We start from the raw sequence: 57,671 nt of genomic DNA, 5'->3' as shown, positions 1-57,671 counted from the left end.
AGGCTAAAACTACACCAAATGAGGTTGCCACTGCTTTACCACCATTAAATTTAAGGAATAGTGGGAATGAATGACCAACGATGGCCATACCACCAAATAGTAAAGGGTGTAAGCCAGGATTCAACCAGATCGCCAGTAAGACGGGGATAGCCCCTTTTACCATATCACAGATGAAAACAAGGACGCCTCCAATGGTACCAAAAGCTCGGAAGGCATTTGTCGTACCGATATTTCCTGAGCCGAATTGGCGAATATCTTTTTTATAGATGAGTTTGCCGACAACTAAACCAAAGGGAATAGACCCCAATAGGTAAGCGACGATTAGTAATAGAATCGTTAACATGATTTAATTCCTTTCAATAAATCTATAGACTCCCTATATTATATCATTAATTCAAAGGAATACAGTTATATGAGACAAATTTAAATATTGCAAACTTAATTAGCTAGTTATGAAAATCAAAAATTTTCCCAAGAATATTTTCTTTCTTTCGAATATTTTAGGCTATAATGGATGAGTTACCCGCAAATAAATGGGCCTATTGATATTGATTCTATTTGGCAAATCAGCGGTTTTAATATATGATGAAAAAGATTGAAAGTGGGGTAAACGATTTGGCCAAACCAACAAACCAAAATAATAAATCAACTTATGATGAAAGTTCGATCCAGGTATTAGAAGGCCTGGAAGCAGTTAGAAAACGTCCTGGTATGTATATCGGGTCAACAGATGCACGTGGTTTACACCATTTAGTGTATGAGATTGTCGATAACTCAATTGACGAGGCCTTGAGTGGATATGCTGACCATATTACAGTAACCATTGCTAAAGACGGTTCAGCAATTGTTACCGATAATGGGCGTGGGATGCCGATTGGTAAACATACTAGCGGTAAGCCGACTGTTGAGGTCATCTTAACGGTCCTTCATGCGGGTGGTAAATTCGGTGGTTCAGGTTATAAAACTTCAGGGGGTCTACACGGTGTAGGTTCATCTGTAGTAAATGCCTTGTCCAGCAAATTTATTGCCACAGTTCACCGGGACGGCAAGGAATACTACCAGGAATTTACCAATGGTGGTAAACCAGGCAAACCCAAAACAAAAGCCTTTAAAAGCAAAAACACCGGCACTAAAATCCAATTTTATCCGGATGCTGAAATTTTTGGCAATATTAAATTTGACCCGTCAACTATTCGGGAACACTTACGTGAATCAGCCTTTTTATTAAAAGACTTACGTATCGACTTTATTGATGAAATCAACGAGACTGAGGAAACCTTCCATTATGCAGAAGGGATCAAGGCTTTTGTCGATTACTTAAATGAAGACAAGGACGTTTTACATGATGTCGTCTTTTTCCAAGGGGTTGAAAACGGGATTGAAATCGAATTGGCCTTCCAATATAACGATGGTTATTCGGAAACAGTCTTATCATTCGTCAATAACGTAAGAACTGCAGACGGCGGGACCCATGAATCGGGGATGCGTACAGGTTTAACCAAGTCTTTCAATGAATACGCCCGTAAGGTGGACTTGTTGAAGACTAAAGAAAAGAATCTTGAAGGGTCTGACGTACGAGAAGGGTATACAGCTGTCTTATCGCTACGGGTTCCTGAAGAAATCTTGCAGTTTGAAGGGCAAACCAAGTCTAAACTAGGGACACCACAAGCTCGTTCAGCTTCTGATAAAATCGTATCTGAAAACTTAGCGGTTTACCTAATTGAAAACGGGGAAGCAGCACAAATGCTGGTCCGTAAAGCTTTAAAAGCACGTGAAGCGAGAGATGCTGCCCGTAAAGCACGTGAAGCGTCACGTGGTGCTAAGGGCAAACGTAAGGAAGTTCTATTATCTGGTAAATTAACCCCTGCACAGGGCCGTAACGCCAAAAAGAATGAACTTTTCCTAGTGGAGGGGGATTCTGCCGGTGGTTCTGCTAAACAAGGGCGGGACCGTAAATTCCAGGCTATCTTGCCATTACGTGGTAAGGTATTAAACACTGAAAAAGCCAGCATTCAAGATATTCTAAAAAATGAAGAGTTGAACACCATCATCTATACCATTGGTGCAGGTGTAGGGGCTGAATTTGAGGTTGAGGATGCCAACTACGATAAAGTCATCATCATGACCGATGCCGATACCGATGGGGCCCATATCCAGGTGCTACTGCTGACCTTCTTTTTCCGCTATATGAAACCTTTAGTAGAGGCGGGTAAAGTCTATCTTGCTATGCCACCATTGTATAAGGTGTCTAAGGGTAAGGGGAAAAATGAGGTCATTGAATATGCTTGGACGGATGACGAGTTAAAAACTGTGACTGATAAAGTCGGCAAAGGCTATATCTTGCAACGTTACAAAGGTTTGGGTGAGATGAATGCGGACCAATTATGGGAAACAACTATGGATCCTGAAACACGTACACTTGTCCGGGTAACAATTGACGATTTATCCCTAGCTGAAAAAAGGGTATCTGTTTTAATGGGGAACAAGGTTGAACCTAGACGGAAATGGATTGAAGACAATGTGGCCTTCACCATGGACGAAGATGATACCCTGCTTGAAAATGCCTCAGATACTGATGCTGGCGATAAGGAAGAAGTTGTCGAAATTTTAGAAAACCAAAATCAAACCAGTGTCACTGCTAACGAAGCTGCGGATGACGTAACTGGTGGGCAAATTAATTTATTTGATGAAGATGGTGATTATTAATGGTTGAAATTCAAAAATTAACATTAGAAGAGGTAATGGGTGACCGTTTCGGACGCTATTCTAAATACATCATCCAAGACCGGGCGCTACCTGATATTCGCGATGGATTAAAACCAGTACAACGCCGGATTTTGTTCGCAATGTTTCAAGAGGGGAATACCTCTTCTTCAAACTTCCGTAAATCGGCCAAAACAGTCGGTAATGTAATTGGTAACTACCACCCCCACGGTGATTCATCAGTTTATGAAGCCATGGTCCGGATGTCTCAAGACTGGAAGAACCGTGAAGTTTTAGTAGAGATGCACGGGAATAACGGGTCTATGGACGGTGACTCTGCAGCTGCCATGCGGTATACAGAAGCCCGTTTATCGAAGATTGCCGATGAATTATTGCGTGATCTTGATAAAGACACGGTTGAAATGATCCTAAACTTTGATGACACGGCTGAAGAACCAACTGTTTTACCAGCAGGTTTCCCAAACCTATTGGTTAATGGGGCAACTGGTATTTCAGCGGGTTACGCGACTGAAATTCCGCCGCATAATCTAGGTGAAATTATTGATGCAACAACTTATCTAATCGACCATCCAAATGCCACAGTCAATAAGTTGATGGACTTTGTTCCTGGACCAGATTTCCCAACGGGGGCTATTATCCAAGGGCGAGAAGAGTTGAAGAAAGCTTATACTACTGGACGCGGGAAAGTCGTTGTTCGGTCTAAGCATCATATTGAAACAGACCGTGGTGGTAAAGAGAAAATCGTGATCACGGAAATTCCATATGAAGTGAATAAGGCTAACCTTGTGCGCCGGATGGATGAGTTACGGTTGAACCGGTCAATTGACGGGATTCAAGAAGTCCGCGATGAAACGGACCGTAACGGCCTACAAATCGTGATTGAATTGAAAAAGGATGCAAGTTCTGATGCTATCCTAAACTACTTCTACAAAAATTCTGATTTGCAAATTAACTATAACTTCAACATGGTGGCCATTAATGACCAACGTCCTGAATTAGTTGGGATTAGAGAAGCTTTAAACGCTTATATCGGCCACCGTTATGAAATTATTCGTCGTCGGACAACCTTTGATTTAAATAAGGCCCAACGTCGCTTACATATCGTAGATGGATTGGTCAAAGCCATGTCTATTCTAGACCAGGTGATTGCGACTATTAGAAATTCTAAAAACAAATCAGATTCTAAATACAATTTGATTGAAGCTTTTGATTTTTCGGAAGCCCAAGCAGAAGCCATCGTAAGCCTACAACTGTACCGTTTAACCAATACAGACGTTACTGCCTTAGAAAATGAACGCCTACAATTAAACGAGGATATTGCTTCATACCAAGCAGTCTTATCTGACGACAAAGTGCTATACGGTCGGATGAAGTCTGAACTCAAAGCGATTAAGAAAGCCTACGCTTCTGAACGTCGTACTGAGATTCAAGACGAAATCCAAGAAGTCATCGTGAAGAAACAATTATTAATTTCTGAAGAAGACGTTATCGTTGTAGTTACCCGCGGTGGTTATATCAAACGGTCTAGTCTGCGGTCATTTAAAGCTTCTGGTATTGAAGAAGTCGGTTTACGCGACGGAGACCATGTACAATTCCTTGAAAAAATGTCTACTTTGGATCAGTTAGTATTCATAACCAATAAAGGGAACTACATCTTCCAACCAGTTTATGAATTACAAGACATCCGTTGGAAAGACTTAGGGGAGCATGTTTCGCAAAGAATTGCCTTTGCTAGTGACGAATCAATTATCGGTGTCTTTAAATACGATGAAAATAGCAAAGATAACCTCTTGCTTGCATCAGCTGCGGGTATGATTAAACAAACGGCATTGTCAGAATTCAAAGAATTCCGCGGTTATAAAAACAAATCGTCATTAGCTATGAATTTATCTTCTGACACTGATCAAGTAATTGGTGTTTACCGCATTGACGGCGCAACTGACCAAAGCCAAGCCCAAGTCATCTTAGTGACGCATTTTGGTTTTACCTTAAGATACAGCATTGATGAAATTTCGATTATTGGTGCGCGTGCTAAAGGGGTTAAATCTATTAACCTGAAACAAGATGATTATGTGGTTGGATTGTCATACGCAGCCGTTCCAGATGATAACTTGCAATTGATGATGGTGACCCAACGAGGGCATATGAAACGCTTGAAATGGGCTGAAATTAACGTTCTTGGGCGAGCTAAACGTGGTTTAGTGGCCTTAAAAGAATTGAAAACAAACCCACATCGTTTTGTTGCTGCCTTTGAAGTCATTGACACTAAACAGGTATTTGAAGTGCTTACAAGCCAATCTCATCGTGAAAACTTTAGAACAGGTGACGTGGCAATTGCCAACCGTTACTCAAACGGGTCAATGCTTGTAGACGAGAAAGATCATGGTCAAATTAGCTTAGTAACGCCGTTAATTGACTTCACGTCTTTTAATCCTGAAAAATAAATTTTCAATTAAGAATCCGAACGTCTGCCAAATTTTTATTGTTTTGGTAGGCGTTTTGTTATAGGCTAAGTTTAGAGAAAAACGATAATTACTTATCTTAGTATTGATAACTAGATATTAACAGCATTCTTCGCTATAATTAAAGAGATGAACATTTATTCGCGGATTTAAATCAAGAAAATGAATGAATGATAAAGGAGAGTTTTATGGAAGAAGTAGTCATTGTTGCAGCGAAACGTTCTGCAATCGGAAAATTTGGTGGCCAATTTAAAAGCATTTCAGCAGTTGATTTAGGGGTAGAAGTATTAAAAGAAACACTCGCTTCAATTGATTTAGACCCAAAAAAAGTTGAACAAGTGATCTTGGGGAATGTATTAAGTGCTGGACTTGGCCAAAACGTTGCGCGCCAAGTCGCCCTAAAATCAGGTTTGTCTAACGAATCTACTGCCGTAACCATTAACCAAGTTTGTGGTTCAGGATTGCGTACTGTCATGATGGGCGCACAAGCTATCATGCTTGGCGACGCTGATATTGTGGTCGCAGGTGGTACGGAAAATATGACTCGTGCACCATATGTGGTTGATTCCGCTCGTTGGGGTCAGCGTATGGGCAATGGTCAAATGATTGACACTATGCAACACGATGGTCTAACTGATGCCTTCTCAAACGATGCGATGGGGATTACAGCAGAAAATATTGCGGACCAATACGGGATTTCCCGTGAAGCCCAAGATGAATTTGCAGCCGCTAGCCAAATCAAGGCTGTAGCAGCGAAAGAGGCTGATCGTTTTGCAGAAGAAATTGTCCCAGTGACCATCCCACAAAAAAATGGGGTGCAAGTAGTGACTGAAGATGAAGGGCCACGTTCGGGTATTACACCAAAACGTTTGGGTAAATTGCAACCAGCCTTTAAAGAAGATGGGACAGTTACAGCAGGTAACTCATCAGGTATCAATGATGGGGCAGCAATGCTTGTCTTAATGTCTAAGCGTAAGGCCGATGAACTAGGACTTAAACCCATGGTATCCATTGCATCATACGCAACGGGTGGGGTAGATCCTTCAATTATGGGGACAGGTCCAATCCCAACAACGATCAAGGCCTTAGAAATGGCCAATATTACAGCAGGAGACCTAGATTTAATTGAGGCAAATGAAGCGTTTGCATCCCAAGCTTTATGTGTAACCACAAGCTTAGAATTGCCAGCTGACAAAGTTAACGTGAATGGTGGGGCAATTGCCCTTGGTCATCCAATCGGTGCTTCAGGCGCCCGTATTTTGGTTACCTTGATCCATGAAATGCTAAAACGTCAGTCAGTTTATGGTTTAGCGACCCTATGTGTGGGCGGCGGACAAGGGGTATCCGTCATAGTAAAACAGGCAGTTTAACAAGTAGGGTGCACTTGCGCTTTTTTCAATATTTAAAGTCCTGCACAAGCAAATGATTTGGTCTCAAATGGGTTCATGGTAAACTAAGATTATAACTTAGAATTTGAAGGGAGCTATTCGATGACAATACCAACTTATACAGCGCATGATGGGACCAAAGTCCCACAAATCGGTTTTGGTACATACAAACTTAAAGGATATGATGGGGTAGAATCTATCCAGTCAGCCATAGAAGCAGGTTACCGTTACCTAGATTCAGCCTACAACTATGAAAATGAAGCAACAGTAGGTGAAGCTATTCGTCGATCTGGAATTCCAAGAGACGAGATTCAAGTGGCTTCAAAATTACCTGGTCGTTACCACAAATACGATGATGCCTTAGTGACTATTCAAGAATCATTAATGCGAGCAAACTTAGACTACTATGATTTTTACTTGATTCACTGGCCAAATCCAAAAGAAGACCACTATGTTGAAGCTTGGCAAGCACTGATTGAAGCCCAAAGACGTGGCTACATCAAAAATCTAGGTGTCAGCAACTTCTTACCAGAACATATTGACCGCATTGAGCGTGAAACTGGCGTCTTACCAGTGGTAAACCAAGTAGAAATGCACCCTTACTTCCAACAAAAAACGCAACGCGCTTACCATGAGGAGAAGGGCATAATTACTCAATCTTGGTCACCTTTTGTTCGCGCAAATGAAAAAATTGATAAATCAGTTTTAGAGAATGAAGACATCGAAGCAGTAGGTGCTAAATATGGTAAGTCTGCTGGTCAAACAATTTTACGTTGGCAAGCGCAATTAGGGGCTATGCCAATCCCTAAATCAAGCAAGAAAGCGCGTCAAATTGAAAACTTAGACTTCTTTGACTTCAAACTGGATGAAGAAGACTTGGCCGTATTTGACCGTTTAGATAAGCCAGATGGCCGCGCAGCCAACCAAGATCCAGCGGTGTACCAAGAATTTTAGGCAAATATATCTTGAAATAAAGTTAAAAATCAACTTAAAAGGAATCTTTCGGATTTTTCGAAAAGTTCCTTTTTTCGATTTAATCTATGTTAAAATGTGAATATCATTGAATTTAAAAAGGAGCAATAAACGTGAATAAAATTTTAGTTTTTGGACACCAAAATCCAGATACAGATGCCATTACATCTGCTATCTCATATGCCTACTTATTAAACCAACAAGGACTTGAAGCGGAAGCAGTGGCCTTAGGACAAGTTAACGAAGAAACTGCTTATGCCTTGAATGAATTTGGTCAAGAGGCACCACGTGTAATTGAATCTATTGGAACGCAAACAGATACAGTTGCTTTAGTAGACCACAACGAGTCGCAACAATCAGTCGCTGACTTAGCAGAAGTTGAAGTGCATTCGGTTGTTGACCACCACAAAATCGGTGATTTCACAAGTGCCGCACCATTAACTTTCATTGCAAAACCATACGGTTGTTCTCAAACAATTATTTTCGAATTGTTCCAAGAAAAAGGCATCGAAATCCCTAAAGAAATCGCTGGTTTAATGCTATCAGCTATCATCTCTGATACTTTATTATTCAAATCACCAACAACAACTGAAAAAGATCAAGAAGTTGGTTTAGCTTTAGCAGAGATCGCTGGCGTAGATGTTGAAGCTTACGGTTTAGCTTTATTGAAATCAGGTACAAACGTAGACGCTAAATCTGCAAGTGAAATTGCTGATGGCGACGCTAAATCATTTGAAATGGACGGCAAACCAGTACGTATTGGTCAAATCAATGTCGTAGATGTTGACGATGTCTTGAAACGTAAAGACGAAGTGATTGCAGCAATGAAAGACTTAGTAGCTGAAAACGAATATACCGCATTCTTATTAGTGGTAACAAACATTTTAACAAGTGATTCAGAAGGTCTGTTAGTGGGTTCTGAAGACTTTATGCAACATGCTGAACAAGCCTTTGGCGGTCAAGTGAATGACAACCAAATTGCTTTACCAGGCGTTGTATCACGTAAAAAACAAGTTGTACCACCATTAGAAGCAACATTTTAAGTAAGATTTTTTTAGGTAAAATCGCGAAGTGCCTTCCAAACAAGTTGTTTAGGGGGCATTTTGTGCATTTTTACTATAACTTTTATTGCAAGTTTTAGGAGGATATATGGATATTGTCGTTGTAGGAGGGGGAAAACTCGGAGAGGACATCCTTCATGGGTTAATTAAAGAAGGTCACAACCTGACCTTAATTGATAACGATTCGCGGGTCATTGATGATTTAATTGATGAGGTAGATATCAAGGGGGTAGTGGGTAACGGTGTTGACGTTGAAGTGCACCGTGAAGCCAATGTTCAAAACGCCCAAGTCTTTATTGCGGCTTCTCCTCATGATGAGGTCAATATTATTTCTGCCATGATTGCCAAAACTTTGGGGGCAGAGTTTTTAATTGTCCGCGTGCGTAACCAGGCCTTTACAGCGCAACAAGGTTTTATCCAATCTAATCTTGGCATTGATTACCTGATTAACCAGGATAGGGTTGCAGCTAAAGACATTATTCAAGTCATCGATTACCCGTCAGCCACCTTTGTGGAGCCATTTTACCATAACCGTATGCACCTTATTAAAGTGCGGATTATGGAGAAGTCATGGATCGTCAACCAGTATATTCGAGACATTCGTCGTAATATTCCAGAAGTGATTGTGGTGGCAGTTGAACGTAACGGGGAGACCCTTATTCCAGACGGAAATTCAATCTTGTTATCAGGGGACTTTGTGGAGATTTTCGCCAAACGTGAAGCTTTACAGGACTTTTTCGTTGCTGCTGGCCATAAGAAAGTAAAACGATATAGATCCGCCTTAATCGTTGGGGGAAGCCGGATTAACCACTATCTGATTCCACTCCTACATGCTAGGGGGATTCATACCCGTTTGATCGAGCTAGATAAGAACCGGGCTTCTGAATTGGCCAACCAATTTACTAATACAGAAGTCATCTATGATGATGGAACTGACCAATATGTCTTAAATGAACAACGAGTAGAAAATTTTGACCTCTTGCTGACTTTAACCAACTCAGACGAAGAGAACTTGATGGTGTCTTTATACGGGAAAAATGCCGGCGTTCGCAAAACCATTACCAAGGTGAACCGACCAGGCTTAATCCGCTTGATTGATGATAGTAAACTAGACGTGATTTTATCTCCTAGAAAGGCTATTGTAGACGCGGTAACCCGTCATGTTAGCTCAATTGCCTCTAGTCAAACCGACAAATTACAAAACTATGCCCGTTTATCAGACAATAAAACAGCCGTCCTAGAATTTGTCTTGAGCCCAGATTGTAAAATTCTTGCCACACCGATCAAAGATATGACTTTTAGACCAGGTTTGATGATTGGTTTAATCGTCCGCAACAAGGAAATGATCATTCCAAGTGGGGACGACGCCTTTATTCCTGGTGACCATGTCCTAGTTATTGATACCGAAGATCAAATTCGGAACTTTAATGACATCGTGGTGAAGAAGAATAGGAGAGATGGCGAATGAATTGGTCCTACATCCAATATTTAATTGGCCGGCTACTCATGGTCTTGTCGCTACTGATGCTGCCATCATTATTAGTAGCCGTTATCTACCAAAACGAAGTCAAGGTTATTTTAGCCTTTGTCGTCTCCATGATAATTACCTTTATTGCCGGTAAAGTCATGTCCTTTAGACAACCAGAGAAAGACGTATTCTTTGCCCGAGAAGGTTTCGTCTTAGTCTCCTTATCCTGGTTTTTGATTTCCATTTTTGGGGCCTTACCATTCTATTTGTCAGGCGCTGTCAATTCCTACGTCGACGCCTTATTTGAAGCGGTATCCGGTTTTACTACCACTGGGGCCAGCGTCCTAGTCGACACACTTGATGTATTGCCCGAATCCTTGATGTTCTGGCGGTCCTTTACCTTACTGGTAGGGGGTATGGGGATGTTGATTTTCCTCCTTTATGTCGTCCCAAATATGGGGGCAAAAGGAGTATATGTCATGCGAGCGGAGTTACCAGGACCATCGACAGGTAAGCTTGAATCTAGGGTCTCTTCATCGATCTATATCTTGTACTTTATTTATCTATTTCTAACAGTCGTATTCGCGGTCTTACTTTGGGTCGCCGGTGTACCATGGTTTGAATCTATGCTACTCTCTATGGGAACGGCCGGGACAGGGGGCTTTAATATCTACCCCGCCTCCATCGCCCATTACAATTCAAGGGTGGTTGAGACGATTTTGATGATCGCCATGTTTACATTTGGTTTAAATTTCAACTTCTTCTACCTTGCTTACGAAAGACGCTGGAGGGAAATCTTTAAAGACGAAGAGTTGAAATGGTATATCTATATCATTTTAGGGGCCTTAGCCATTATTTCTTTGGCCTTAATCCCTTATTACGACAACTTCTTCCGTATGATACACGATGTGCTCTTTAATATCGTGTCCATCATGTCAACTACTGCTTATACCACAGTAGATATCTTGGAATGGCCGATAGCTGCCCATACCACCATTCTATTGTTGATGTTTGTCGGCGCTATGTCAGGGTCTACAGCGTCCGGTCTAAAAGTTATCCGGATAGGAATTTATTTGCGGTCTATTAAACATGAAATCCAGCATTTACTTGCACCAAATAGGGTGATTCCTATGACCTATAACGGCAAACGTATTGAGAAAAATGTCCACTACGGGATTGTTTACTATCTTATGACCTATCTAGCCGTATTCGTTTTAATCCTAGTAGTTCTGTCATTTGATGCACAGAACTTTTCATCCGCATTCTCAGCGACCATCGCCACTATTTCAAATATCGGTGGGTCCCTTGATTTACTAGGGCCGTCACAAGATTATGGGTCCCTGTCTAATTTTTCAAAAGTCGTCATGTCAGTAGGGATGATTATCGGCCGTCTAGAAATTTATCCAGTGATCATTTTATTATCCAGATCAACTTGGCGAAAAGTCTAACGACCACTTGTATATACAATTTTGTTTTAACCTGATTGAAAAAAGGGGATTGCACTATGTAAGCACATCCCTTTTTTCATAGGTTTATCAACACTTTTGGTATTTGGCGCCAATATTTTGCAATGCACATTTGTATTTTTATTGACCAATTTCTAGTATTTTTTATTTACGTAGCGTATACTCACTTTGTAATGGAAGCGCTTATTTAGCAATTTTTTATTAAGTAGGAGGAATTATAATGAGTGAACAAGAAAAATATATCATGGCGATCGACCAAGGAACAACTTCATCGCGGGCAGTGATATACAACCATAAAGCTGAACCTATTGCTTCTAGTCAGAAGGAGTTTGAGCAAATTTTCCCTAAATCTGGTTGGGTAGAACACAATGCGATTGAAATTTGGAACTCAGTACAGGCAGTAATCGCTGGTGCATTTATTGATGGTGGTTTACGCCCTGACCAAATCGCTGGTATTGGGATTACCAACCAACGTGAAACTACAGTTGTTTGGGAAAAAGATACTGGTAGACCAATTTATAACGCAATTGTTTGGCAGTCACGTCAATCTGCTTCAATCAGTGATAACTTGATTGACCAAGGTTTAAAAGAAAAAATACAGCAACATACTGGTTTAGTAGTTGATGCTTATTTCTCTGCTACTAAGATTCGCTGGATTTTAGACCACGTTGAAGGTGCCCAAGAGCGTGCTGAAAAAGGTGAATTGCTATTTGGTACGATCGATACTTGGTTGCTTTGGAAATTAACTAATGGAGAAGTTCATGCTACTGACTACTCAAATGCTTCTCGTACAATGTTGATGAACATTGAGAAACTTGAGTGGGACGATGAAATGTTAGCCACGTTAAATATTCCAAAAGCCATTATGCCAGAAATTCGCTCAAACTCAGAGGTTTACGGTCATACTGTTGGCTTCCACTTCTATGGCTACGAAGTACCAATTTCTGGTATGGTAGGGGACCAACAAGGTGCTTTATTCGGTCAATTAGCTACAGAAGAAGGTACTGTAAAATCAACTTACGGTACTGGTGCCTTTATCGTAATGAATGCTGGAAGTGAGTTAAAATTATCTGAAAATAACCTATTAACGACAGTTGGTTTCGTGATTGGTGACAAGGTTACTTACGCCTTAGAAGGGTCTGTATTCGTTGCTGGTTCAGCTATCCAATGGATTCGAGATGGTTTAGAATTAATTGAAAACGCTGCTGAAACTGAAGCTTTAGCTAACCAATCAATAAATGAAGATGAAGTTTACTTAGTACCAGCCTTTACTGGTTTAGGTGCGCCATACTGGGACTCTGACGCTCGTGGTGCAGCATTTGGTATCACACGCGGGACAACAAAAGCTGACTTCGCCAAAGCAACTTTACAATCAATTGCATACCAAGTTCGCGACATTACTGATACAATGAATAAGGATACTGGTATCGATATTCCATTACTAAAAGTTGATGGTGGCGCAGCAATGAATGGTTACTTGATGCAGTTCCAATCAGACATTACTGGTATTGAGATTGCTCGTGCTGCTAATCTTGAGACAACAGCCTTAGGTGCTGCTTATCTAGCTGGTTTAGCTGTTGGTTACTGGAAAGACATTGATGAATTGAAATCATTTACCCAACCAGGACAAACTTTCGAACCTAAGATGAATGACTCACATAAAGAAGACCTATATGCGGGTTGGACTAACGCAGTCCGTGCAACACGTGCTTACTCACAATACTTTAAAGAAGAAGCAAACGACTAATACATAGGAGGTATAGTTTAAATGCCTAAATTATCATTTAAGTATAGAAAAGAAACAGTCGAACAATTAAAAGAAAACCAATATGATTTATTCATTATTGGAGGCGGTATCACAGGTGCAGGTGTAGCGATTCAAGCAGCTGCATCTGGCCTAAAAACGGCCTTAGTGGATATGCAAGACTTCTCTGAAGGGACTTCAAGCCGTTCAACTAAATTAGTACACGGTGGTATCCGTTACTTGAAAAACTTCGACCTAGAAGTGGTTTCAGATACAGTAACTGAGCGTGCAACTGTTCATAATATTGCACCACATATCCCACAACCAGATCCAATGTTAATGCCTTTATATGACGAACCAAAAGTAACTTTCAATCCATTACGCTTGCAAATCGCTATGGATATCTATGACTCACTAGCTGGTGTAAAAGATTCTCAATACGCCAACGAAATGTTGTCTAAAGATGAAGTTTTAAGTCGTCAACCAGGCTTAATGGCTGAAGGTTTAATCGGTGGTGGTAAATACCTAGATTTCAACAACAATGACTCACGCTTAGTTATTGAAAATATCAAACAAGCAAACGATGATGGTGCAGATTTATTAAGCCACGCAAAAGTTGTTGGTTTCGAATATGAAAATAACAAAATTGTGGCTGTTAAAGTTGAAGATTTACTTTCAGGAGAAACATTTACTGTTAAATCTCATGTAGTAATTAATACAACTGGTCCTTGGTCAGATACAATTCGCCAATTAGACGGTGCTGATGAGAAGCCTGCACAGATGCGTCCAACCAAAGGTGTGCATTTCGTCGTAGATAAATCAAAATTAACAGTGTCGCAACCAATTTACTTTGACACAGGCGAACAAGATGGCCGTATGGTCTTTGTTTTACCTCGTGAAAATAAAACTTACTTCGGTACTACTGATACGGACTACTCTGGTGACTTTGAACACCCAACAGTGACTCAAGAAGACGTTGATTACCTATTACGTGTTGTCAACCACCGCTTCCCGAATGCCAACTTGTCTATCAATGATATCGAAACTTCATGGGCAGGTTTACGACCTTTAATTGATTCAAATAACGCCTCTGACTACAATGGTGGTGACGCAGGTCGACTATCAGAACGTACATTTGATGAATTAGTGTCTTTATTCGATGGCTACAGCAAAGATAAAGTTGAACGTAGCGTGGTTGAAGATAAGTTACAAGATTTAGGCTCTAATACTTCTGAACGTGGCGATGGTGGCCCATCAAGCGTATCTCGTGGTTCAGACTTATCTGTTTCTGATTCAGGTTTATTTACCCTAGCTGGTGGTAAACTTACTGACTACCGGAAAATGGCTAAAGGTGCAATGGAAAGAATTATCCCTACTGTTATTGACATTACGGGTAAAACTTACGAATTAGTACAATCATCAACTTACCCTGTATCTGGTGGCCAGTTCGATCCTAATAGCTATGAAACGGCTATGGAAAAATTTGCAAATGTAGGTGTAGCTCGTGGTTTAACTTATGGACAATCACTTAAATTAGCTAAATTGTATGGTTCAAATATGAACCGTGTGATTTCATACCTACCAGTAGCCAAAGAATATGCAGCTAAATATGACTATCCAGTTGATATTGCTGTTAGCTTAATTTATGCCTTAGAGGAAGAAGGGGTATACACACCATTAGACTTCTTCGCTCGTCGTACAACCTTCATGCTGTTCCAACATGACAAGATGCTTGCAGTTAAAGATGCGGTTAGCCATACGATTGTCGATTACTTTGGTTTAGATCAAGCCACTGAGGATCAACAGAAAACAGCACTAGATGAAGAAATTGCTAAGGCTGAATTACAGTACTTAAAATAATTTATATTTTAGTATAAATATTCTATAAATAATATGTTATTATTATTTATAAAAACACAGGAGGATTTAATATGGATGGATTTATTGGTGAATTAATTGGTACTTTTTTACTGGTCTTATTAGGGTGTGGGGTTAATGCTGGTGTAAACTTAGACAAATCGAATTCCAAAGAAAGCGGTTGGATTGTTATTACCATGGGTTGGGCTTTAGCTGTAACTATTGGTGTATACGCTTCTGGTTTCTTGTCAGACGCCCACTTAAACCCAGCGGTTACTATTGCTTTCGCTGTAAACGGTTCATTTGCTTGGGCTGAAGTGATCCCTTATATTGCTGGTCAAATGATTGGGGCAATTCTAGGTGCTACGACAGTTTGGTTAGCTTACCACGAGCAATTTGAAGCAACTAACGAAGAAGGTTCAATCTTAGGTACTTTCGCAACTGGTCCGCAAGTTGAAAGTCCTGTATGGAACCTAATGACTGAAATCATTGGTACCGCTGTTTTGGTTATTGGTGTTATGGCCTTAGGTGCAAACCAAATTTCAGATGGTTTAAACCCAATGATCGTTGGTATCATAGTAGGGGCGGTAGGACTTTCATTAGGTGGTCCTACAGGATACGCCATCAACCCGGCTCGTGACTTAGGTCCTCGTATTGCCCATGCCTTCCTACCAATTTCAGGTAAGGGTGGTTCTAACTGGGGCTACGCTTGGGTTCCAATTGTAGGTCCTATCATTGGTGCAATCATTGCAGCCTTAGTATATAACTTGGTATTATAATAAAATTTCAAGTATAGAAAAAATCCAGAACAAACGTTCTGGATTTTTTTGGTTATTTTTACATTTTAAACAAGAGGGCGAATGTCTTTTTCCAGGTAGACAACGTCTAGCCATTGGTCGAATTTGTAACCCATGTTCTTACAGACACCGAATTGTTCAAAGCCATGTTTTTTATGGAATTTCAACGATGATTCGTTGGTTCCTGTGACCTGTGACACGAGTTTGTAGATATCAGGGTAATTGTCGATGATTTCTTGCTCTAGCGCTTGATATAAGCGGCTACCAATGCCTTTAGCCTTAACGTGGGCATCTAGATAGATAGAAATCTCTTTAGAAGGCCGATAGCCTTCATAGGCACCAGCGTCAGAGGTATAAGCAAAACCGATAACATCGCCGTTATAATCAGCCACTAGAAAGGGATTGATTCCAATACGTTCAGTAATTTGTTCTTCCTTTAAGGAAACGTCAGTTAAGGCGATTCTAAAAGAAATGGTAGTATTTTGAATGTAATAATTGTAGATAGCCGTTAACTGAGCTGCATCAGCAAGTTCAGCAGGACGGATGGTCACTTGGTCATTTTCTATAGTATCTATGGTCGTTTCAGTATAAGATAATGGGTCTGTCATAAAAAATCTTCCTAACTTTTTAGTTTAATACCATCATATCACTAGAGATTAATTGAGGCTAATACAAAATATTGTCGACGAATGATAGGTGGAGGACATCATAGTTTGGACATAGAAATTGAATATTTAAAACACTTATCGCTTTAAATAATATATGTTATGTAAACTAATAGACATAGACAGATATCCATAAAGATACTCATGACTATACAGACGGTTTCTAATGCATTTTGGCTTAGTTTATATGGATTAATGCTCATAGACTGTTTTAGATTTATCATAAGCTATCTTACAAAGTATGATTTTATTGTTTTGCTATTCACTTCAATTACTATACTTTATAGCGCTAACTTTCTACAATTAATTGATTCATCGACTTATTATTATAAATATCAGCAAATCCAGTCAGCTTCTTCATTTATTTCATGCTATCAATCTATGATTTAGAACGTATGTTTGGTATAATTATTTTTAGTATTTGAAGGAGTTTTATATATGGACAATTACTTTGATAAGGAATCTTTCTACGAACTATACGCCGACTATCTATCACAGAAGCAATCCAGCACTAAGGAAAGCTATTTGAAGAACATCAAACCATTCTTTATTTATCTGGAAAAACAAGCTATTATACATCCAACTTATCATGACATTGAACGCTATTTTGACGATTTAATCAATCATCCAAGTAAGACCTACATCTTAATCAATGATATAGATTATGATGAGGTCTCTGAGGAGCAACGTCGTGCACTGGACCAGTTTCGCTACAAAGATCGGACCATTAAGTCATACCGCAATATGCTCAACCAGTTCTTTAAATGGTTAGAACGGGAAAATCTATATGAAAATATCGTTGCTAAAGCCAATAATAATATCCCTGTACCACATGGTCACGCTAAGGATGCACTGGATGTTGAGGACGTTGAAAAGTTGCTAGATTACCTTAAATCAACCACTGATACACTAATCGGTAAACGTAATTATGCACTTATATTACTAGCTGTTACTACTGGACTTAGGACTATTGAACTCAGTAGAGCCAATTTTGAAGACGTCCAACGACGCGGTTTGAACACGGTAATCTACGTACAAGGTAAAGGTCGCCGTGAAAAAGATGAATTCGTCATAATCCCCCGTAAAACCAAGGAAGTTGTACGAGATTATACACGCTTCCGTGAGGACCAAGGCATCATGATTAACACTGACTTAGCGCCTTTGTTCGCTTCGCACGGTAATCGTAATAAAAGTGGTCGTATGTCAGCTCGGTCAATTTCTAGAGTGATCGCGAATGCCTATGAATCTGTTGGGATTCATTCATCTAAAATTACGCCACATTCACTGAGGCATACCGCTGCAACCTTAAGTTTAATTAACGGCGGTAACTTACGGGAAACACAGAAAATGTTACGACATTCTAGTGTTCGAACGACCGAAATCTACGCCCAAGATTTAAATGAAGACTTGAATACTTCTAGTCAGTTGATTGAAGATCTTATTGACCAATCAAGAATTCTCAAAGATTTAGAAGATAAAGGCAAAGATAACATTTTGCGCAATCCCTAATTAGTAATCACAAAAGCCCCCTCTCTTAATCATAAAGGCGGGGGCTATTACTGAAGAAATTGAATATATGATGGAATTACTCTTTATGAAACGCTAGGGTATTTGTTTGCTATTTAAATTCCCTTCTATGTCCGCTAAGGGTAATTAGCAGACATAGAAAATAAATTCATTTGCTATACTCTTTGTTTATATTTTCGCTAATAAGTCACCGAGATATTCAGCTAGTGCTAACATGCCAAATTTTTGTGCGACTTCTTCAGCGTCTGCATTGTAATTTGTATTGGTGTTGACGTCGTAAGCCCACTTCTGTCCGTCTGCCGTTACAATAAATTCTACTGCTGCTACCTGAATGTTTTCAGCGTTTAAGAAGTTTTCAATCTTATGAATTTCTTCTTTGCTTAATACCCCGTCAACGATTTGGAATTTATCTGGTGTAGATTGGACCTGCCCTTCAATTGGAATTTGGCAGTTATCTGCTGGGCACAATTCAAAACCGTCTGAAGAATCGATGCTGACAACATAATGAAATTTACCACCAATAAATTCTGACCGGTACACCCTACCATTTACTGGCTTAACGTAGGCTTGAAGTAAGCTAATTCCATCAACTGAATCTTCAAAGAAATCACTATTAACATAGTCTTCTAGCTCTTCAATTCGGTCAAATAGGTTTACACCAAGCCCTTTACCTGCCCGGTTGTGTTTAATAATAAATGGGAAAGTATCGAGTTTTTTAGCTGCTTGGATAATTTCTTCTTTACCAACTGCAGCAATCGTTTTAGGCGTTTGGATACCTGCTTTTTGTAAGGCTAAATACTGCTTAATCTTGCTGACTTCAAGTTCAATTGCGCGACTACCGTTCACTACACTGGCCTGATAGCTTTCTAACCATGGTAAAACTTGGCTAGTTAATTCAGGTGCATAGCGGTGGTCTCTTGTGTGTGACGAAGCAGAAATCCGGTTATAGAAAACGCCTGCTGGTGGTGTATCTTGAATGTCTACTAGCCCTGTGTCTAGAAACCAAGTGTCATAAGGAATAGACAGTTGGTCTAGTCGTTCAATTAAATGTTTTGTCCAATCATCGTTTTCGTGGATGATATATACTTTCTTGTCGGTCAAATTGTTGCGCCTTCTTTCTTTTTAATTTTAGTGAATACTGGCAATTTTGCGCCTTCTGTTTTGGCAATAATAGTCGCTGCTAAAGCATTTCCAACCACATTTAAGGCTGTTCTACCTGCATTTGCGAAGAAATCAATGGATACCAGTAAGGCAACTGCTTCAGATGGTAAGCCTAATTGGTTTGCGGTGGCAAGAAGCACGACAATGGCCCCTGATGGTACTGTAGCGATTGTTTTGGTAATAAAAGTAAGAAATACTACTAAAACGACAAAATCAGAAATTGTTAATGAAGCATCATATATGTTCATTATAAAGGAAATAGCCAAAGATACATAGATAGCTGCACCACCTAGATTTAGTGTGTAGCCTAGGCACGTTACGCCAGATGAGATCACTTTTGGGACTTTATTTTCTTCTAAACGTTCGATAAGTGAAGGTAATACAACACTTGAACCGCCTGTAATAAAGGCGATAAAGCTCAAGTCAGAGATGGATTTAAACAATGAAATATAGGATACGCCAAAACTGTACGCAATGATGGGATAAATTACTAAGGCGGCTGTTAGGTATGCGATGTATAGCCAGAATAGGAAACTAAATACAGAAGAAATACCTGAAATTCCATAAGTTGCAACGTCATAGGCTAGGAATCCGAAAACCCCGATTGGAGCAAATTGAATGGCATAGTCAACCATTTTGAAGATGGCCTTTTTCCAAGAATTAAAGAAAGCGATAACTGGCTTTGCTTCATCACCAATTGCGATTAGGCCTATACCGAGGAAAATAGCAAAGAAAATGATTGGCAATAAGCTACCATCAGCTAAAGTTTGAAAGATATTGCTTGGAATAATACTTAAGACAAAATCTTGTAAGTTAATCCCAGTCGCAATCCCATCAAGTGATTCGGTAGAGATTTCACCAAGTGCTACATCACCGCCAACATTCACTAGTCTACCAAATACCAAGGTCAAGCCGATCAAAAAGGTGGTTACGAGGAAAAAGTAGCCAATGGCCTTAAAGATGACCTTCCCTAGTTGATTCCCACCACCGATTTCTACCACTGATAAGACAATTAATGGAAAAACGAGTGGCACGACGAGCATTTGGATGAGGTTCATAAAGAGATCTCCCAGCATACCAAAATGACTACTGATGCCTGGGAAAAAGTACCCAACGGCGATACCTAAAATGGCAACTATGAGTATCTGTACCAATAAATTAGGTTTTTTAAACATACATATTCCTCCAATCATTTATCAAGACCTACTTTAGTTTGTTAGCAATAGGTCTCTAATAGCTTGTTTCGTAGTATAGCACTCAGGATTTTATAGTAAATAATCGAATATCGGTCACTATTGGTCTAAAATTGAAACACATTAATTACCGAACAGATGTGATGTAGTGCATACATTGTGAAGTATGGCGGAAATAAAGACAATTTTTATAAATTTCCTAAATAACGGATATTTTAATCACTTAGTTTCCGTAATATTGGCAATTAAATATAATTTCCGTTATAATGGATATCAAGGAGGTGCCTCATGTCTAAAAACTATATAGCGATTATCGGTGACTTAATTGATTCAAAAAAATCAGCTGACCGAGAAAACTTACAAGAAAACTTATTAGAAAGTTTTGCTACAATTAACCAAAACTACGGTGACATCATCGCTTCAAAATTAACGATAACCTTAGGTGATGAATTTCAAGTGCTGATTAAACCTCATCACCAAGTGTTTCAAATGATAGATGACATCCAACGACTCATTCCCCACCCCATTCGCTTTGGGATTGGTTACGGGTCAATAGCCACAGAGATTGATCCTGAAGTCAGTATAGGCGCAGATGGCCCTGCATACTGGCACGCTAGAAGCGCCATTGAATCAGTCAAGCAACACGATTACAGCGGTAATTTACGTCAAGTCTTTACTGGTCTAGAGGGAAAAGATGACACCATCAATACCCTGCTCTTACTGACGGATACTATCCGGTCAAGTTGGACTAAAACCCAGCTATATGTCTTCAATGGACTTTTAGAGACGGGGATTTACCAGCAATCATTTAATCAAAAAGCACTTGCTAAAAAATTAGAATTATCACCCTCAGCTTTAAGTAAACGACTAAATTCAGCCAATATTAAAATCTATCTAGCTGGAAAAGAACAGCTGGCACGTTTCATTCAGGAGGTCGATGATACTGATTCATAATGCCATCACACTCGTATTATTAATTGCCCACTTTCTAGGTGATTACCATTTTCAAAGTGAGAAACTGTCAGAAGCCAAGAGAAAGAGTCACGCCGCTCTTGCTAAACACCTAGCTATCCATGGATTACTTTTGTTTATATCATGGTTACTCACTTGGCAGTCGAATATGATTCTCTTATTTTCAGCTGTATGGCTAGGACATATCATCATTGATTTACTGAAGGTGACCGTACAGCGGAAGTGGATATTCCAGGCAGAACCGATTCCTTATATTTATCTGATTGATCAATTGCTACATATTTCATTGATTGTCGTCTTAAGTCAGGTTGTTTTCCCGGCATCCGGTGACGTCTCCGTATCCATACCTACATTGGTCTTGAAATGGACCTTACTGACGGTATTAATAACCAAACCCGCGAACGTTACCTTTAAAGTGCTTTTCAATCAATATCAAAATTACACCGACGATACAGTTGACCAAACTGAAATAGTCACTGTTCCTGGTGCAGGCGCTATGATTGGGAATTTAGAACGAATTTTATCAGCTATATTCCTGTCATTAAATGCCCTATCTTCCATCGGCTTAATCTATACTGCGAAGTCTATTGCCCGCTTTAAACTGATTGAGGAGAACCAAGGATTCGCCGAATACTATTTAATCGGTACCTTATTTTCCATTCTATTTGTCGTCGTATCATACTTTTTTATATTTTAAGAGACATCTTACTTAGCGATTTAGGCGATTGTTAAGTAAGATGTTTTTTGTGACGCTCTTCACTTAAACTTATAAGATATATTTGAGGTCCTACAAACCTATGTAAGCACTTTAATTTTAATCTTTTTTCGTCAAAAGTTTGATATTAGTCAAGGAAAACGACAATCTGACTAGCGTATACTTGGGTGGTGAAATAGTACACAATATACTGAAAGTGGTGAAAATACATGGATTTTAAATTCACTGATGAACAAGAACTACTCCGTAAGATGATTCAAAAGTTTGCGGAAAAAGAAATTGCCCCAAGATACGAAGAGATTGAAAAGGAAGGCTACCAACAAGACCTAACGGATAAAATGGCGGATGTTGGGATTGTAGGGATTGCTGTCCCTGAGGCTTATGGTGGCGCTGGCTACGACTTTGTAACCCAGACTATGGTGATTGCTGAACTAGCAAAAGTTAACCCCGGTGTTGCCTTTACCCTTGAAGCCCACTGGAAAGCAATCGACCAGCTTGTCATTTATGGTAGTGAAGAAATCAAGGCCCGTTGGTTACCTAGGGCTAATCGGGAGTTATTTACCTTTGGACAGACTGAGCCAGCTAGTGGGTCTGATGCTTCTACCCAACAAACAACAGCTGTTCAGACTCCAGATGGTTGGTTATTGAACGGGAATAAGGCTTTCTTAACCAACGGTGTCAAAGCCGCATCTATGTACCTTATTTTAGCCATTACCAGTCCTGAAAAAGATACCGAACATAGCCGGACTGTCTTTATCTTAGATAATCAAAATCCTGGTTTTGAAAACGGTCGTGTTGAAGACTTTGTGGGGATGCGCGGATGTCCAGTCGGTGATATTTACTTGTCAGATGCCCTTGTACCGGATATTGACCGCTTAGGTGCTATTGATCAAGGGATGGAAATTGGACACAATGCCCACCATACAGCCCGGTTTTTAATGGGTGCACTAGCGGCTGGTATTCAAGATGCCGCCTTGAAAGCTTCTATCAACTATATTCAAGAGCGTGAACTATTTGGCGGTAAGATGTCTCACCTTGATGGGATTAAATTTAGAATCTCTGATATTGCCATGGGCTTACATGCAACAAAACTAATCATCTACCAAGCTGCCTGGTTAAGAGATCAAGAAGTTGACCATAAGATGGAGACAACAACCGCTAAATTATTTGGCTCAGATCAAGCCTTGCAAGCGGCTAACCACGCTATGCAGATTTTTGGGGCTTATGGTTACTCTAAAGAATATCCAGTTGAGCACTTATGGCGTGACGCTAAGGCCTTGCAATATGCTGAAGGTGCATATGAAAAACTCCAATTAGACATCGCAAATTCAGTCTTATTTGAATCTAGAGAGGAATTTATGCTATGAAAATCGTCGTGTTTATAAAAGAAATCCCTATCAGTAACCACGTTAAAATTGACCCAGAAACGAATAACCTTATTCGGAGTGGTGTTCGCGGCCGTATTAACCCCTTTGATGAACATGCCATTGAGACTGCTGTTCAGTTAAAAGAAAAATTTGGTGGTACAGTATCTGTTGTCAGCATGGGCCCTGATTCTTTTAAATTGAGCTTGCATGAAGCCCTAGCCATGGGTTGTGACGAGGCTTATCTACTATCTTCACGTGCCTTTGCTGGGTCAGATACCTTAGCAACTGCTTATACCCTAGCTCAAGCTGTACGCAAGATTGGGAACGTGGATCTTATTTTGACAGGTTTAAAGGCAATTGATGCGGATACGGGACAAGTTGGCCCACTAATTGCTGAAGAGTTAGATCTACCACAAATCACCAACGCATCCGGTATAGTCGACCTTGATTCAGTTAATCAAACCATTGATGTCAAAAGACATTTGGAAGTGGACCAAGAAGTCATCCGTGTTTCTTACCCCTTAGTTATGAGTGTTGGTGATGAAATCAATAAACCGCGGTATCTATCGCCTCTTTTGATTAAACAATCTATGCAAAAAGAGATTACGGTATGGAACGAGGGTGACCTAAATTGTGACCTTGATAGAATCGGTATCAAAGGGTCCCCTACTATTGTGACTGAAAGCTTTGTGCCGGAAGAATCAGTCCGTCAGATGACCATGCTTGAAGGGTCGCCGACGGAAGCGGCCGAATCATTGTTAGCCATTTTGTCAGACAAACATATCATCTAAGGAGGTAAGTCCATGAATCAAGGAAAATCATCAGGTATATGGGTGGTTGCTGAAATTTCAGAAGAAACCATCCACCCTTCAACGCTAGAATTATTGGGTAAAGCCCATGAAATGAGTCAAAATAGCCAAGATAGTGTAACAGCCATCCTCTTAGAAACAAGTCAAACTAATCACGCAGCAAGTCTTGTTGGCCACGGCGCTGACCAGGTGTTAGTTGTGAAAAATGACTTATTCGCTGACTTTGACCCTGTATTATCAAAAACAGCTATCAAGCAATTAGCTGACGACTACCAACCAAATATTATTTTATTCGCAGCCACTCTTAAAGGGAGAGCTTTAGCGCCAAGACTACAAGGTGCCCTGCAAACTGGTCTAACAGCAGACTGCCTAGACCTATCTATCAATGATAAGGGGCACTTGCTACAGATTAAACCCTCATACGGGGACAACTTGATGTGTACAATTCTAACACCAACCCGTCGTCCACAAATGGCCACAGTCCGGCCAAATGTCTTTAACACTCTCCCCTTTGACAATACCCGTCAAGGTGCTATTATAGACCTAACGATTGCCTTAGAACGGCCTTATACCTACCAAGTCTTGGAACGAATTCCAGGCCAACCACAAACGAATCAAATCACTGAGGCAGATAAGGTTGTTGCTGTTGGCCGCGGGATGAAGATGCAAGACAATTTAGTCTATACTGAAAAAGTAGCCGACCTACTTGGCGCAAAAGTTGGTGCTACCCGTCCCCTAGCAGAGAACGGCTGGTACACACATGACGAGCAAATTGGTCAAAGTGGGGTCACTATCCAACCGCAATTACTCTTGAATTTTGGGATTGCGGGCGCCATCCAATATACTGTCGGGATGAATCAGGCAAAATTTGTATTTTCTGTAAATAAGGACCCTAAAGCCGCTATCTTTAAAGAATCAGATGTTGGATATGTCGGCGATGCGGTTGCTTTTGCCAAAGCTTTAGCTAAACAAGTAGAAAGTAAATAACAATGAGGTGAAAATATGTTAGCCCAGGATAAAATCAATGATCTAAGACAATTTGACCTATTCAAAGAGCTTGATTGTCAAACGCTTGAACAAATTGTCCCTTATTTTACTAAACGCTTGTACAAACGAAATGAAGTGGTCTACGCAACCAATACAGAAGCCCGCTATTTTCTCTTTGTATTAACTGGTAAAGTAAAGATCTTTAGATTATCAGAGTTGGGAAACGAACAAATCATCCGGATGATTGCACCGATGGAATTTACTGGTGAACTAGCCCTATTTGAAGGTATCCGCAAGGCGCATGCCGTAGCTATGGTTAAAAGTGAAATTTACCTGATTGAAAATCAACAATTTAAACAACTGCTGGTGGACTACCCGCAATTATCCCTTAAGATGATTGAAGCCCTGTCTCAGCGCCTACACGCTTCAGAAGAGCAATCCATGTTGTTATCTACTTGTACCGCAAAAGACCGGTTATTCAATTTCATTTGTAAGGAAGCCGAGTTGGTGAATGGCCACCAAATATTCTATCACGAGGAAACGAAGCGGTTTTTAGCAGGATTTTTAGGCATGTCATCTGAAACACTTAGCCGGTCCCTGCATCAATTAGCTGATGAAGGCAAGATTAAAGAACGGCATAACCATCAGATTGAAGTCTTTTGTTGAGAAGTATTGAGTTAAATTCAACTTCATAAACGTCTATAAGCATCGAACCTTCACTTTAGTTGGAAAGGTTCGATGCTTTTTGCAAGTAGATGCTATTCGCTACTTCAGCAGTTTGTTGTTCAGCACCTGAAAAATAACCAATTTGTGTTAGTAAAGCACCGGCTAAGAAACCAGCAATCGCTTGACCTACTTTGCGTGTAAATGAGTAAACTGAGTAGATTGTACCATCTTTACGTGTACCACGTTTGAAGTAGAAGTCATCAATAACGTCTGTTACGTAAGCGTGCATTGATATAGTGTAGTAACCCATAACTATACCCGCAACGATAAGTAAGATGGCAAATACTAATGGATTTTGAATGCTTAATACGAAAGCAAGGACATAGATGAAGCCTGCACCGATTAGTGCGAATGATCCGGCTTCTTTTTTACCAAATTTTTTCGTAATTGAACTTACAAATGATGCGATGAATAAGGCACTAAAAGTCATACCTGCAGTGGCAATTGTTGCTAAAAATTGGGCAAAATAAAAAGAGTAAGTGAGCTTTGACACTCAATTACCCTTTTCTTCTATAGTGATTTCGATTTATCGTTTCACATTATTGATTGGCTTTACCATTTTCGTAGAATAACACTTGCTCATCTGCTGGTACCATTGACCCACCAGTTGCCCATGCGATATGGGTCATGTTAGCTACTTTATCTGTTAAGTTCTTATGATGCAGATAGGTTTGCCCTGCTTCAGTAGTGAAGAGTCTTTGTGGACCAACTAATCCTGCTGTGGCTGCTGGCTCTACAAAAATATCTTCTACATCTTTCAGTGTTGTTAATAGGCGATTAGACTCTTTGTCAGTCAATGTATAACCACCATCAAAGATACCTGACATTAATTTAGCCACGATTTGAGAGGTTCTAGGTACTGCTAGACCGTCCATAACGGTTAAGCCATCAATCCCAAAGTCATAGACTGAGATATCTGCAAATTTCTTAGAGATTAATCCTAGTAACATAGATGGTACATGAGTTGGTTGAGCAAAGAAGCAGTGAACATGATCCCCGTAAATTTGTTTCAAACCATAAGTAATACCACCTGGACTACCACCCACACCACATGGTAGATACACCATAAGTGGATGGTCTTCATCGACAACGATTCCTTGATCAGCTAACTGTTTTTCTAGTCTTGACGCTGCAGTTGTATAACCTAAGAACAATTGAATTGAATGTTCGTCATCAATAAAATAAGCATAGGGATCTGATTGAGCTGATTGACGCCCTTGGTCTACGGCTTCTGTGAAGTTGGTCTTATGTTCGATTACTTGGACACCGTGACTTCTTAAGTAGTCTTTCTTCCATTGTTTGGCTTCATGAGACATATGGACTTGGACTTTGAAGCCGATTTTGGCAGACATCACACCTGAAGAAATCCCTAAGTTACCTGTAGTCCCAACAACTACAGTGTACTGTTTAAAGAAATCTTGGAATGTCTTAGTCGCAAATTTCGAATAGTCATCGTCATAACCTGATAATAATTTCTCTTCAAAGGCTAATGCTTCAGCGTGACGTAAGACTTCATAAATAGCACCGCGAGCCTTAATGGTACCGGCAATCGGTAATAAGTCATCTCGTTTTAGGAGCATTTGACCCGGAAACGAAAAATCATAATTGGTTTCTAACGCTGTCTTGAATTGGTCAATGTCAGAAATTGGTGATTCAATCAGACCATCTAAAGCAACCGTATCTTCGAAGACGGATTTGATAAATGGTGCAAATCTTTTTAATCGAGCTTCTGCGTCTTTAATCTCTAGGACTGATACATCCAGCTGCCCCTTTAAATTCTTGAAAGGTACATGGCTATCATTCTCCCAGAAAACCGGTTTACGGTCACGAATATCACCTAATGTTCTTTGATTCACTTGTTCTCTTGTTTCATATATAGATTCTGTTGACATATCTATCCACCCTTCATATTATTCATTTTGTATAATGCACAATTTTCAACTCGAAAATTATAACGATATTTTCCACGTTCGTCAATAAATCCAGATAGTTTAGACAATCCTCATTTGGAATTGCTTTTGATTTGGTCCTTATTTATAATGGATTAGACGAAGTAGTGATGTTTAATTCAATATCATGAAAAATAAATATCTTAGATAAAGCGGACTGTTGGGACAAGCTAGCCAGTATATTGACTTAGCCGTTGTCCGTCTCCCAATATAACATTTTAAACTTACAAAAAATCACAAAATTAAATGATCCACTAAAGGAGAAAGACATGTTAGAAAACGAACGTATTGAGATTGACCGCCTTGACCGAGAAATCGTGAAATTATTTGAAGAGAGAACGAAATTGGTTGAAAAGGTAGCTGAAGTTAAGCTAGCCAATAATAAAGATATTTTGGATGCTGGTCGTGAAGCGTTAGTCATTGAGAGAGTTCAAGGCTACTTAGAAAACCCTGAACTAAAAGAAGAATTAGCTGATTTATATACTGAAATCATGCGTATTTCTCGCGGTCATCAGCAAACCTGGATGGCCAAACAAGCAGAAAAATAATCGTAAAATAAAAACGGCAACTTTCATAATGAGCTGGAGTTGCCGTTTTTGTTTTATTTTAAAATCAATTCTTTTAACCAAGCTTCTGCCAAAGGTATCCATTGCGCGGCAGTTTTATTCACTTGATTGGGCGTGGTTGCAGAAAGCTCGTTAGCCACTGAAAGGCCGTGTGGTCCTTCTTGGAAGATATGCATTTCAAACGGAATTTGATTTTCTTCTAATGCTAAGGCTAGTGATAAGGAATCACGTACATTAACAACATCATCTTCACGTGTTGCCCAAATAAAAGTTGGTGCAGTATGTTCATTCACAGTAGCTGGGACAGAATAACGTTCAATTTCTGCTTCACTAGGTAGTGGTTTTCCAAAGCAAGCTAAAGATATAGCTGTTGCATAGGCCTTGATATTTGGGTCAGGATTGGCAATGTTTTGGTGATAATAATAGGCAATATCAGTTAGGGCGTAGGCAGAAATATTAAATGCTGGTTTCAAGGCTTTGCCCTTCAAATTTGTTGCATTTTGAATCACATCTTCATGCCATACATTACTGTACATCCCGGTATTGTGACCACCAGCAGAAAATCCTGCTAGGCCAATCTTATCAGTATCAATGCACCACTCAGTCGCATATTGATGCAAAATTTCAAATGCCTTAGCAGTTTCTTGTAGCGCATGGGGGAAAATAACATCAGGTTTAACCGGAAATTGCCCTTCTGCAATGATTTCTGCAGTTGTTTTCCCTTGCCCATAGACCGAATATCGCAAGACAAATGCGTGAAAGCCCATAGCATTAAATGCCAATGCCACTGGTTCAGCTTCTCTATCTGAACAGTACATATATGAACCACCGGGACAGATAATCACGGCCGGTCGTTCAATATTCACATTACTTGTGCGGATTGGATCAATCACGTAGCTAGTTAAGGTCACATCATCACGATCATTATATAGCTTTATTACTTCTTTTTGCATCAGACGTTCTCTCCTCTAAATTTCATTAATGCCATTATAGCATTTGATTTTCATTAGAGAAAAAGAAAACCCCCATCTCCAAATAGCAAGAAACGGGGGCATGAAAAGTTTAAGAAACGATACCTACCGATTGAATAAATCGATTAAAGCCATCTTTTCCTGCTGGTGTATCTTTATACACACCAGCATCTTCTAAGACGCGTACAAAAACATTTGCAATTTCATCTTTTAAAATAGTATGCACTGTATCTGGAGTAAAAGTATGGTGATAATTTTGCTTTAATTCTTGTGCCCATGTTAAATGGTAAGCTGCAATATTATTTTCTTTATCTAATAGATAGTCAGCAACTGCCGAGATTTCATCTTTTAAGCGTGGTGGTAATATAGCTAAGCCCATTACTTCAATTAAACCGATATTTTCCTGTTTAATATGTTGCACATCTTGATGTGGATGATAAACGCCATCTGGATATTGTGATGAAGTATGATTATCACGTAAAACCAAATCTAGTTCGAATTTGTCCCCATTTTTGCGGGCGATAGGTGTAATTGTATGATGAGCTTCGTCCCCTGTATATGCAATTACATCTAGATTTGGATCTTCATATGTTTGCCAAGCCAGTCGGATTTTATCGGCCAGGGTCACCAAATCTCCCCGCTCTTTTCCTTGTAGACGTATCACAGACATGGGCCATTTGACAATCCCAGCTTGGATGTTTGGGTAACCTTCAAACGTGAATTGACTTTCAAAGGGCGCCTTAGCCATAGGGAAATCATGACGTCCCGTTTGATAATGATTATGCGTTAGAATTGAACCTCCTACAATCGGCAAATCGGCATTAGATCCAGCAAAATATCCAGGAAAAATAGCTACAATGTCTAATAATTGTTCAAATGTTTGTTTTGAAATGACCATGGGGACATGCTGTGTGTTTAATACAATACTATGCTCATTGAAATAGGCATATGGTGAATATTGGAACCCCCACTTCTCATCGCCTAATTGAAGACGAATAATTCTGTGGTTAGCGCGCGCCGGATGGTTGATTCTGCCTTGATATCCTTCATTTTCCATGCATAGCTGGCAAAGAGGATAACTAGAAGATTGCGCTTTTTTGGCGGCAGCGATTGCCTTGGGATCTTTTTCAGGTTTTGATAGGTTAATGGTAATTTCCACTGGTCCATAGGCCGTTTGACTTGTATACGCAATGTTCTTAGCAATGGCCCCTACTTTAATATAGTCATTACGTTGACTCAGCGCATAAAATTCCTGGATTGCCTCTTCTGGAGAAATTTGATAGGTATCCCAAAAGTGTTGATTTAAAACACTAGGGGCTGGAGTGATAAAATCCATTAATGCAGCGCCTAAAGTATCTCGCTCTTCTGTTAAATCCCCTACTTTTCCGTTGTCAACAGCAACATCTACTAAGGCATCACGTAAGGAAATAAGGGTAGTTCTAGCTGTTTCTTGATTGGCACCTGCTTCACCAGTTAATGCTAATATTCGATTGCGTAAATAAAAATGATCGTCTATTGTATAATCACTATTTTCAATAACCTGTGTAACAAAGGCATCAATTAGTTTTGCCATGTCATCATCTCCTTGTTAGTACACGCGCGCCACTTGAGATTTCTGCGATATAAAATTGCGGTGGATAGCCGATTGTTTCAGTATATACACACCCTATTTGCTCTTTAAAAGCGTCCACCTTGTCTTTTGCGACGATGGCAATGCCACATCCTCCAAAGCCTGCGCCCGTCATACGCGCGCCTAATACACCCTCCTGTGCCCATGCTGTATGGACCAAGGTATCTAGCTCGATTCCGGTAACTTCATAATCGTGTTCTAATGATACATGGGAGGCATTCATTAAGCGACCAATGCTAATAGATCCCCAGTTTGCAATGCTTGTCGTGCAAGTGACGTTCGTTGGTTTTCCCAAACATCAAAAGACGACGAATATACCAAAACAGCGACAAAAAATTGCTGTTGTCCAATGGTATAGTGAGCAAGAAGAATTAAATGATTTATATTATTACGCTATTCGGATTGGGATAGAAAAACGTGCCGAAGATTTAACCTATGATATTGTCCGTTATTTCAATAATCAAATTATTCAAATTGCTGATGATATTGCTGGAATTATTGCCATCGGTAAATTTTCTAATCAACAAATTAAACGGTTAGAGTCCTATAATCGCAAATTGGTTTTTGTGGATTCAGATACCTTAAATGCTGGTCATCCCTGTGTGACAACTGATTTTGATAATGCCGTGATTCAAGTATTAGATTATTTTATGCAGCATGGGTTAACATCAATAGGTATGATTGCCGGTGAAGAGAAAACGACAGATGGTAAGGAACAGTTAATTGATCAACGGTTCAGAACTTTCCGAAACTATGCATCTGAACTTGGTGTTTACCATGCAAAATATACGTATATTGGTGATTTTTCAGCACAAGCTGGGTATGATTTGATGAAACAGGCCATCACTGAACATGGAGAAGCCCTTCCACAAGCTTTCTTTGTGGCCAATGATACATTAGCTATTGGTGCTTTACGTGCCCTTCAGGAGGCGCGTATTGCTGTCCCTGAACGGGTGAGCCTTATTTCATTTAATGATACCCCGTTGACGAAACAGATTTTCCCCGCCCTATCCAGTGTGACCGTTTTTACTGAGGAAATGGGTCGAATTGCTGTGGATACCCTGAATCGTCAATTGATAAACCCGGAAGTAGTACCTACTATGACTAGACTTGCCACTCGGTTAACAATACGTGATTCTAGTGGATAGATATCAAAAAAAGGTAACCACAAACGATTGCGGTTACCCTTTTTGATATTATTTTTTTATTCTGTCAGCTTAACACAAAATGCATCCCAAGCATCCAAGGTGATTTGTTGTAAATCGGTTGGCACCACATGATTGCTGATAATAATTGTTTCATATGTACCATTAAAACTAAATGTTTGTGCTACATCAGATACATTCACGACTACTAAGTATGCTTCACTTGGTGTTCTTCGGATATAGGCAAATACTTTATCGCTAGTATCTAATAGCTCAAAATCGCCATCGATTAACCAGTCTGAAGTTTGGCGTAATTGAACCAATTTTTGATAAGTATAAAAAATACTGTTCTGATCAGCTAAGGCGTTTTTGACGTTAATTTCATGATAATTTGGATTTACTGGTAGCCAGGTTGTGTCTCCACTTGAGAATCCGGCATGCTTCGTTTCATCCCACTGCATAGGTGTCCGAGCATTGTCTCGACCAATCATGCGGATACTGTCCATGACTTGCCCCATAGATTGACCATTTGCCGTAGCTTCTCGTGCATAGTTTAAGGATTCAATATCATCAATTTCATCTAAATTGTTAAAAGGATAATTGGTCATTCCTATTTCTTCACCTTGGTAAATATAAGGTGTACCTCGCATCAGATGTAGGAGAATGGCTAATGCCTTGGCTGATTTCACTCGGTTTGGGCCAGTTGAGCCCCAAATAGAAAGGACACGTGGTAAATCATGGTTGTTCCAGAATAAAGAGTTCCAACCTTGACCAAGCCCTAATTCTGTCTGCCATTTATTAAAAATCTTTTTTAATGCAGGTACATCTAGTTCGTCTTCAAAATCCCATTTAGCTGCATCCGGCTTATGTTGCAGACCAATATGCTCGAACTGAAATACCATAGATAGTTCATGACTGTCAGGATTTGAGTATAATTGGGCAATTTCCGGCGTAGCACCCCATGTCTCACCTACAGTTAATAAATCATGTTTACCAAAGGAAGCAGTATTCATTTCCTTGATGTAATCGTGTAATTTAGGGCCATTATTGACAATCCCTTGATCAGGAACTTTACCAATCATGTCTATAACATCCATACGGAACCCACCGATACCTTTATCGATCCAAAAGTTCATCATATCATAAATTTTTTGACGTAAAGAGGCGTTCTCCCAGTTTAAATCAGGTTGCCTTTTGCTGAAGAAGTGCAGGTAATATTGACCAGATGCTTCATCTTTTTCCCATGCTGAGCCACTAAATATTGAAGTTAGGTCATTGGGTTCGTCACGCCAAATATAATAATCACGTTCTGGGCTTGTCGGATTGTCGCGGGCTTCCACGAACCAGGCATGTTCATCTGATGTATGGTTTACGACGAGGTCCATGATAATACGAATACCACGTTGATTGGCTTCGGCTAGTAACAAATCCATATCATTCATGTCACCAAACATGTCTGCTATCGCTTCATAATTCGCAATATCATAACCGTTATCGTCCATAGGGCTATCATAAACTGGTGATAACCAGATGGCAGTTATGCCCAATTCTTGCAAGTAGTCTAATTTGCTGGTAATGCCCTTTAAATCCCCAATACCATCGCCATTCGCATCTGCAAAGGATTTAGGATAGATTTGATAGATAGTTGCTTTGTGCCACCAATGTTTTTCCATTTCACGCACTCCTTATGATGTTTTATGTTGTTAAGTCCATTCTACCAGTTTGTGCAAGCGCTTGCACCAATAATATCAAAAATAGCTGGGAAGTTTTGTCCCCAGCTAAGATATGCTTCGCATATTAACGAATTGCTTGTTCTGTTGCCAAGTCGAAGAAATGTCCCTTCGTAATGTTAAAGGTTAGGGCAACTTTGTCACCCGCTTCAAATGTGTCACGAGTAGATACGCGTGCAACGTATTCAGTTTCACCTAATTTTAGGTATAACATGGTTTCAGAACCAAGTAATTCAGAAACGACTATCTCACCTGTCACGGTATCCTCTGGGTAGGCTTCAATAGCAATGTTAGTATCCAAAATATCTTCTGGACGAATACCGAAAATGACTTCTTTACCCAGGTAACCACGTTCACGTAAGATTTTAGCTTGGCCTTCTGGTATAGCGATGTCCAAACCATCTTGAAGTTATAATTGGCATAGCCACACCTTGCCATAAAAGGACAAAGATAGCTGCAAATATGGCGCCACTAGTTGAACCTAGTAGAGACTCTTGTAACCAGCCAATATTCAATGCTTGACCAATAGCCGGTAAACCATAGTTAAATACCTGTTTACAAATTAACGATACGGTCAATCCGGAGAGCACTGCTGAAAAGAAATACTAGGCTCTAAAAAAGGTGCATCCCTTGATTTTTGAATTTAACAACCGGGCAATTAAAAAGGCCCAACCCCAATATTTATTAATTATTTTTTTCATGTGATTTTTCCCCCTAGTCTAGGTCTGCTTTCATTGGATTGAAGAAGGCATTCAGTTCATCCGCTAAAGCTTCTATATCTTGCCTCATTAAGTAGTTGGCTGTTGCGGTGAAGAAATCATCTTCACTCGTCCAATGTTGCGCCATCCATACATAATGTTTGTCAGTGAAGGCTAGTTCATTTAAGGCTTTTAAATGAACACAAAAAGGATCACTTACCATGAGGTAAATGATCCTTTTTGTTAACGTCTAATATGACGTGATTATTTTAAGATAACTTGTTCTTCAGCAGCAATAACTTCTTTTTCTGCAGCTGGTGCTTCAATAGAACCAAATGGCATTTCAGCAACTAATTCCCAAGCTTCAGGTAAATCTAACAATTCACGGATAGCACGGTCAAATCCTTGCTCGTAGCCAATGTTGAAATGTTGTAAGTTTGCACCTAAACCTAATTCAGTTAATGCTAACCAAGCTGTTAATTGCGCATTTGCTGATTCGTGGTTTTTATAAACTGAACGACGTTCTGGGTTACCAGGGATACCTGCTTCAACAGCATCACGGTCTTCGAAGAATAAGATTGTTCCAACTGCTTCACGCGCACCGTCCATGATTGGTGTCATGTAGTTTAAGGTACCTTCGTCTAATACTTGTGTTTGTACACCTTTGATTAAGTCCCAAAGTTTTTGGTTATTTTCACCAGAAACGACAACAACACGAACACCTTGTGAGTTGAAGGCACTTGGTACAGTTGAGATCACTTCTTTTAAAGCGGCAGCTACATCTGAAGCAGTCACATCAGTGTTAGCACCGATAGCGTAGTGAGAACGACGTTTAGTTAATAATTCTTTAAATTGTGACATAAATTAAATACTCCTTTAAATTTCATTTTTTTAAATGACTAGTTCCATTTAGAACTATTTATAGTCTACATGCTTACTTTTTAAAAGTCAATTATCAAGTTCATCAATGTACAATCTTCTACTTTTAAGTTATCAAAAGACTTTATTTAGTACGATTTTGGTACCATATCAGGACAATTTAGATAACGTACTCATTGGCCCCAATATATTCTTTTAGGAATTGCTTGGTTCTCTCTTCTTTTGGATTAGTGAAGATTTCATCCGGCCGTCCAGATTCAACGACCACCCCATCATTCATAAAGACAACCCGGTCTGCCACTTTGCGGGCAAAATTCATTTCGTGCGTCACGATAACAAGTGTTGTGTGTCCTTTTGTCAATTGTTCGATAGTTTCTAGTACCTCATTCACTAATTATGGGTCTAAGGCAGACGTTGGCTCATCTAGTAGAATTGCTTTAAGTTGTACAGCAAGAGCCCGGGCAATACTTACCCGTTGTTGTTGTCCACCTGATAAAGTCACTGGGTACTGGTCTTTTTGTTTCGACAAGCCCACTTGATTCAATAATTTTTCGCCAAATTCAGCAGCTTCATCTTTTTTCATGACATTATTTGAAATTAAAGATAAAGTTACGTTCTCTAATACTGTCTTATTTCTGAACAAGTTATAGTGTTGGAATACCATGGCAGTTTGCTGTCTAAAGTCAAAGGCATCTTGCTTTTTGATATCCGGTGCTGTGACTTTAACCCCGTTAATTTCAATGGTTCCTGATTCTGGTGATTCTAGTAAGTTTAAACTCCGTAAAAAGGTTGATTTTCCTGAACCCGACGGCCCGATAATTGCGACAACTTCCCCTTCGTTCACTTGAAAGTCAATCCCCTTCAATACAGTGTTATCGCCAAATTTTTTCCCTTCCAAGTCTTCAATCGCTTGGATGTCAGAATCAGCTAGCACACCTAAGGTTGTAATTTATTTGCTCAAGAGTATTGCAATTCATTATTCCATCATCTTTTTGTTATAATTAAAGTAGTAGATAGAAGGAGGTTGCCAAGATGACCAGTCATTATTCTGAAGAATTTACTAGGGATAAACCCTATTCAGTAACAGTCGCCTTTATTAGCCACTTTAACGCCTTACACCAAACCATGAAGAGATTATTAGCGGATGATGATGCTACTTTCTTCCAATGTGTAGAAGAATTGGCCAAAACAAACCAAGTAATCAAACGTAACCATCAATTTTTAGACCAGATTCGCCAGTTACGCAACTTGTTGACCCACCACAAGACAGAGGTTGAAGTAAACCTGGCTTATCCTTCTGAAGAAACCAATCAACAACTCTTTGAAATCAACAAATTACTGACAGAAATACCGTCAACTAGAAAATTTATCAAACCAGTTTTTGCCATTAATATGGATGATAGTCTAGAAAAAGCCTTGACTGATTTACACCACCATCAAGTATCCCAATTACCCGTCTTCAATAAGGAACGCTTGGTATCCGTTATTTCTGCAGAACTCATCACCAAATTTATTGCGGATGAAATTACCAAAAATGCTTGGTTCTATATGGACTTCTCCAAATATCAAGTAAGGCAAATCATCAATCATAGCCATCATAAGAAAATTACCAGTAAACAAATCATCTCACCCGATACCCCAATTTTTGAATTAGATGATTTAATGGTCGACTTGATGCGCAACAACCGAAATGAAGTCTTATTGATTTCGGAAGAAGACGATGTCCGAAAACCTAAAGATATTATTGGAATTGTCACTCAACGGGATATTACGACGATTCTAAACTATTTATAAGATGAGGGTAGACAAAAAAGCTAGCGAAAATTGCCGCTAGCTTTTTGATGTGTGCCTTCTTCAACAAGGACTTATTCAGCTTGATGATCAAATTGCGATTGGTATAGATTGAAGTACTTACCCTCTTTTTCTAATAAACTTTGATGGCTGCCTTGTTCTAAGACATGGCCGTTTTCCATATATAAGATTTGGTCGGCATTTTCAATCGTTGACAATCGGTGGGCTACGATAAAGGTTGTATGGTTGACCATCATTGCATCAAAGGTTTCTTGAATCGCCTTCTCCGTCATCGTATCAATTGAAGATGTCGCCTCATCCAATATCAACATGTCTGGGTCAGTCAGCATAATGCGCGCAATACAAATTAATTGTTGTTGCCCTTTAGAAATGTTGGCCCCGTTCTCACTTAATTTAAACTGGTAATCTTGGTCCATTTGCATGATCATGTCATGGATCTGGGCTTTTTTAGCCACAGCAACCACTTCTTCCATGGTTGCACCCGACTTACCGTATGCAATATTATCGAAAATGGTTCCTTCAAAAATCCAAGAATCCTGTAAAACCATTCCAAATTTTTGTCGTAGATAGTTACGTTGCATATCTAAGGTGTTGACACCGTCAATATGAATCCCGCCGGCTACTGGGTCATAAAACCGCATCAGAAGGTTGATAAGGGTCGTTTTCCCAGCCCCAGTAGGACCTACAATGGCTACTGTATCCCCAGCCTTGATATGGATATTTAAGTCTTCAATTAAAGGTCGTTGGCTATCATAATGGAAGGTTAAGTCTTTAAAATCAACTGCACCTTCAACCGATGCAATTTCTGCTTGGTCGCGTGAAGGTGTCTCTTCCTTAGCCCCCATCAGTTCATGGACGCGAGCAGCCGCAGCTAAAGATGTTTGCATTTCATTAATAATAGAAGAAATATCATTAAATGGCTTGTTGTATTGGTTGGCGTAAGTTAAGAATGAAGAGAAAATCCCCACACTTAATTGGCCAGATAATACAGTAAAAGCACCAACTACACCCACAACAGCATACACAATGGAGTTTAAAACACGCGACGTTGGGTTAATTAAGGCCCCATAAAATTGTGACCACAGACCTGACTCATGCACTTTTTGGTTAATACTGGTAAATTGTTCAATGGCGTCGTCTTCAAAGGTAAAGGCACGGACAATCATTTGCCCTTGGGCCATTTCATCCACGTATCCACCGAGTTCCCCACGTAAATTGACCTGTTCAGTAAAGCGGTGGTAGGTTCTACTGGCAATAATATAAGAAACAACCACAGAAATTGGGGTCAAAATAATGACAATTAGCCCGATTTTAACATCTAGGGATAACATCATCACGATAACCCCGACAATTAAGATCACTCCAGAGAATAAGTTATTAAAACTCTGTAATAAACCATTACCGACTAAATCGACATCATTAATGACGCGAGAAACGAGGTCCCCTAAAGAATGGTTATCCACGTATGATAAAGGTAGCTTTTGGATCTTATTAAAGGCGTCTCTATGTAAGTCCGCAATAATATGGTAGGTTAATCGGTTAGACATCTGGTTTTGTAAATACTGAGCTAGGGCTGCAATTAAGGCGAACACACCCAGCCAGATAATGGCTTGCCACAGAACTTTAAAATCCACTTGGTCCAAACCAACGATTTCATTCACTGCCTGTCCGATTTGAATGGGTATTAAAACTTGAAAAAGGACGGTAATCGTCGAAAACAGGAATAAGCCGATTGTTGTCCAACGGTAACGTTTAATGTAATCCATCAGCCATGAGAATGTTGTTTTATCCATCTGCTAATCCTCCTTTTCTTCTTGCATTTGCGAAGCAACAATCGCTTGATATATATCACTGGATGCTAGTAAGTCATCGTGACTACCAACACCAGCACTGCGTCCATTATTCATGACTAAAATTTGATCAGCCTGTTGTACTGAAGATACACGCTGTGAAATCATGATAATAGTGGTATTTAATTTGCTTAATGCTTGGCGTAATTTCGATTCAGTGGCGAAGTCTAAGGCACTTGACGAATCATCTAGTATTAAAACTTGCGGTTGGCCAACTAAGGCACGGGCAATCGTTAGCCTTTGCTTTTGTCCACCTGAAAAATTTTTACCACCTTGTCGAACGGGCATGTCTAAGCCCAGATCATTTTGAGCGACAAAGTCCTTGGCTTGCGCAATCTCTAAAGCTTGCCACAAGTCTTGGTCACTGATGTTCTTTTTGCCCATCAATAGATTATCCCTAAGCGTCCCTGTAAATAGGGATGCCGATTGAGGGACTAGACCGATTTTTTGACGGTAGGCACTCAGGTCTAAGTTTTGAATCAAGCTATCGTTAATGATAATTTGCCCCTGGTTGACATCGTCATTGCGTAACAACAAGTTAACTAAGGTCGATTTACCAGATGCCGTCCCCCCGATAATCCCAAAGAAGGAACCAGGTTTGATATCAGCTGTGATATTTTCAATGGTATTACGCTCTCCGTATCCAAAAGTTACATCATCAAATTGAATGGCCAAGGGTTCATGCCCAGAAAGTTTGTCCCGGCCACTTAAGATTTCTGGTTCGATGGCTAAAACCTCATCAATTCGGTTTGTCCCAGCAATCCCGCGACTAAATACAAGTAAGATATTCACGAGTACATTTAAAGCCAAGAGAATATTATTCATATACTGAACTAAGGCAACGACATCCCCTTGCATAAACTGGCCATTATTTACCAGTCTTCCACCGAAGAACAAGATAAAAGCAATGGCTAAGTTAACTAAGAAAAGACTTGACGGGTTAGCCAGCGCTTGGAAGGCGCCCATGGTTAATTGCTCGCCTCTTAAAGTCAGGTTTTGTTTTTCGAATCGGTCGACTTCATGTTTTTCGTTGGCGAAGGCACGAATGTCCCGGATGCCCGAAAAGTTTTCACGCACGATGCGCGATAATTGATCCATTCGACGTTGGATTTGGCCATTTTGTTTATTAGTAAAAATATTAATGTATATCAAGATAGCACCAATGATCAATCCACCGATGATAAATATAGGCGCCAAGGTTGGACTCACATAAAAGGCCATCACAATTGAACCGATTAATAAAACTGGCACACGAGAACCTAGTCGGATCATTAAGGCAATGGCCAATTGTAAGTTTTGTGTATCGTTTTCGATTCTTAGAACCACTGACGAAGCTGTAATATTATCCAATTGCTTTCTATCCATACGGTTTAATGTTTTAAACATTTCTAACCGCACTTCAGTCCCAATATCCTGGGCAACTTTAGAAGCCAAATATTGACAAACCAAGGCCGTTAAATAACCTAGTAAAGGCAATACTGCTAACAAGATCCCTTGTCTTATGATGACTGATGGATTGTCTTGATTAATCCCCATGTTAATCAATGTAGCCATCACGATAGGCACTAATAACTCTAAAATGGCTTCGGCTACTTTAGCCATAAATGCCCAAAAGGCTTGGCCTTTATTTTTAAGTAATATATCTTTAACCCGCATAAACTCTCTCCTAGCACGATTATTTTCATTCTAAAATATCATACCATTAATTTTTGATTAGTTGGCGTAATTAAGTCTTTATCAATTTACTTAAACAATTCTTTACTGATTTATTTTTTAAAAAATACAAAAATAGGACAATCACTAGGGCCGCTTTATAAAATATGTGCTATTTCTCATATAGCAGATTCGCTTTCCAATTTTGCAATACATGATTTTATTAAACAAAAAAATGCACGAAACTCACCTCTCGGCAATTTCGTGCATTTTTTGTATTTTTGTTGTCCTAATGATTATCTGTCTTCTTCAGCTACTGGTTTTTTCCAGAAACCTAAAACTAAGGCTGAGATAATTGAACCGATAATTACCGCTAAGATTAGTAGTAATGGTTGGTTACCTAACGCCACCATAGTGATGATACCACCATGTGGTGCAGGTACATTAGTTGTCCAGAATTGTGTTAAACCACCAGCAACAGCAGCACCTAGCACGCTAGAAGTAATCACGCGTAATGGATCAGCAGCAGCAAATGGGATAGCACCTTCTGTAATGAATGTTAGACCCATAATGAAGTTTGTTAAACCTGATTGTTTTTCTGTCTTAGTAAATTTATTTTTAAATAAAACTGACGCCAAAGCGATTGCTAATGGTGGCACCATACCACCGGCCATAACTGCCGCCATGAATTTACCATCACCTGTATCTGTAAAGATACCGATAGAGAAGGCATAAGCTGCTTTATTGAATGGACCACCCATGTCGATTGCCATCATACCACCAAGTAAGGCACCTAGTAATACTAAGTTAGCAGTACCTAAACTTTCCAGGAAGTTCAACATACCGGTATTGATACCAGCAAAAATTGGCCCTAATACAAAGTACATGATAACACCAGTAATTAATAACGTAAGTACTGGGTAGAATAAGATTGTTCTAGTACCTGCAAGTGATTTTGGTAACCCTTTAAGCATTTCAATGACTAAGATTGTCACATAACCAGCAAGGAAACCACCAACTAAACCACCTAGGAATCCGGCACCAGCAGTATTTGCTAAGGCACCTGCGGAGAATCCGGCTACTAAGGCTGGTTGACCACCGATAGATTTAGCGATATTACCAGCAAATACTGGAATTAGGAAAGCAAAGGCTGCAGAACCGATACCATTGAAACCTAAGAATAAGGCAGATTCGCTACCGGCAAATCGTTCAATTAAGAATGAAATGGCAATAATAATACCACCAGCGATAACGAATGGTAACATTGCTGAGATACCGTTCATTAAGTCTTTGTATAATGACTTGAAGTTGAAACGACCTGAACCTGCACCGTCTTCACTTGAAGCATCATCTTCATCTTGACGGTTAGTTGTGTAAACTGGTGCGTCGCCAGATAAAGCTAAATTAATCAATTCTTCAGTTTTGTTGATACCGTCAGCAACTGGACGTTCAACCACTTTTTTACCGTTGAAACGACCCATTGGGACATTTTTACTTACCGCAACAATGATTCCGTCAGCTTTGTCGATGTCTTCTTTAGTTAAACCATGTTTAACGCCTTCAGATCCACGTGTTTCAACTTTAATTTGTACGCCTAGTTCTTTTGCTTTTTTCTTCAAAGCATCTTCAGCCATATAAGTGTGGGCAATACCAGTTGGACAAGCAGTTACCGCAATGATATATGGTTGCTTTTCGTCAACGTCAGCTGCAGAAACATCAGTAGAAGATTCTTCTTCTTTGTTTTCTGCGTCTAATTGTGCTTGTGCTAAGTTTAAAATACCTGTAACAGCTGCAGTATCTTGGGCACCTTTTAAAGCAGCAATGAAGTCTTCGTTCATTAGTAACTTAGAAAGTTCAGCAAGTACTTGTAAATGCGTGTCCGCAGAGCCACCTTCAGCAGCGATCATAAAGAACAATTCAGCTGGTTGGCCATCTAAAGATTCGAAGTCTAAACCGCCTTGTTTTTTAGCAAATACAACTGAAGTTTTGGTAACTGCTTCATTTTTCGCGTGAGGCATAGCGATACCATTACCTAAACCAGTACTCATAGTATCTTCACGTTTTTGGATGTCTGAACGGAAACTATCAAAGTCGCTCACTGCCCCAGTATCCACTAATTTTTGCGCCATCTCGTCTAAAATAGCGGCTTTGTTATCTGCCTTTACATCAAGAATCATTAACTCTTCACGTAGAATATCCGTAATTTTCATATCTATCTCCTTCATTTACGATTGTATACCTTATTTATGTAAAAATGATAGACCCACTGCCCCGTTTAAAGCATCAATGTCTTCCTTCTCCGCCAAGTCTTCTTTAAATGCTGTGGCACTCCCACTTTGTACCGCTAGCACAAAGGCTTGAGAAGCTGGTAAACCTTGTTGTACTCCAGCAACAAATCCGGCAATCATTGAGTCACCAGACCCAACTGTATTGATGACTTTACCTTGAGGTGCATCAGCCTTAACAATACGCTCTTTGTCAATAAATAAGGCACCGTCACCACCTAGTGATACAACGACGTTTTCTGCACCTAATTCTTGTAACTTCTTACCATATAATACAACGTCATCTAGTGAATTGATTTCAACACCGAATAAGTCACCTAACTCATCCTGGTTTGGTTTGACTAAAAGTGGTGCCATTGGTAAGGCTTCGATTAGTTCTTGGCTTGCTGTGTCGAAGATGAATGGAATACCACGTTCTTTCAATAAGCTAATTAAGCTTAAGTAGAAATCTTCCGGTAACCCTTGTGCTTTACTACCTGAAAGGACTATCAAGTCTTCTGAAGTCATCATCTGAATTTGTTGGCGCAATTGGTTAATCGCCTCTTCATCAATGACAGGGCCTGCACCGTTAATTTCTGTTTCATTTTTTCCTTTAGTCTTCACATTGATACGTGTTGGACTAGAAATTTCGATAAATTGAGTAGATGACCCTTCTTTTTCCAACCATTCGCGTATAAAGTCCCCTGAGAAACCACCTACAAAACCTAAGGCAATATTGGGTACTTCAAATTGGTTTAGGATTCGGGATACATTAATCCCTTTCCCACCTGGTAACATCTGTTCACGCGTTGATCTATTCGTCTTCCCTGCTTGGATCTCATCAATGTACATTAAGTAATCGATTGATGGATTTAACGTTAGTGTATAAATCAATTGTTGACCTCCTTTATTTTATATACTTGAGTAAAATCTTCTTTTGCATGTCGGTCTTTAAAAATATTTGTAACGACTTGAAATTCACAATTTAAGGTTACCGTGATTGGATAAGTTTTCTCAAACTTACTTTGGTCAATCATGACATGAACGTCTATACTTTGATAGGCTGCTTGCTCTTTCAAAAAGGCTTCCGCTTCGTCAGTTGTCGTCAGTCCATCATTTAAATCGATCCCATTCATTCCTAAAAACACATGGTGAAAATGGTATTTCTTTAATTGCTTATGAGCGCTTTGACCAACAATTGCTTGGGTATTACCCCGTAAGGTGCCCCCTAATAATTGGATATTCAAGCCTTTACCAGCTGCAACAATCGCTTGATTGACACCATTCGTGATGATATTTAATTGCATGTCTGGTGTGATGAAATCAAGCATTAGTAAAGAAGTTGTACCGGCATCTAGATAAATAGTTTCGCCTTTTTCTATCAGACTCACTGCATATTGGGCAATCATTCGCTTCTCATTTGCATTATCGAGTACCTTGTCACTAAATCGGGGTTCTTCTCCAATTACAGGATTAGCACCCTTCTTCAACTTGGCACCACCATGAACGCGAATTAAGAGTCCTTCATCTTCCAGACTATCTAAATCACGACGCAAGGTTGACTCGCTGGCACTAGTCATGGTGACTAAAGTCTGCAAATCGACCATATGGTGCTGGTTTAAGTAATCTAAGATGATGGTTTTTCGTTCTTCTAATAACATCTTTTTCGAACTCCTTTCATGTAAATATTTTGTAAAGGAGATGCAAACGCTTACTCGATACCACAACCATTATACACGCAAAAACATTCAGAATCAATCATTTTCTTTCAAAATAAAAAAGAGAACAGCAAAATTCATGTCCTCTTCCATAAAAAATGCTTTTTTATGACCGCCTTTTACGCAAATCCTTCTTCTGAATAAAATGGTGGCTGCCCCAAATGTTGGATGGCGTGGTAACGATTTTGGACGATTTCATCCGCCATAGCCGGTAAATCGGACAAGTTCACCCATTTTAAATCATCATGTTTATCGGTTTCCATAATTTGCGGGGTACCCACAAATCGATTGCTCGTCAGATAAATATTATAGTAAGTAGTTTCATCATCTACACGTAGGTGGGTTAGACCCACAAATTCTAAATCGTCTGCCTGAATTTGAATGCCCAATTCTTCATAGACTTCTCGAACCATGGCTTGGCGTACCGTTTCCTGCGCTTCAACATGTCCAGATATACAATCCCACACATTCGCTAACATTTCCGTTTGCCCTCTGTGTTGTAACAGGACTTGCTTTTTTCCATCCAATTCCCGGGTTAAAATTAATATGCCCGCTGAAGGGTTATTATATCGCGATTTCCTACTTGCCATTTCATCACACTTTCTAACTGTACTTTTAAATTTCTTTCTTTGAGATTTCTTTCATTGCATATGGAATTTGTTTGCTAATTTGACTAGGTAGGACGACGTAATGGTATTCATACTGCTGGTCACCAATGTAGGAATGTAAGAAAACCGCCAGCTTAACTGCATCTGCAGTTTTGTTTAATTGACCTGCTAAACCAGCAATCATCCCCGCTAGCGTGTCACCCATACCGCCAGTTGCCATGCCAGGATTACCACCAGGATTTCGGTAACTTACCGGCTCATTTGGCACATAAATTTCCGTTGATGACCCTTTTAATACTAGGATAGTACCCGCTTGGTCTACCCAATTTTGAATACCCTCTTGGTCGTCGGCCCGGACTTTTCCTGCAGTTAGTCTACGCCATTCTCCTTGATGGGGTGTCAAAATGATTTCATGTTGATTATCAGGGGAAAGTAATTCTTGGATTTTCTTATCCTCATCTTCTGCCAAATCTGCCGCCAGTAAATTTAAAGCATCTGCGTCCAAGATGATCTTCAATGAGCGTTTAGAGGATGCAATTGTGGTTTTGATTAGCTTCCATAAGTCCAGATTATCCATCCCAAATCCGGGTCCAACCAACAATATATCCACTTTCTCAATCATCTTCTTGACAGCAAACACATCCGTCCAATCGATAATCATGGCTTCCGGCAAAACAGTATGGATAGCGGGCAAGTTAGCTGAATCAGTTGCAATCGTGGTTAAACCTGCCCCCGAATTGACTGTAGCCATGGTCGCCAATTGGGCAGCTCCACCCATGGCATGGTTCCCCGCAATAATCAGGACATGACCAAACAGGTTTTTATAGGCGTCCTCGTCACGAACTGGTATAAGTCTTTTAACAGCCGTTAAATTCAAATCAACCTTTGATAATGTCACAAACTTCACCCCTTTTCTTTCATTCTAGCACTAGTAAAAGAATATGCCTAACCCTTTACACGCAAAAAGGTTGACCATATTAGCCAACCTCTCGCTTACACATCGTGTGTAATGTATTTGAATTATACTAAACCTTGAGAAATCATTGCGTCTGCAACTTTTTTGAAACCAGCAATATTTGCACCGGCAATTAAGTTATCTTCTTTACCGTATGTGCTTGCAGCTTCTTTCGATTCGCTGAAAATATTTTTCATGATATCTTGTAACATGCCGTCAACTTCTTCAAATGTCCAACTTTGACGTTGGCTATTTTGTGCCATTTCTAGTGCTGAAACTGCTACACCACCGGCATTGGCAGCTTTCGCTGGTCCAACGTAAACATCATTTGCTAATAACGTTTCTGTTGCTGGTGCATCTAAAGGCATGTTAGCACCTTCAGAAATGAATTTCACGCCATTTTTAACTAATTGATCAGCTTGTGGTTTTTTCACTTCATTTTGTGTTGCTGCCGGGATTGCTAAGTCAGCTGCAATTTCGTGGTCCCAAACAGAACCTTCAAAGTAGCTTGCTGTAGATTTAGCTTCTGCATATGCAGTTAAACGTTCACGGCGAACTTCTTTTACATCACGTAAAAGGGCTACGTCGATACCAGTCTCATCGATGATGTAACCTGTTGAATCTGATACTGAAATCGCTGTACCGCCAAGTTCTTGAAGTTTTTCAGCAGCGTAGATAGCTACGTTACCCGCACCAGAAATAATCGCGCGTTTACCTTCAATTGTATCGTTTTTAGCTTTTAACATCTCGTTTAAGAAGTATACAGCACCGTATCCAGTTGCTTCAGTACGTGCTAATGATCCACCATATAATAATGGTTTACCAGTTAAGACACCATTTTCAAAGCCACGTAATTTTTTGTATTGGCCGAATAAAAAGCCAATCTCACGTCCACCAACACCGATATCACCGGCTGGTACATCTTTATCTGGACCGATATATTTTTGTAATTCCGTCATAAAGCTTTGGCAGAATCGCATAATCTCGTTGTCTGACTTACCTTTTGGATCAAAGTCAGCACCACCTTTACCACCACCGATTGGTTGGCCGGTAAGTGAATTTTTAAAGATTTGTTCAAAACCTAAGAATTTTAAGATACTTTGGTTTACTGTAGGATGGAAACGAAGCCCACCTTTATAAGGTCCTAGCGCTGAGTTAAATTGTACTCGGTAACCAGTATTTACTTGAGCATTTCCTTGATCGTCTGTCCAAGGAACACGGAAAGAAATGATTCTTTCTGGAATCGCTAGAACTTGTAGAATGTTTTTTTCTACATATTCAGGATGCTCTTCAATTACTGGCGCAACAGAATCTAAGAATTCGTCTAAAACTTGGATGAATTCTGGTTCAGCTTCGTATTGCTTGTGCCATCTTTCTTGAGTGACCTTAATATATTCTTGTGCATTCATGTTAATTCCTACTTTCTGTTCTTAATTATTACAATATAATGAGAACAGTACTTATTATATACAAAATCGCCAAAGAAGAAAAGTTTTTTACGACAAAATGATAAACATTTTTACACGGAATTTTGAAAGTACCGTCTATTACGTTAGATTATCTGTCATTACCCTACTCCGCTGTCTGAATATCGGTCCATCTATAGTTGATATATGATTGACCTGGTCGGTTGATATCAGATACTTGTGGATTTTCTAAAATTGCTTGATAGGACTGATACGCTGGAATTTGAACAGCATAGTCATCTAAACCAGCTTTTTCAAGCGCAATCAGCGTTTCCCATCTACCACTTGGGTCAAGGGCTTGCGCGCGGCTTTGGGCCACCAATTCATCTAATTGTTCGTATTGGTAGTTCCCCCGGGTAATAGTAGAATCAAAACGTTCTAAATAGTTTATTGGGTCCCCGAAATCAGCTTGCCAGAAAGTGACGCCTAAGTCATAGTCTCCATCAGATAAGGCTGCAAATCGAGCAGATGACGGCATAGTCTTTATGGTAACTTCAATACCCGGCAGGTTTTCTGTTAATTGCGATTGAATATACTCCGCAAAAATTTGACTTTCCTCGTCATCGGCCGCAACCATCTCTAAAGATAATCCTTCTAGGTTAGCCTCCGCCAAACCATTTTCCCAATTTTCTTGGGCAACTTCTAAATTGTAATCTGTTTCAATCGTCGCATCATCTCTAAAATCACCTTCAGTTTCAGGGTTCCAAGCCACTTCACGTGATACGAAGCCGGTGGTAGCAATTGAACCGTTTTGTAGAATATTATTTACAAAAGCTTCCCGGTCGATGGCTTGGTAGAGGGCACGGCGGATATTCAAGTTATCTAATCCCGGTGTTTCGTGGTTAACTTCGATATAATTCGTCCGCGGGATTGGATAAGTTTTGTAGTCTTCATTATTTTGATTTTGGACCGCAAAGTTACCAGTTAATTCGATGACATCTAATTGGCCAGAATCGTATAAATTTAGTGCGGTTGCTGTTTCAGGTAGGTATTGGAAATTAACCGTATCTAAATTCACATTGTCAGCATCCCAGTAGTGGTCATTTTTTGCAAAAGTCCAAGTGTTTCCAGTCGCTGCATCCCATTCAGTCAAAACAAATGGTCCGTTATAGACAGCAGAGTCACTGGTAGACCCGTATTTGTCACCTGCTGCTTCAACTGCCTCTCGATTTTGAGGGTAGTAAGCAGGTACGGTCAAAAGATCTTTAAAGTAAGCTGTTGGATTTTCTAAGGTGATTTCCAAAGTTTTATCATCCACTGCCCGAACACCTAATTCACTGGTATCTAATTCGCCAGCCATGATTTCTGTGGCATTGTTGATTGTACCGTCAAACATATAGGCATAGGGTGCACCCAAGTCAGGATCAACCATTCGTTGCCATGCATAGACGTAATCATCTGCGGTTACAGGGTCGCCGTTTGACCAAGTCGCTGCCTCCTTCAACTGGATGGTGTAGACAGTTCCGTCTTCGGAAACAGTCGGCATATCGTCTGCATCAGCCGCAATTAATTGGTTGTCCAAATCATACGTGTACAAACCGTTATAAAAGTTCATATTGGCTGTGATGGTCGCAATATTCGATGCTGCAAAGGCCGTATCAGCTGATTGAATTTCATCCGTGGATTGGATATTCAATATCTTTTCTGTACTTTCGCCCGAATCACCGCAAGCCGCAAGCATTGCTGCTGCCACTAGTCCCAACGCTATTTTCTTCATATATATTACCTCCCACATTTCTTGATAGCATTTGATTCATTATACAATTGTCCCCCTTGTTTTCAAGTTACAAGTGACAAGGGCTTTTATTTTTGGTAGAATTTAAACTTGGTTGTTTCGATCATTAATAATGAATGAAGTACCAAATTTGCACTTCTAAATACTCATTAAATTTTGATAGATTTGGAAATTCCCATACATCAAGCTTTTAGAACGAGTTACATTTTTTGCAAAAAGATTTTGAGCTAAACAACTTGACTCAGGACTATAAACCCTATATATTGTGTTCATAAGATAAATCACAACTACATGTGGCATATTTAGGGGGATAATAATGGTAACTGTATATACAAAACCAAATTGCATGCAATGCAATTTCACAAAAAAATATCTAACTGAAAAAGAAATCGAATTTCAAACAATCGATATTACAGAATCAGAAGAAGCATTAGCTGAAGTTAAAGGCATGGGCTTCCAAGCTGTACCTGTAATCGTTGCTGAAAACGAAGAAGCTTTCTATGGTTTCCAACCAGACCGTTTAGCAAAATTAGTTTAATCAAATTAAATGAAACGACTGAAGGATAAGCTTCAGTCGTTTTTATAAAAAAAGCGTCACGCCCTTTTCCTCATCATCATGATTTAGGATTTGGACTGTGACGCTTTTATTTGGTTAAATAGAACTTTCTTGTTCTTGATAGTCTGATTCAGCCAAGTCAGCCATGATTTGGTATAAATCACCTGCTGTTAACTGGTCTTTTTCTTCTTTACTAAAATCTTTAATAATTTTACCGTGGTGTAAAAGGATCATCCGGTTACCATATAGTAAGGCATCTTGTAGGTTATGAGTAATCATTAAGGCTGTTAGGTTGTGGTCTTTTACTTGGTCAGATGAAATTTCTAGAATACGTTTAGATGTCTTTGCGTCTAAAGCTGCTGTATGTTCATCTAATAGTAAAATTTCTGGTTTAGTGATAGTTGCCATCAATAAGGCAATCGCTTGTCTTTGCCCTCCGGATAATAAGCCGATTTCAGCATCCAATCGATTTTCTAAGCCTAAATGCAATTGGCTTAATGCCTTTTGGAATTGTTTGCGGTTGTCATCTTTAATAGCTAAACCTAGACCTCGTTTTTGACCGCGTTTCAAAGCTAATGATAAGTTTTCTTCAACGGTCATACGTGGTGCTGTCCCCATTGACGGGTTTTGGAATACTCGGGAAACAAATTTAGCCCGGTCCTCTTCAGCAAGACGACTAATATCTTTATCGTTTAAAGTGATGGCACCTGAGTCTAACAGGAAGGTGCCGGCAATGGCGTTCAATAGGGTTGATTTCCCTGCCCCGTTACCCCCAACAATGGTAATGAAGTCGCCCTTCTCTACTATTAATGATAAGTCATCTAGGGCTGCAAAGGCATCCGGTGTTCGTTTGTTAAATACTTTTTTTGCTTGGTTAATTTCTAATAAGGTCGTCATTATTTAGCCACCTTTCTGTATTCACGGTAGTCAGCCACTTTATTTTGAATGGTTGGAACAGCCAGACATAGAGCAACGATAATTGCTGAGAATAGACGGAAGTCATTCGCTTCAAAGTTCATCATTAAGACAATCGTTAATAGTAAACGATAAATAATTGAACCCACTAGGATCGTGATAAAGCGAACCCCTAATTTCACATTGCGGAATAGGACTTCCCCGATAATAATAGAAGCTAAACCAATAACAACAGTACCAACACCCATTTGAATATCAGCATAGCCGTTATCAGTAGAGACAATGTAACCTGAAACAGCAATCAATCCATTGGCTAGCATGTAACCAAGCATAGTCATTTCTGACGTTTCAATCCCTAGTGATTTAGCCATTTGCATGTTATCACCTGTTGCAATCAAAGCTTGCCCCATTTCTGTTTTAAAGAAATAAGTTAACAGTAAAATAATAGCTACTACAACGATTAAACCAATCACAATGGTATCTACATTACGTGGCAAGGATAAACCAGCAATCGCGTTTTTTAAAGTCGTCACCGTTGATAATGACATGTTGGCCTTACCCATGATTTTCAAGTTGATTGAGTAAATCCCTGTCATGGTAATAATCCCTGCTAATAACGGATTAATTTTCAAGCGCGTTACTAAAAACCCTGTAATAGCACCTGCAGCCATACCTGCTAAAAATGAAATCAACAATGTCGCAAAAGGATCAATATTAAAGTAAAGCATTTGGGCACCAATGGCACCACCCAATACAAACGACCCTTCAGTTGTCATATCCGGTGCATTTAAAATTCTAAAAGTAATATAGATTCCAAGACCCATTACAGCCCAGATTGTCCCTTGAGAAAAAGCACTAATTATCATGTCCATATGGTCCCCTCCTTATTCGCCAACTAATTCAGCGTATTCGTCACTGTTAACATCAATTGCCGCATCAATCAATTCTTGAGGTAGTTTAATGCCCAATTCTTCAGCTTTAGGTGTATTGATGTAGGTATCTGTTTTGTCATTATAGATAATTGGATAAGTTGCTGTATCTGCGCCTTCAATGACATCTGCTACTACTGTCGCTGTATCTAAACCGAATTGATATTGGTTGATACCAACTGTCGCTAACCCACCGTCAGCAACCATAGCGTCTACTACTGGAATAACTGGAATGCCGTTTGCATCTGTTACTTGAATTAAGGTATCCATAGCACTAGCAATTGTATTGTCATTTGGTACCCAGATAACATCCACTTGGCCAGCCAATTGTTCAGCAACTGATGCTAGGTCATTTGTTGAAGTAATGGTAGATTCTACTACGTTCAATCCTCTTGATTCAGCTTCAGCCTTGGCTTCACTAACCGTTTTGGTTACATTCGATTCTGAAGAATTGTAAATAATGCCGACATTTTCCATATCTGGTAAAATTTCTTGCATTAAATCAAATTGTTCTGCAACTGGTGCCATATCTGTAACCCCTGTTACATTAGCCCCTGGTTTTTCATCAGAAGCGATAAAACCGTTGTTAGCTGGGTCTGATACCGCAGATAAGATTACCGGACGATCGCCGTTAGCAGCATTGGCTAAAGCTTGAGCAGCTGGCGTTGCGATGCCGACTAAAATATCTGCATTTTCAGCAAGAAAAGCATTCGCAATCATGGCTAAATCAGATTGGTTTCCTTGGCCATTTTGGTAGTCAATTGTGATGTTTTCACCATCTACATAGCCACGCTCAGCCATGCCATCATAGAAACCATCTTTAATTTGGTCTAATGAAGGATGTTGGATAAATTGTAATAAACCGATAGTGATGTCTTCTTCTGTTTCCACTAATTGAGATTTATCCACCTCTTGACCTGTAGCTTCTAGCCCTTCTCGTTTTGCAATAAGGGTTGGCATTGCTAGATATAATGCAAAAAGGGCAAGCACTAATACCGCACCCATACTTGAAATTTTCTTCATGTCTTTCCTCCTAATTTTGACAATAAAAAACGCCCCACTCTAAACTGTAGGACGCTGGGTCCCACATAGTTGATTGATAAATCATTACTATCATGTCTATGTGGGGGTTATTTTGAAAGGCTCAAATTTTGTCTCCACATAAATACAGTCCAGAAAACTGAAGTTGTATCTATGCGCACTCGTGCAGATACAACTAATTCATGTGGCTTTGCCAGTATTTCATTGTTTGCACAGCAGTTAACATTTGAGTGGCTCCCTTCGTCTTTGATATCTCATTAAACAAATATTAACAAATCATGAGAAAAATGACAAGCATAATATCTGGAATATGAGCATTTTTGCCTAGAAAAAATCTTGTCAGCGAAAAATCGCAACTTTTGCTAAAATCGCCAATATCCCTTATAATGAAACGCTAGGAAGGTGGTGCTTACATGTCATTTGACGGTATGTTTACCCATGCACTGATTAAAGAATTAAACACAACATTTGCGGGCGGACGTATTCATAAAATCCAACAGCCATACGATATGGAGTTGGTCTTAACAATTCGCGCAAATCGCAAAAATCACAAATTATTGATTTCAGCCCATCCAAGTTTTGGGCGTATCCAAGTCACAGAACAAGCTTATAATAACCCAGAAACCCCACCAAACTTTACTATGGTATTGCGTAAGTATGTTGAAGGGAACATTATTGATAGCATTGAACAGTACGACAATGACCGGATTATCCTCTTCAATTTAACTAGACGAGATGAATTAGGCGACGCTAGCCAGCAACAATTGATTGTTGAAATTATGGGTCGTCATTCAAATATCTTTTTATTAGATAAGGATAATAAGATTATCGATGCCATCAAACATGTGCCCATGTACCAAAATACTTTTAGAACGATCCTACCTGGGGCGACTTACCAACTGCCCCCAATCCAAAACCAGGTTAATCCCTTTAAGGTTGGCGAAAACTTTGAATCCGACAAGTCCTTAATGACAGCTAAATTCTTACAGAGTCAACTTATGGGATTAGGTCGTGATTCAGCAATTGAATTGGCAAGCTTAATTGAAAAAGATAGTCGTAAACCTTATCAAGTGATTCAAGACTTCTGTGCGGACTTTGAAAATCCAAATCCAACCTTAGTGGTCCAAGATGATAAGCAACATTTCTTAGTCTTCCCTTACACAACAATTTCAGGAGAAGAAAGTCATTATGACGATTTGAGCGCCCTATTAACGGCTTATTATGCAGAGAAGAGTAAGCATGATTATGTCCGTCAAGTCGGTAATGCCATTATTCAAGTCGTTGAGAAGAATCTGACTCATCAACACAAACGGTTGGCTAATTTAAACCAGGATATGGAGAAATCATCTAAGGCCGACATTTTCCAGTTAAAAGGTGAATTATTGACAACCTTCCTTTACCAAATTGAAAAAGGCCAAACTGAAGTAACTCTAGCCAACTACTACGACAATGATCAACCCATTACGATTAGCTTAGACCCTGCCTTAACACCGTCACAAAATGCGCAGAAATACTACCATAAGTATAATAAACTACGGAATGCCATTAATCATATCGAAAAACAAAAAGTCGTTGCTGAAGCTGAGATCCAGTATTTAGAATCCATCCAAACCCAATTGAACTTCGCCGAACCAAATGAATTGGCGGATATACGGGATGAATTAATTGACCAGGGTTATCTTAAAAAACAAAAACAAGATAAGAAAAAACGGTCAAATAATGGCTCAGCTAAACCGCGTGAATATAAAACAGTGGAAGGTAACCGGATTTTAGTTGGTCGAAACAACAAACAAAACGACCAATTAACCATGCGCCAGGCCAATAAAAACCACTTTTGGTTCCATACCAAGGATATTCCTGGTTCACATGTTATTTTAGAAACCGATGAACCTAGTGAAGCTGAAATCATCCAAGCAGCTGAATTAGCCGCATCCTTTTCAAAATATAGCCAATCCAATAATGTGCCCGTTGATTACACGCAAGTAAAACACGTGAAAAAACCAAACGGAAGTAAACCTGGATTCGTGAATTACTTTGAACAAAAAACGATCTTTGTCACACCAACAAAAATCGTTTAAGTATCGATATTAAAAACTCATCACTGAATATACAAAAAGACCGATTGGCAGATTGCTCCCCCCTAGCTCGCTCGCAAGGGTAGTCATCAAACCAGTCGGTCTTTTTACTACATATATTTTCTAAATAATCCGTTTATAAGCGTGTTTCTTCACCTGACAGGTAAATATTGGTAATTGATAAATTTCCCCATCACAGTTCAGAACCATCGGGCTGCCATCCTTACTGGCATAAATCACTTCATCACATAATACATTATCTAGCTCTGCCAAATCTTCATGGTTTCCAGCGAAAAACTTGTATAAGACAGCCCATATTTTATGCATAGGCATGGTTTGTACATAAACCAATTCTAGAAGGCCGTCATTCACTTGACCATCAGTGTTGATCTTAAAACCACCACCATACATAACCCCATTGCATAATGCGGCCAGAATATATGGCTCATCCATCAGCTCCAACTCTGCCCCTTCTTTTCTGGCTATTAGGCAAATATCGAATGCCGTACCTGCTTGTAAGGCCTTTGGAATCGAAGCCATGTAGGCGTATTTTTGCAAGAATTTATGCTTTTCTTTAAAGTCATTGGCTTGAAAAACAACATTCGCATCGGCGCCAACACTCAAAATATTCATAGTATACAAGTCTAATTCAGGAATATAAATGGCATCCGTTTCGCTCGTTTTACCCTTAAAAATATGGTCAATCTGGTCTTTAACCGAACGGTTGCCATATAAGCCAGTATATAAGTCATTCCCAGTACCTAAGGGCAAAATAGCAAAAGTAAGCGCAGTATCTATCATCAAATTCCCGATTGAATGGACAGTTCCATCACCACCACAGGCAACAACTACCCCATATCGATATTTTTCTGAAAAACGGTCAATCAAAAATTGGCTAGACGCCTTTGATGTCGAATACACTAAAAAGATATCGTCTTTATTCAATCCTGCTTTTGAAGCCCGGTCTAATACCAATGCATTTATATCGGCCTTCTTCTTTTTCCCAGCAGCTTGGTTAAAAATAAATAAGAAACCCTTATTTCCCATGTTTGACACCTCTTTTATTTTATTACGTGTATGATTATGCCCTCTATTATACCAAACACTAGGCTATCAGACGAATATTGGTCAGTATTTTCACATTCATCGAATGTACGTTTGTATTGACCGAACGTATGTGCTATACTGATTATAAAATAAAACGTGAATAGTTAGAACTCATAACCCACAAAAAAGGAGTACAGCTAATGAAAGAACGTCATCTACAAATTCTAAAATGTATCTATTCAAACATTCAAAGTCAAGGGTTCCCCCCAACAGTAAGGGAAATCTGTGAAGCCGTGAACCTATCTTCAACTTCTACAGTCCATGGCCACCTTTCTCAATTAGAAAAGCAAGGTTATCTACTTCGGAATGCGACTAAACCGCGTGCTATGGAAATCACAGAAAAAGGCTTGGAATTACTAGGTGTATCTAGTCAAGGTATCCCAATGATTGGTACGGTAACTGCCGGTCAACCAATTACTGCCGTTGAAGATATTGAAGATTATTTCCCTATTCCGCCTACTTTGAAAAACCAATCAGAATCCCTATTTATGCTGAAAATCCGTGGTGATTCAATGATTGAAGCAGGCATTTTAGACGGAGACTTCGTTATCGTTCGTCAAGAATTGTCTGCCCAAAATGGTGATATTGTAATCGCCATGACAGACGAAGGTGAAGCTACTTGTAAACGATTCTTTAAAGAGGATGGGTATATTCGCCTACAACCAGAAAACCATAGCTTAGAGCCTATTATTTTACCAGACGTACAAATTTTAGGACGCGTAATCAGTTTATTTAGAGAACATACTTATTAATTCCTTATACCATGGTGGCATCCATTATCCGATGATCATCATGGTTTTTTTTGCACTCAAATTAACCATGTCGATGCCTATACGACAATCACCTATTTACATTTTTGAAATATCCACTAAATTAATCGCAAGAGATATTCCAGATTGCAGGCGTAAAGTATATGAAGCAATATATCGTCGATGCATTTGCAGAACAATTACTTGAAGCTAATCCTGCTTCTGTATTTAGAAAAGTGGTTACCAGAGGACTTGATAATTAACATCACAAAGGAAAATATCCTGTCAGAAACAGCCATCGCGGTTAAAGAAGCTGGCAACTACCATTTACGTTAGTTTACCCTCGACGGTAAATTGATCTTCGTGGACCTGCGACAGGTTTCGTCATCATGAACTATATCGATTCAAGTTTCTTCTGATACACTTAGTGGTCAATTAACAGTAACTTGTGATGGTGACCAATATGTCATGGCCTTCCCGTCTTATGAGCTGTACCTGAATTGAATATTACCGCCTAATAATGATTGCTCGACCAATATGCTATTATTTAGGTTCTATAATAAATAGTGTTGGTGAGAATTCATATTGAATCTCATTGACACTATTTTT

The 57,671-nt window shown here is 39.6% G+C and carries 46 protein-coding genes and 6 pseudogenes (1 of these 52 running past the window's edge); 24 read left to right on the top strand and 28 right to left on the bottom strand.

The genetic code is table 11. The features are described 5' to 3' along the window. A protein-coding gene (plsY, locus tag AC973_RS03485) for a glycerol-3-phosphate 1-O-acyltransferase PlsY (RefSeq protein ID WP_048727364.1) crosses the window boundary here: on the bottom strand, nucleotides 1-343 show its 5' portion. 260 nt of this gene lie to the left of the window's left edge; the window shows 343 of its 603 coding nt (coding positions 1-343); it begins with the start codon at nucleotides 341-343; the stop codon falls past the left edge of the window. Nucleotides 344-615: 272 nt separating this feature from the next. Here plsY and parE point away from each other — a divergent pair, with 272 nt between their 5' ends. The 10 genes from parE to AC973_RS03435 all read left to right on the top strand — a co-directional run bounded on the left by parE (nucleotide 616) and on the right by AC973_RS03435 (nucleotide 15,921). Continuing rightward, on the top strand, nucleotides 616-2,706 hold the full coding sequence (parE, locus tag AC973_RS03480; protein WP_378107900.1) for a DNA topoisomerase IV subunit B: 2,091 nt from the start codon (nucleotides 616-618) through the stop codon (nucleotides 2,704-2,706). After that, on the top strand, nucleotides 2,706-5,168 hold the full coding sequence (parC, locus tag AC973_RS03475; protein WP_048727356.1) for a DNA topoisomerase IV subunit A: 2,463 nt from the start codon (nucleotides 2,706-2,708) through the stop codon (nucleotides 5,166-5,168). Before parE ends, parC begins: the two co-directional genes overlap by 1 nt. Before the next feature lie 206 nt (nucleotides 5,169-5,374). Then, complete coding sequence (locus AC973_RS03470; protein ID WP_048727353.1) at nucleotides 5,375-6,556, top strand: acetyl-CoA C-acetyltransferase; 1,182 nt, start codon at nucleotides 5,375-5,377, stop codon at nucleotides 6,554-6,556. Between the two features lie 120 nt (nucleotides 6,557-6,676). Then, a complete protein-coding gene (locus AC973_RS03465) occupies nucleotides 6,677-7,528 on the top strand; it encodes an aldo/keto reductase (protein ID WP_048727348.1) in 852 nt (283 codons plus the stop codon). 131 nt (nucleotides 7,529-7,659) lie between these two features. Then, complete coding sequence (locus AC973_RS03460) at nucleotides 7,660-8,589, top strand: manganese-dependent inorganic pyrophosphatase (RefSeq protein ID WP_048727344.1); 930 nt, start codon at nucleotides 7,660-7,662, stop codon at nucleotides 8,587-8,589. 106 nt (nucleotides 8,590-8,695) lie between these two features. Continuing rightward, a complete protein-coding gene (trkA, locus tag AC973_RS03455; protein WP_048727342.1) occupies nucleotides 8,696-10,075 on the top strand; it encodes a Trk system potassium transporter TrkA in 1,380 nt (459 codons plus the stop codon). Next, the gene (locus AC973_RS03450; RefSeq protein WP_048727338.1) at nucleotides 10,072-11,523 is read left to right on the top strand and encodes a TrkH family potassium uptake protein; all 1,452 of its coding nucleotides are present in this window, start codon (nucleotides 10,072-10,074) and stop codon (nucleotides 11,521-11,523) included. Before trkA ends, AC973_RS03450 begins: the two co-directional genes overlap by 4 nt. A gap of 238 nt (nucleotides 11,524-11,761) precedes the next feature. Further along, a complete protein-coding gene (gene glpK, locus AC973_RS03445) occupies nucleotides 11,762-13,288 on the top strand; it encodes a glycerol kinase GlpK (RefSeq protein WP_048727335.1) in 1,527 nt (508 codons plus the stop codon). A gap of 21 nt (nucleotides 13,289-13,309) precedes the next feature. Beyond that, nucleotides 13,310-15,145: a type 1 glycerol-3-phosphate oxidase gene (glpO, locus tag AC973_RS03440; RefSeq protein WP_048727331.1), complete on the top strand. Its 1,836-nt coding sequence runs from the start codon at nucleotides 13,310-13,312 to the stop codon at nucleotides 15,143-15,145. Between the two features lie 71 nt (nucleotides 15,146-15,216). After that, nucleotides 15,217-15,921 carry an MIP/aquaporin family protein gene (locus AC973_RS03435; RefSeq protein ID WP_048727329.1) on the top strand — a complete coding sequence of 235 codons (705 nt, stop codon included), beginning with the start codon at nucleotides 15,217-15,219 and terminating at the stop codon, nucleotides 15,919-15,921. A gap of 65 nt (nucleotides 15,922-15,986) precedes the next feature. Here the strand turns inward: AC973_RS03435 and AC973_RS03430 are convergent, their stop codons facing one another. Continuing rightward, on the bottom strand, nucleotides 15,987-16,547 hold the full coding sequence (locus AC973_RS03430) for a GNAT family N-acetyltransferase (protein WP_048727326.1): 561 nt from the start codon (nucleotides 16,545-16,547) through the stop codon (nucleotides 15,987-15,989). 495 nt (nucleotides 16,548-17,042) lie between these two features. On the opposite strand from AC973_RS03430, the gene AC973_RS03425 reads away from it, so the two are divergent. After that, nucleotides 17,043-18,113: a tyrosine-type recombinase/integrase gene (locus tag AC973_RS03425; protein ID WP_048727323.1), complete on the top strand. Its 1,071-nt coding sequence runs from the start codon at nucleotides 17,043-17,045 to the stop codon at nucleotides 18,111-18,113. Nucleotides 18,114-18,299: 186 nt separating this feature from the next. Here AC973_RS03425 and AC973_RS03420 read toward each other — a convergent pair whose 3' ends face one another. Together AC973_RS03420 and AC973_RS03415 are read right to left on the bottom strand one after the other, a co-directional pair. After that, nucleotides 18,300-19,232: an ATP-grasp domain-containing protein gene (locus tag AC973_RS03420; RefSeq protein ID WP_048727321.1), complete on the bottom strand. Its 933-nt coding sequence runs from the start codon at nucleotides 19,230-19,232 to the stop codon at nucleotides 18,300-18,302. Next, on the bottom strand, nucleotides 19,229-20,467 hold the full coding sequence (locus tag AC973_RS03415; protein WP_065419855.1) for a dicarboxylate/amino acid:cation symporter: 1,239 nt from the start codon (nucleotides 20,465-20,467) through the stop codon (nucleotides 19,229-19,231). Before AC973_RS03415 ends, AC973_RS03420 begins: the two co-directional genes overlap by 4 nt. A gap of 306 nt (nucleotides 20,468-20,773) precedes the next feature. Here AC973_RS03415 and AC973_RS03410 point away from each other — a divergent pair, with 306 nt between their 5' ends. The 6 genes from AC973_RS03410 (at nucleotide 20,774) to AC973_RS03385 (ending at nucleotide 26,001) form a co-directional block, all read left to right on the top strand. Further along, entirely contained in the window at nucleotides 20,774-21,439 is a 666-nt protein-coding gene (locus AC973_RS03410) for a SatD family protein (protein ID WP_048727314.1), read from the top strand. After that, nucleotides 21,423-22,154, top strand: a complete 732-nt coding sequence (locus AC973_RS03405) for a DUF3307 domain-containing protein (RefSeq protein ID WP_048727311.1) — start codon at nucleotides 21,423-21,425, stop codon at nucleotides 22,152-22,154. Before AC973_RS03410 ends, AC973_RS03405 begins: the two co-directional genes overlap by 17 nt. 227 nt (nucleotides 22,155-22,381) lie before the next feature. Next, nucleotides 22,382-23,539, top strand: a complete 1,158-nt coding sequence (locus AC973_RS03400; RefSeq protein ID WP_048727308.1) for an acyl-CoA dehydrogenase family protein — start codon at nucleotides 22,382-22,384, stop codon at nucleotides 23,537-23,539. Further along, complete coding sequence (locus AC973_RS03395; RefSeq protein WP_048727304.1) at nucleotides 23,536-24,330, top strand: electron transfer flavoprotein subunit beta/FixA family protein; 795 nt, start codon at nucleotides 23,536-23,538, stop codon at nucleotides 24,328-24,330. Before AC973_RS03400 ends, AC973_RS03395 begins: the two co-directional genes overlap by 4 nt. 12 nt (nucleotides 24,331-24,342) lie before the next feature. Further along, the gene (locus tag AC973_RS03390; protein WP_048727302.1) at nucleotides 24,343-25,335 is read left to right on the top strand and encodes an electron transfer flavoprotein subunit alpha/FixB family protein; all 993 of its coding nucleotides are present in this window, start codon (nucleotides 24,343-24,345) and stop codon (nucleotides 25,333-25,335) included. A 15-nt stretch (nucleotides 25,336-25,350) separates the two neighbouring features. Next, nucleotides 25,351-26,001: a Crp/Fnr family transcriptional regulator gene (locus tag AC973_RS03385; protein ID WP_065419854.1), complete on the top strand. Its 651-nt coding sequence runs from the start codon at nucleotides 25,351-25,353 to the stop codon at nucleotides 25,999-26,001. A 55-nt stretch (nucleotides 26,002-26,056) separates the two neighbouring features. Here the strand turns inward: AC973_RS03385 and AC973_RS03380 are convergent, their stop codons facing one another. Further along, nucleotides 26,057-26,554 carry an MFS transporter gene (locus AC973_RS03380; protein ID WP_003142656.1) on the bottom strand — a complete coding sequence of 166 codons (498 nt, stop codon included), beginning with the start codon at nucleotides 26,552-26,554 and terminating at the stop codon, nucleotides 26,057-26,059. Nucleotides 26,555-26,600: 46 nt separating this feature from the next. Next, on the bottom strand, nucleotides 26,601-27,953 hold the full coding sequence (locus tag AC973_RS03375) for a D-serine ammonia-lyase (protein ID WP_048727299.1): 1,353 nt from the start codon (nucleotides 27,951-27,953) through the stop codon (nucleotides 26,601-26,603). Nucleotides 27,954-28,279: 326 nt separating this feature from the next. Here AC973_RS03375 and AC973_RS03370 point away from each other — a divergent pair, with 326 nt between their 5' ends. Further along, entirely contained in the window at nucleotides 28,280-28,558 is a 279-nt protein-coding gene (locus tag AC973_RS03370; protein WP_039935686.1) for a chorismate mutase, read from the top strand. A gap of 53 nt (nucleotides 28,559-28,611) precedes the next feature. On the opposite strand, the gene AC973_RS03365 is transcribed toward AC973_RS03370, so the two are convergent. The 3 genes and pseudogenes from AC973_RS03365 to AC973_RS03355 all read right to left on the bottom strand — a co-directional run. Next, entirely contained in the window at nucleotides 28,612-29,529 is a 918-nt protein-coding gene (locus tag AC973_RS03365; RefSeq protein ID WP_048727292.1) for an alpha/beta hydrolase, read from the bottom strand. Between the two features lie 109 nt (nucleotides 29,530-29,638). After that, nucleotides 29,639-31,120 carry a UDP-glucose--hexose-1-phosphate uridylyltransferase gene (gene galT, locus AC973_RS03360; RefSeq protein ID WP_048727288.1) on the bottom strand — a complete coding sequence of 494 codons (1,482 nt, stop codon included), beginning with the start codon at nucleotides 31,118-31,120 and terminating at the stop codon, nucleotides 29,639-29,641. A 4-nt stretch (nucleotides 31,121-31,124) separates the two neighbouring features. Then, nucleotides 31,125-31,474 (bottom strand): annotated as a pseudogene (locus AC973_RS03355) (galactokinase); the annotation flags it as partial. Between AC973_RS03355 and AC973_RS03350 the strand changes: the two are divergent. Further along, nucleotides 31,459-32,325 (top strand): annotated as a pseudogene (locus AC973_RS03350) (substrate-binding domain-containing protein); the annotation flags it as partial. The pseudogenes AC973_RS03355 and AC973_RS03350 sit on opposite strands and share 16 nt — an antisense overlap. 56 nt (nucleotides 32,326-32,381) lie before the next feature. On the opposite strand, the gene dexB reads toward AC973_RS03350, so the two are convergent. The 6 genes and pseudogenes from dexB to AC973_RS03325 all read right to left on the bottom strand — a co-directional run bounded on the left by dexB (nucleotide 32,382) and on the right by AC973_RS03325 (nucleotide 36,545). After that, nucleotides 32,382-33,995: a glucan 1,6-alpha-glucosidase DexB gene (gene dexB, locus AC973_RS03345; protein WP_048727280.1), complete on the bottom strand. Its 1,614-nt coding sequence runs from the start codon at nucleotides 33,993-33,995 to the stop codon at nucleotides 32,382-32,384. Nucleotides 33,996-34,119: 124 nt separating this feature from the next. Further along, nucleotides 34,120-34,458, bottom strand: a pseudogene (locus AC973_RS09885) (TOBE domain-containing protein); the annotation flags it as partial. A 4-nt stretch (nucleotides 34,459-34,462) separates the two neighbouring features. Then, nucleotides 34,463-34,711, bottom strand: a pseudogene (locus AC973_RS10145) (sugar ABC transporter permease); the annotation flags it as partial. Between the two features lie 55 nt (nucleotides 34,712-34,766). After that, nucleotides 34,767-34,946 (bottom strand): annotated as a pseudogene (locus AC973_RS03335) (sugar ABC transporter substrate-binding protein); the annotation flags it as partial. A gap of 68 nt (nucleotides 34,947-35,014) precedes the next feature. Beyond that, nucleotides 35,015-35,611, bottom strand: coding sequence for a nitroreductase family protein (locus tag AC973_RS03330; RefSeq protein WP_003142669.1), 597 nt, complete (start codon nucleotides 35,609-35,611; stop codon nucleotides 35,015-35,017). A 178-nt stretch (nucleotides 35,612-35,789) separates the two neighbouring features. After that, nucleotides 35,790-36,545 (bottom strand): annotated as a pseudogene (locus AC973_RS03325) (amino acid ABC transporter ATP-binding protein). Nucleotides 36,546-36,661: 116 nt separating this feature from the next. Here AC973_RS03325 and AC973_RS03320 point away from each other — a divergent pair. Continuing rightward, the gene (locus tag AC973_RS03320) at nucleotides 36,662-37,423 is read left to right on the top strand and encodes an HPP family protein (protein ID WP_003142673.1); all 762 of its coding nucleotides are present in this window, start codon (nucleotides 36,662-36,664) and stop codon (nucleotides 37,421-37,423) included. A 71-nt stretch (nucleotides 37,424-37,494) separates the two neighbouring features. On the opposite strand, the gene AC973_RS03315 is transcribed toward AC973_RS03320, so the two are convergent. From AC973_RS03315 to AC973_RS03275, 9 genes are all read right to left on the bottom strand, one after another. Further along, nucleotides 37,495-39,234, bottom strand: coding sequence for an ABC transporter ATP-binding protein (locus tag AC973_RS03315; protein WP_048727270.1), 1,740 nt, complete (start codon nucleotides 39,232-39,234; stop codon nucleotides 37,495-37,497). Nucleotides 39,235-39,237: 3 nt separating this feature from the next. Then, a complete protein-coding gene (locus tag AC973_RS03310) occupies nucleotides 39,238-40,947 on the bottom strand; it encodes an ABC transporter ATP-binding protein (protein WP_048727266.1) in 1,710 nt (569 codons plus the stop codon). A gap of 293 nt (nucleotides 40,948-41,240) precedes the next feature. Continuing rightward, on the bottom strand, nucleotides 41,241-43,154 hold the full coding sequence (locus AC973_RS03305; RefSeq protein WP_048727263.1) for a PTS fructose transporter subunit IIABC: 1,914 nt from the start codon (nucleotides 43,152-43,154) through the stop codon (nucleotides 41,241-41,243). Nucleotides 43,155-43,184: 30 nt separating this feature from the next. After that, nucleotides 43,185-44,102: a 1-phosphofructokinase gene (gene pfkB / locus AC973_RS03300; protein WP_048727260.1), complete on the bottom strand. Its 918-nt coding sequence runs from the start codon at nucleotides 44,100-44,102 to the stop codon at nucleotides 43,185-43,187. After that, nucleotides 44,099-44,869, bottom strand: coding sequence for a DeoR/GlpR family DNA-binding transcription regulator (locus AC973_RS03295; RefSeq protein ID WP_048727255.1), 771 nt, complete (start codon nucleotides 44,867-44,869; stop codon nucleotides 44,099-44,101). Before AC973_RS03295 ends, pfkB begins: the two co-directional genes overlap by 4 nt. 176 nt (nucleotides 44,870-45,045) lie before the next feature. Continuing rightward, nucleotides 45,046-45,516: an NUDIX hydrolase gene (locus tag AC973_RS03290; protein WP_034252652.1), complete on the bottom strand. Its 471-nt coding sequence runs from the start codon at nucleotides 45,514-45,516 to the stop codon at nucleotides 45,046-45,048. A 25-nt stretch (nucleotides 45,517-45,541) separates the two neighbouring features. Continuing rightward, nucleotides 45,542-46,432, bottom strand: a complete 891-nt coding sequence (locus tag AC973_RS03285) for an NAD(P)H-hydrate dehydratase (protein ID WP_048727250.1) — start codon at nucleotides 46,430-46,432, stop codon at nucleotides 45,542-45,544. Nucleotides 46,433-46,554: 122 nt separating this feature from the next. After that, nucleotides 46,555-47,898, bottom strand: coding sequence for an NADP-specific glutamate dehydrogenase (gdhA, locus tag AC973_RS03280; RefSeq protein WP_048727248.1), 1,344 nt, complete (start codon nucleotides 47,896-47,898; stop codon nucleotides 46,555-46,557). A 163-nt stretch (nucleotides 47,899-48,061) separates the two neighbouring features. Continuing rightward, nucleotides 48,062-49,672, bottom strand: coding sequence for a peptide ABC transporter substrate-binding protein (locus tag AC973_RS03275; protein ID WP_048727246.1), 1,611 nt, complete (start codon nucleotides 49,670-49,672; stop codon nucleotides 48,062-48,064). A gap of 334 nt (nucleotides 49,673-50,006) precedes the next feature. Between AC973_RS03275 and nrdH the strand changes: the two genes are divergently transcribed. Continuing rightward, nucleotides 50,007-50,228, top strand: coding sequence for a glutaredoxin-like protein NrdH (nrdH, locus tag AC973_RS03270; RefSeq protein ID WP_016897158.1), 222 nt, complete (start codon nucleotides 50,007-50,009; stop codon nucleotides 50,226-50,228). Between the two features lie 114 nt (nucleotides 50,229-50,342). Here the strand turns inward: nrdH and AC973_RS03265 are convergent, their stop codons facing one another. The 3 genes from AC973_RS03265 to trpX are packed head-to-tail and all read right to left on the bottom strand — an operon-like array spanning nucleotide 50,343 to nucleotide 53,113. Further along, entirely contained in the window at nucleotides 50,343-51,143 is an 801-nt protein-coding gene (locus AC973_RS03265) for an ABC transporter ATP-binding protein (protein WP_048727241.1), read from the bottom strand. Next, nucleotides 51,143-52,033 carry an ABC transporter permease gene (locus AC973_RS03260; RefSeq protein ID WP_048727239.1) on the bottom strand — a complete coding sequence of 297 codons (891 nt, stop codon included), beginning with the start codon at nucleotides 52,031-52,033 and terminating at the stop codon, nucleotides 51,143-51,145. The genes AC973_RS03265 and AC973_RS03260 overlap by 1 nt, the downstream gene beginning before the upstream one ends. Nucleotides 52,034-52,045: 12 nt before the next feature. Beyond that, a complete protein-coding gene (gene trpX, locus AC973_RS03255; RefSeq protein WP_048727236.1) occupies nucleotides 52,046-53,113 on the bottom strand; it encodes a tryptophan ABC transporter substrate-binding protein in 1,068 nt (355 codons plus the stop codon). Between the two features lie 431 nt (nucleotides 53,114-53,544). Here trpX and AC973_RS03250 point away from each other — a divergent pair, with 431 nt between their 5' ends. After that, complete coding sequence (locus tag AC973_RS03250; RefSeq protein WP_048727233.1) at nucleotides 53,545-55,209, top strand: NFACT RNA binding domain-containing protein; 1,665 nt, start codon at nucleotides 53,545-53,547, stop codon at nucleotides 55,207-55,209. A 120-nt stretch (nucleotides 55,210-55,329) separates the two neighbouring features. Here the strand turns inward: AC973_RS03250 and AC973_RS03245 are convergent, their stop codons facing one another. Beyond that, nucleotides 55,330-56,253, bottom strand: coding sequence for a diacylglycerol/lipid kinase family protein (locus tag AC973_RS03245; RefSeq protein WP_048727230.1), 924 nt, complete (start codon nucleotides 56,251-56,253; stop codon nucleotides 55,330-55,332). A gap of 200 nt (nucleotides 56,254-56,453) precedes the next feature. On the opposite strand from AC973_RS03245, the gene lexA reads away from it, so the two are divergent. Further along, complete coding sequence (gene lexA, locus AC973_RS03240; RefSeq protein ID WP_016897164.1) at nucleotides 56,454-57,065, top strand: transcriptional repressor LexA; 612 nt, start codon at nucleotides 56,454-56,456, stop codon at nucleotides 57,063-57,065. Between the two features lie 180 nt (nucleotides 57,066-57,245). After that, complete coding sequence (locus tag AC973_RS09955; RefSeq protein WP_192828981.1) at nucleotides 57,246-57,398, top strand: hypothetical protein; 153 nt, start codon at nucleotides 57,246-57,248, stop codon at nucleotides 57,396-57,398. Nucleotides 57,399-57,671 lie beyond the last annotated feature (273 nt).

The sequence above is a fragment of the Carnobacterium sp. 1290_CSPC genome (genome assembly GCF_001053265.1).
Lineage (GTDB): Bacteria > Bacillota > Bacilli > Lactobacillales > Aerococcaceae > Aerococcus > Aerococcus urinaeequi.
The sequence above is the reverse complement of the archived record's forward strand: the minus strand, read 5'-3'. Positions and strand labels throughout refer to the sequence as shown.

What these genes read in the sequence shown, in the direction of transcription:
- AC973_RS03365 (WP_048727292.1), bottom strand. Translation starts at nt 29,529, where the DNA reads ATGCAAAAAGAAGTAATAAAGCTATATAATGATCGTGATGATGTGACC.
- trpX (WP_048727236.1), bottom strand. Translation starts at nt 53,113, where the DNA reads ATGAAGAAAATTTCAAGTATGGGTGCGGTATTAGTGCTTGCCCTTTTT.
- AC973_RS03265 (WP_048727241.1), bottom strand. Translation starts at nt 51,143, where the DNA reads ATGACGACCTTATTAGAAATTAACCAAGCAAAAAAAGTATTTAACAAA.
- AC973_RS03245 (WP_048727230.1), bottom strand. Translation starts at nt 56,253, where the DNA reads ATGGGAAATAAGGGTTTCTTATTTATTTTTAACCAAGCTGCTGGGAAA.
- glpK (WP_048727335.1), top strand. Translation starts at nt 11,762, where the DNA reads ATGAGTGAACAAGAAAAATATATCATGGCGATCGACCAAGGAACAACT.
- AC973_RS03465 (WP_048727348.1), top strand. Translation starts at nt 6,677, where the DNA reads ATGACAATACCAACTTATACAGCGCATGATGGGACCAAAGTCCCACAA.
- dexB (WP_048727280.1), bottom strand. Translation starts at nt 33,995, where the DNA reads ATGGAAAAACATTGGTGGCACAAAGCAACTATCTATCAAATCTATCCT.
- AC973_RS03315 (WP_048727270.1), bottom strand. Translation starts at nt 39,234, where the DNA reads ATGGATAAAACAACATTCTCATGGCTGATGGATTACATTAAACGTTAC.
- AC973_RS03305 (WP_048727263.1), bottom strand. Translation starts at nt 43,154, where the DNA reads ATGAAAATTACGGATATTCTACGTGAAGAGTTAATGATTCTTGATGTA.
- AC973_RS03320 (WP_003142673.1), top strand. Translation starts at nt 36,662, where the DNA reads ATGACCAGTCATTATTCTGAAGAATTTACTAGGGATAAACCCTATTCA.
- gdhA (WP_048727248.1), bottom strand. Translation starts at nt 47,898, where the DNA reads ATGAATGCACAAGAATATATTAAGGTCACTCAAGAAAGATGGCACAAG.
- AC973_RS03430 (WP_048727326.1), bottom strand. Translation starts at nt 16,547, where the DNA reads ATGACAGACCCATTATCTTATACTGAAACGACCATAGATACTATAGAA.
- AC973_RS03470 (WP_048727353.1), top strand. Translation starts at nt 5,375, where the DNA reads ATGGAAGAAGTAGTCATTGTTGCAGCGAAACGTTCTGCAATCGGAAAA.
- parC (WP_048727356.1), top strand. Translation starts at nt 2,706, where the DNA reads ATGGTTGAAATTCAAAAATTAACATTAGAAGAGGTAATGGGTGACCGT.
- AC973_RS03370 (WP_039935686.1), top strand. Translation starts at nt 28,280, where the DNA reads ATGTTAGAAAACGAACGTATTGAGATTGACCGCCTTGACCGAGAAATC.
- AC973_RS03450 (WP_048727338.1), top strand. Translation starts at nt 10,072, where the DNA reads ATGAATTGGTCCTACATCCAATATTTAATTGGCCGGCTACTCATGGTC.
- AC973_RS03290 (WP_034252652.1), bottom strand. Translation starts at nt 45,516, where the DNA reads ATGGCAAGTAGGAAATCGCGATATAATAACCCTTCAGCGGGCATATTA.
- AC973_RS03390 (WP_048727302.1), top strand. Translation starts at nt 24,343, where the DNA reads ATGAATCAAGGAAAATCATCAGGTATATGGGTGGTTGCTGAAATTTCA.
- AC973_RS03330 (WP_003142669.1), bottom strand. Translation starts at nt 35,611, where the DNA reads ATGTCACAATTTAAAGAATTATTAACTAAACGTCGTTCTCACTACGCT.
- trkA (WP_048727342.1), top strand. Translation starts at nt 8,696, where the DNA reads ATGGATATTGTCGTTGTAGGAGGGGGAAAACTCGGAGAGGACATCCTT.
- AC973_RS03435 (WP_048727329.1), top strand. Translation starts at nt 15,217, where the DNA reads ATGGATGGATTTATTGGTGAATTAATTGGTACTTTTTTACTGGTCTTA.
- AC973_RS03400 (WP_048727308.1), top strand. Translation starts at nt 22,382, where the DNA reads ATGGATTTTAAATTCACTGATGAACAAGAACTACTCCGTAAGATGATT.
- AC973_RS03410 (WP_048727314.1), top strand. Translation starts at nt 20,774, where the DNA reads ATGTCTAAAAACTATATAGCGATTATCGGTGACTTAATTGATTCAAAA.
- AC973_RS03375 (WP_048727299.1), bottom strand. Translation starts at nt 27,953, where the DNA reads ATGTCAACAGAATCTATATATGAAACAAGAGAACAAGTGAATCAAAGA.
- AC973_RS09955 (WP_192828981.1), top strand. Translation starts at nt 57,246, where the DNA reads ATGCATTTGCAGAACAATTACTTGAAGCTAATCCTGCTTCTGTATTTA.
- AC973_RS03250 (WP_048727233.1), top strand. Translation starts at nt 53,545, where the DNA reads ATGTCATTTGACGGTATGTTTACCCATGCACTGATTAAAGAATTAAAC.
- AC973_RS03425 (WP_048727323.1), top strand. Translation starts at nt 17,043, where the DNA reads ATGGACAATTACTTTGATAAGGAATCTTTCTACGAACTATACGCCGAC.
- AC973_RS03295 (WP_048727255.1), bottom strand. Translation starts at nt 44,869, where the DNA reads ATGTTATTAGAAGAACGAAAAACCATCATCTTAGATTACTTAAACCAG.
- AC973_RS03405 (WP_048727311.1), top strand. Translation starts at nt 21,423, where the DNA reads ATGATACTGATTCATAATGCCATCACACTCGTATTATTAATTGCCCAC.
- lexA (WP_016897164.1), top strand. Translation starts at nt 56,454, where the DNA reads ATGAAAGAACGTCATCTACAAATTCTAAAATGTATCTATTCAAACATT.
- AC973_RS03310 (WP_048727266.1), bottom strand. Translation starts at nt 40,947, where the DNA reads ATGCGGGTTAAAGATATATTACTTAAAAATAAAGGCCAAGCCTTTTGG.
- AC973_RS03385 (WP_065419854.1), top strand. Translation starts at nt 25,351, where the DNA reads ATGTTAGCCCAGGATAAAATCAATGATCTAAGACAATTTGACCTATTC.
- nrdH (WP_016897158.1), top strand. Translation starts at nt 50,007, where the DNA reads ATGGTAACTGTATATACAAAACCAAATTGCATGCAATGCAATTTCACA.
- glpO (WP_048727331.1), top strand. Translation starts at nt 13,310, where the DNA reads ATGCCTAAATTATCATTTAAGTATAGAAAAGAAACAGTCGAACAATTA.
- AC973_RS03415 (WP_065419855.1), bottom strand. Translation starts at nt 20,467, where the DNA reads ATGTTTAAAAAACCTAATTTATTGGTACAGATACTCATAGTTGCCATT.
- AC973_RS03260 (WP_048727239.1), bottom strand. Translation starts at nt 52,033, where the DNA reads ATGGACATGATAATTAGTGCTTTTTCTCAAGGGACAATCTGGGCTGTA.
- AC973_RS03395 (WP_048727304.1), top strand. Translation starts at nt 23,536, where the DNA reads ATGAAAATCGTCGTGTTTATAAAAGAAATCCCTATCAGTAACCACGTT.
- AC973_RS03275 (WP_048727246.1), bottom strand. Translation starts at nt 49,672, where the DNA reads ATGAAGAAAATAGCGTTGGGACTAGTGGCAGCAGCAATGCTTGCGGCT.
- galT (WP_048727288.1), bottom strand. Translation starts at nt 31,120, where the DNA reads ATGGCAAAACTAATTGATGCCTTTGTTACACAGGTTATTGAAAATAGT.